54 protein-coding genes (2 of these 54 only partly in view) are annotated in these 55,415 nt (G+C 72.4%); 22 read left to right on the top strand and 32 right to left on the bottom strand.

From position 1 onward, the window contains the following. Window positions 1–239: the beginning of a LysR family transcriptional regulator gene (locus SMIR_RS17925; RefSeq protein ID WP_168493729.1), read on the bottom strand. The gene continues 703 nt to the left of window position 1, outside the view; the window shows 239 of its 942 coding nt (coding positions 1–239); it begins with the start codon at window positions 237–239; the stop codon falls past the left edge of the window. Between the two features lie 199 nt (window positions 240–438). Between SMIR_RS17925 and snpA the strand changes: the two genes are divergently transcribed. Further along, window positions 439–1,119 (top strand): snapalysin, encoded by a 681-nt coding sequence (gene snpA / locus SMIR_RS17920; protein ID WP_168493731.1) that lies wholly within the window; start codon window positions 439–441, stop codon window positions 1,117–1,119. A 127-nt stretch (window positions 1,120–1,246) separates the two neighbouring features. Here the strand turns inward: snpA and SMIR_RS17915 are convergent, their stop codons facing one another. The 3 genes from SMIR_RS17915 to SMIR_RS17905 form a co-directional block, all read right to left on the bottom strand. Then, window positions 1,247–3,190, bottom strand: a complete 1,944-nt coding sequence (locus SMIR_RS17915) for an FUSC family protein (protein WP_168493733.1) — start codon at window positions 3,188–3,190, stop codon at window positions 1,247–1,249. A 38-nt stretch (window positions 3,191–3,228) separates the two neighbouring features. After that, window positions 3,229–4,236: an endonuclease/exonuclease/phosphatase family protein gene (locus SMIR_RS17910; protein WP_168493735.1), complete on the bottom strand. Its 1,008-nt coding sequence runs from the start codon at window positions 4,234–4,236 to the stop codon at window positions 3,229–3,231. Between the two features lie 71 nt (window positions 4,237–4,307). Further along, window positions 4,308–5,093 carry an alpha/beta fold hydrolase gene (locus tag SMIR_RS17905; protein ID WP_211118761.1) on the bottom strand — a complete coding sequence of 262 codons (786 nt, stop codon included), beginning with the start codon at window positions 5,091–5,093 and terminating at the stop codon, window positions 4,308–4,310. Window positions 5,094–5,253: 160 nt separating this feature from the next. On the opposite strand from SMIR_RS17905, the gene SMIR_RS17900 reads away from it, so the two are divergent. Continuing rightward, entirely contained in the window at window positions 5,254–6,594 is a 1,341-nt protein-coding gene (locus SMIR_RS17900) for an aminotransferase-like domain-containing protein (protein ID WP_168501170.1), read from the top strand. Here the strand turns inward: SMIR_RS17900 and SMIR_RS17895 are convergent. Both SMIR_RS17895 and SMIR_RS17890 read right to left on the bottom strand, forming a co-directional pair. Next, window positions 6,509–7,408, bottom strand: coding sequence for a hypothetical protein (locus SMIR_RS17895; protein WP_168493739.1), 900 nt, complete (start codon window positions 7,406–7,408; stop codon window positions 6,509–6,511). The two genes, SMIR_RS17900 and SMIR_RS17895, sit on opposite strands and share 86 nt — an antisense overlap. A gap of 241 nt (window positions 7,409–7,649) precedes the next feature. Then, window positions 7,650–8,108: a hypothetical protein gene (locus SMIR_RS17890; protein WP_248003014.1), complete on the bottom strand. Its 459-nt coding sequence runs from the start codon at window positions 8,106–8,108 to the stop codon at window positions 7,650–7,652. Between the two features lie 154 nt (window positions 8,109–8,262). On the opposite strand from SMIR_RS17890, the gene SMIR_RS17885 reads away from it, so the two are divergent. From SMIR_RS17885 to SMIR_RS17875, 3 genes are all read left to right on the top strand, one after another. Further along, entirely contained in the window at window positions 8,263–8,898 is a 636-nt protein-coding gene (locus SMIR_RS17885) for an NAD(P)-dependent oxidoreductase (protein WP_168493741.1), read from the top strand. A 113-nt stretch (window positions 8,899–9,011) separates the two neighbouring features. Further along, entirely contained in the window at window positions 9,012–10,166 is a 1,155-nt protein-coding gene (locus SMIR_RS17880) for a PP2C family protein-serine/threonine phosphatase (protein WP_168501172.1), read from the top strand. Between the two features lie 87 nt (window positions 10,167–10,253). Continuing rightward, window positions 10,254–11,321, top strand: coding sequence for a hypothetical protein (locus SMIR_RS17875; protein ID WP_168493743.1), 1,068 nt, complete (start codon window positions 10,254–10,256; stop codon window positions 11,319–11,321). A gap of 9 nt (window positions 11,322–11,330) precedes the next feature. On the opposite strand, the gene SMIR_RS43545 is transcribed toward SMIR_RS17875, so the two are convergent. The 4 genes from SMIR_RS43545 to SMIR_RS17860 all read right to left on the bottom strand — a co-directional run bounded on the left by SMIR_RS43545 (window position 11,331) and on the right by SMIR_RS17860 (window position 15,545). Further along, window positions 11,331–11,996 carry a sensor histidine kinase gene (locus SMIR_RS43545; protein WP_248003015.1) on the bottom strand — a complete coding sequence of 222 codons (666 nt, stop codon included), beginning with the start codon at window positions 11,994–11,996 and terminating at the stop codon, window positions 11,331–11,333. Beyond that, entirely contained in the window at window positions 11,948–12,628 is a 681-nt protein-coding gene (locus SMIR_RS43540; protein ID WP_249938437.1) for a hypothetical protein, read from the bottom strand. Before SMIR_RS43540 ends, SMIR_RS43545 begins: the two co-directional genes overlap by 49 nt. Next, window positions 12,616–13,317 (bottom strand): response regulator transcription factor, encoded by a 702-nt coding sequence (locus SMIR_RS17865; RefSeq protein ID WP_168493745.1) that lies wholly within the window; start codon window positions 13,315–13,317, stop codon window positions 12,616–12,618. The genes SMIR_RS43540 and SMIR_RS17865 overlap by 13 nt, the downstream gene beginning before the upstream one ends. Window positions 13,318–13,562: 245 nt before the next feature. After that, window positions 13,563–15,545 (bottom strand): YncE family protein, encoded by a 1,983-nt coding sequence (locus tag SMIR_RS17860; protein ID WP_422664445.1) that lies wholly within the window; start codon window positions 15,543–15,545, stop codon window positions 13,563–13,565. Between the two features lie 263 nt (window positions 15,546–15,808). On the opposite strand from SMIR_RS17860, the gene SMIR_RS17855 reads away from it, so the two are divergent. From SMIR_RS17855 to SMIR_RS17845, 3 genes are read left to right on the top strand one after another with little or no spacing between them, the layout of a single operon-like run. Beyond that, window positions 15,809–16,174, top strand: coding sequence for a hypothetical protein (locus tag SMIR_RS17855; protein ID WP_211179035.1), 366 nt, complete (start codon window positions 15,809–15,811; stop codon window positions 16,172–16,174). Between the two features lie 4 nt (window positions 16,175–16,178). Beyond that, window positions 16,179–18,839, top strand: a complete 2,661-nt coding sequence (locus SMIR_RS17850; RefSeq protein ID WP_168493749.1) for a caspase family protein — start codon at window positions 16,179–16,181, stop codon at window positions 18,837–18,839. After that, window positions 18,839–20,284: an extracellular solute-binding protein gene (locus SMIR_RS17845; RefSeq protein WP_168493751.1), complete on the top strand. Its 1,446-nt coding sequence runs from the start codon at window positions 18,839–18,841 to the stop codon at window positions 20,282–20,284. Before SMIR_RS17850 ends, SMIR_RS17845 begins: the two co-directional genes overlap by 1 nt. Here the strand turns inward: SMIR_RS17845 and SMIR_RS17840 are convergent. Beyond that, window positions 20,262–21,515 carry an amidohydrolase gene (locus SMIR_RS17840; RefSeq protein ID WP_168493753.1) on the bottom strand — a complete coding sequence of 418 codons (1,254 nt, stop codon included), beginning with the start codon at window positions 21,513–21,515 and terminating at the stop codon, window positions 20,262–20,264. The genes SMIR_RS17845 and SMIR_RS17840 overlap by 23 nt on opposite strands. A gap of 55 nt (window positions 21,516–21,570) precedes the next feature. Further along, a complete protein-coding gene (locus SMIR_RS17835; protein ID WP_168493755.1) occupies window positions 21,571–21,732 on the bottom strand; it encodes a hypothetical protein in 162 nt (53 codons plus the stop codon). 152 nt (window positions 21,733–21,884) lie between these two features. On the opposite strand from SMIR_RS17835, the gene SMIR_RS17830 reads away from it, so the two are divergent. Then, the gene (locus tag SMIR_RS17830; protein WP_168493757.1) at window positions 21,885–23,228 is read left to right on the top strand and encodes a helix-turn-helix domain-containing protein; all 1,344 of its coding nucleotides are present in this window, start codon (window positions 21,885–21,887) and stop codon (window positions 23,226–23,228) included. A gap of 222 nt (window positions 23,229–23,450) precedes the next feature. Here SMIR_RS17830 and SMIR_RS17825 read toward each other — a convergent pair whose 3' ends face one another. The 7 genes from SMIR_RS17825 to SMIR_RS17795 form a co-directional block, all read right to left on the bottom strand. Continuing rightward, window positions 23,451–23,975: a GNAT family N-acetyltransferase gene (locus tag SMIR_RS17825; RefSeq protein ID WP_168501173.1), complete on the bottom strand. Its 525-nt coding sequence runs from the start codon at window positions 23,973–23,975 to the stop codon at window positions 23,451–23,453. 127 nt (window positions 23,976–24,102) lie between these two features. Further along, on the bottom strand, window positions 24,103–25,941 hold the full coding sequence (locus SMIR_RS17820) for an alkyl/aryl-sulfatase (protein ID WP_168493759.1): 1,839 nt from the start codon (window positions 25,939–25,941) through the stop codon (window positions 24,103–24,105). A gap of 91 nt (window positions 25,942–26,032) precedes the next feature. Further along, window positions 26,033–26,254: a hypothetical protein gene (locus SMIR_RS17815; RefSeq protein WP_168493761.1), complete on the bottom strand. Its 222-nt coding sequence runs from the start codon at window positions 26,252–26,254 to the stop codon at window positions 26,033–26,035. Next, window positions 26,251–28,107, bottom strand: a complete 1,857-nt coding sequence (locus SMIR_RS17810) for a transglycosylase domain-containing protein (protein ID WP_248003018.1) — start codon at window positions 28,105–28,107, stop codon at window positions 26,251–26,253. The genes SMIR_RS17815 and SMIR_RS17810 overlap by 4 nt, the downstream gene beginning before the upstream one ends. After that, the gene (locus tag SMIR_RS17805; RefSeq protein WP_168493763.1) at window positions 28,104–28,805 is read right to left on the bottom strand and encodes a hypothetical protein; all 702 of its coding nucleotides are present in this window, start codon (window positions 28,803–28,805) and stop codon (window positions 28,104–28,106) included. Before SMIR_RS17805 ends, SMIR_RS17810 begins: the two co-directional genes overlap by 4 nt. After that, complete coding sequence (locus SMIR_RS17800) at window positions 28,802–29,440, bottom strand: SigE family RNA polymerase sigma factor (protein WP_168493765.1); 639 nt, start codon at window positions 29,438–29,440, stop codon at window positions 28,802–28,804. Before SMIR_RS17800 ends, SMIR_RS17805 begins: the two co-directional genes overlap by 4 nt. Window positions 29,441–29,529: 89 nt before the next feature. Beyond that, window positions 29,530–30,468, bottom strand: a complete 939-nt coding sequence (locus SMIR_RS17795) for a L,D-transpeptidase (protein ID WP_168493767.1) — start codon at window positions 30,466–30,468, stop codon at window positions 29,530–29,532. 134 nt (window positions 30,469–30,602) lie between these two features. On the opposite strand from SMIR_RS17795, the gene SMIR_RS17790 reads away from it, so the two are divergent. Genes SMIR_RS17790 through SMIR_RS17780 form a run of 3 tightly spaced genes read left to right on the top strand, consistent with a single transcriptional unit; the run spans window position 30,603 to window position 32,318 of the window. Continuing rightward, window positions 30,603–31,214: a SigE family RNA polymerase sigma factor gene (locus tag SMIR_RS17790; RefSeq protein WP_422664444.1), complete on the top strand. Its 612-nt coding sequence runs from the start codon at window positions 30,603–30,605 to the stop codon at window positions 31,212–31,214. Next, window positions 31,204–31,983, top strand: a complete 780-nt coding sequence (locus SMIR_RS17785; RefSeq protein WP_211118762.1) for a L,D-transpeptidase — start codon at window positions 31,204–31,206, stop codon at window positions 31,981–31,983. Before SMIR_RS17790 ends, SMIR_RS17785 begins: the two co-directional genes overlap by 11 nt. 41 nt (window positions 31,984–32,024) lie before the next feature. Then, complete coding sequence (locus SMIR_RS17780; RefSeq protein WP_168493769.1) at window positions 32,025–32,318, top strand: ribosomal protein L7/L12; 294 nt, start codon at window positions 32,025–32,027, stop codon at window positions 32,316–32,318. On the opposite strand, the gene SMIR_RS17775 is transcribed toward SMIR_RS17780, so the two are convergent. Continuing rightward, on the bottom strand, window positions 32,306–33,295 hold the full coding sequence (locus SMIR_RS17775) for a hypothetical protein (protein ID WP_248003019.1): 990 nt from the start codon (window positions 33,293–33,295) through the stop codon (window positions 32,306–32,308). The genes SMIR_RS17780 and SMIR_RS17775 overlap by 13 nt on opposite strands. A gap of 433 nt (window positions 33,296–33,728) precedes the next feature. On the opposite strand from SMIR_RS17775, the gene SMIR_RS17770 reads away from it, so the two are divergent. Together SMIR_RS17770 and SMIR_RS17765 are read left to right on the top strand one after the other, a co-directional pair. Continuing rightward, complete coding sequence (locus SMIR_RS17770; protein WP_010986199.1) at window positions 33,729–33,932, top strand: cold-shock protein; 204 nt, start codon at window positions 33,729–33,731, stop codon at window positions 33,930–33,932. A 245-nt stretch (window positions 33,933–34,177) separates the two neighbouring features. Further along, window positions 34,178–34,456, top strand: coding sequence for an SCO5918 family protein (locus SMIR_RS17765; RefSeq protein ID WP_168493771.1), 279 nt, complete (start codon window positions 34,178–34,180; stop codon window positions 34,454–34,456). A 46-nt stretch (window positions 34,457–34,502) separates the two neighbouring features. Here the strand turns inward: SMIR_RS17765 and SMIR_RS17760 are convergent, their stop codons facing one another. The 3 genes from SMIR_RS17760 to SMIR_RS17750 form a co-directional block, all read right to left on the bottom strand. Next, window positions 34,503–35,396 (bottom strand): hypothetical protein, encoded by an 894-nt coding sequence (locus SMIR_RS17760; protein WP_168493773.1) that lies wholly within the window; start codon window positions 35,394–35,396, stop codon window positions 34,503–34,505. 89 nt (window positions 35,397–35,485) lie between these two features. Continuing rightward, a complete protein-coding gene (locus SMIR_RS17755; protein WP_248003020.1) occupies window positions 35,486–35,908 on the bottom strand; it encodes an ATP-binding protein in 423 nt (140 codons plus the stop codon). A 200-nt stretch (window positions 35,909–36,108) separates the two neighbouring features. Beyond that, window positions 36,109–36,570: a cupin domain-containing protein gene (locus SMIR_RS17750; protein ID WP_282190316.1), complete on the bottom strand. Its 462-nt coding sequence runs from the start codon at window positions 36,568–36,570 to the stop codon at window positions 36,109–36,111. 69 nt (window positions 36,571–36,639) lie between these two features. On the opposite strand from SMIR_RS17750, the gene SMIR_RS17745 reads away from it, so the two are divergent. Beyond that, window positions 36,640–37,650, top strand: coding sequence for an FkbM family methyltransferase (locus SMIR_RS17745; RefSeq protein ID WP_075031697.1), 1,011 nt, complete (start codon window positions 36,640–36,642; stop codon window positions 37,648–37,650). A gap of 59 nt (window positions 37,651–37,709) precedes the next feature. Here SMIR_RS17745 and SMIR_RS17740 read toward each other — a convergent pair whose 3' ends face one another. Genes SMIR_RS17740 through modA form a run of 3 tightly spaced genes read right to left on the bottom strand, consistent with a single transcriptional unit; the run spans window position 37,710 to window position 40,491 of the window. Then, window positions 37,710–38,795: an ABC transporter ATP-binding protein gene (locus tag SMIR_RS17740; RefSeq protein ID WP_168493775.1), complete on the bottom strand. Its 1,086-nt coding sequence runs from the start codon at window positions 38,793–38,795 to the stop codon at window positions 37,710–37,712. After that, complete coding sequence (gene modB, locus SMIR_RS17735) at window positions 38,792–39,658, bottom strand: molybdate ABC transporter permease subunit (protein WP_212727174.1); 867 nt, start codon at window positions 39,656–39,658, stop codon at window positions 38,792–38,794. The genes SMIR_RS17740 and modB overlap by 4 nt, the downstream gene beginning before the upstream one ends. Further along, window positions 39,655–40,491: a molybdate ABC transporter substrate-binding protein gene (gene modA / locus SMIR_RS17730; protein ID WP_168493779.1), complete on the bottom strand. Its 837-nt coding sequence runs from the start codon at window positions 40,489–40,491 to the stop codon at window positions 39,655–39,657. The genes modB and modA overlap by 4 nt, the downstream gene beginning before the upstream one ends. Before the next feature lie 175 nt (window positions 40,492–40,666). On the opposite strand from modA, the gene SMIR_RS17725 reads away from it, so the two are divergent. From SMIR_RS17725 to SMIR_RS17715, 3 genes are all read left to right on the top strand, one after another. Continuing rightward, entirely contained in the window at window positions 40,667–41,143 is a 477-nt protein-coding gene (locus SMIR_RS17725; RefSeq protein ID WP_248003021.1) for a molybdopterin-dependent oxidoreductase, read from the top strand. 63 nt (window positions 41,144–41,206) lie between these two features. Then, window positions 41,207–42,139, top strand: a complete 933-nt coding sequence (locus SMIR_RS17720) for a LysR family transcriptional regulator (RefSeq protein ID WP_168493784.1) — start codon at window positions 41,207–41,209, stop codon at window positions 42,137–42,139. Window positions 42,140–42,272: 133 nt separating this feature from the next. Next, the gene (locus SMIR_RS17715; RefSeq protein WP_168493786.1) at window positions 42,273–43,442 is read left to right on the top strand and encodes an NAD-dependent formate dehydrogenase; all 1,170 of its coding nucleotides are present in this window, start codon (window positions 42,273–42,275) and stop codon (window positions 43,440–43,442) included. A gap of 59 nt (window positions 43,443–43,501) precedes the next feature. On the opposite strand, the gene SMIR_RS17710 is transcribed toward SMIR_RS17715, so the two are convergent. The 5 genes from SMIR_RS17710 to SMIR_RS17690 form a co-directional block, all read right to left on the bottom strand. Then, a complete protein-coding gene (locus SMIR_RS17710) occupies window positions 43,502–43,897 on the bottom strand; it encodes a TOBE domain-containing protein (RefSeq protein WP_168493788.1) in 396 nt (131 codons plus the stop codon). A 55-nt stretch (window positions 43,898–43,952) separates the two neighbouring features. Next, the gene (locus SMIR_RS17705) at window positions 43,953–44,372 is read right to left on the bottom strand and encodes an XRE family transcriptional regulator (RefSeq protein WP_168493790.1); all 420 of its coding nucleotides are present in this window, start codon (window positions 44,370–44,372) and stop codon (window positions 43,953–43,955) included. A gap of 356 nt (window positions 44,373–44,728) precedes the next feature. Then, window positions 44,729–45,448: an RES domain-containing protein gene (locus SMIR_RS17700; protein WP_168493792.1), complete on the bottom strand. Its 720-nt coding sequence runs from the start codon at window positions 45,446–45,448 to the stop codon at window positions 44,729–44,731. A gap of 349 nt (window positions 45,449–45,797) precedes the next feature. Next, entirely contained in the window at window positions 45,798–48,200 is a 2,403-nt protein-coding gene (locus SMIR_RS17695; protein ID WP_168493793.1) for a WD40 repeat domain-containing protein, read from the bottom strand. Continuing rightward, window positions 48,197–50,272 carry an AAA family ATPase gene (locus SMIR_RS17690; RefSeq protein WP_248003022.1) on the bottom strand — a complete coding sequence of 692 codons (2,076 nt, stop codon included), beginning with the start codon at window positions 50,270–50,272 and terminating at the stop codon, window positions 48,197–48,199. The genes SMIR_RS17695 and SMIR_RS17690 overlap by 4 nt, the downstream gene beginning before the upstream one ends. Before the next feature lie 115 nt (window positions 50,273–50,387). Here SMIR_RS17690 and SMIR_RS17685 point away from each other — a divergent pair, with 115 nt between their 5' ends. Together SMIR_RS17685 and SMIR_RS17680 are read left to right on the top strand one after the other, a co-directional pair. Then, window positions 50,388–51,887 (top strand): lipase/acyltransferase domain-containing protein, encoded by a 1,500-nt coding sequence (locus SMIR_RS17685; RefSeq protein WP_168493797.1) that lies wholly within the window; start codon window positions 50,388–50,390, stop codon window positions 51,885–51,887. A 107-nt stretch (window positions 51,888–51,994) separates the two neighbouring features. Then, the gene (locus tag SMIR_RS17680; RefSeq protein WP_168493799.1) at window positions 51,995–53,530 is read left to right on the top strand and encodes a serine/threonine-protein kinase; all 1,536 of its coding nucleotides are present in this window, start codon (window positions 51,995–51,997) and stop codon (window positions 53,528–53,530) included. 68 nt (window positions 53,531–53,598) lie between these two features. Here SMIR_RS17680 and SMIR_RS17675 read toward each other — a convergent pair whose 3' ends face one another. After that, window positions 53,599–54,135, bottom strand: a complete 537-nt coding sequence (locus SMIR_RS17675; RefSeq protein WP_248003023.1) for a universal stress protein — start codon at window positions 54,133–54,135, stop codon at window positions 53,599–53,601. Window positions 54,136–54,958: 823 nt separating this feature from the next. Here SMIR_RS17675 and SMIR_RS17670 point away from each other — a divergent pair. Together SMIR_RS17670 and SMIR_RS17665 are read left to right on the top strand one after the other, a co-directional pair. Continuing rightward, window positions 54,959–55,270, top strand: a complete 312-nt coding sequence (locus SMIR_RS17670) for an SAV_915 family protein (protein WP_248003024.1) — start codon at window positions 54,959–54,961, stop codon at window positions 55,268–55,270. Further along, window positions 55,270–55,415 carry the 5' portion of a DUF6317 family protein gene (locus SMIR_RS17665; protein WP_101399342.1) on the top strand. Its footprint extends 157 nt past the window's final position, so the window shows 146 of its 303 coding nt (coding positions 1–146); it begins with the start codon at window positions 55,270–55,272; its stop codon lies beyond the right edge, outside the window. Before SMIR_RS17670 ends, SMIR_RS17665 begins: the two co-directional genes overlap by 1 nt.

The following is a 55,415-nucleotide window of genomic DNA, read 5'->3' as shown; positions in this document are numbered from 1 at the left end:
AGGGACCGCATTTCGGCCACCAGCGGGCGGGCCCGGCCGAGCACGACCCGGCCGAGCGAGGTGGGTCGGCAGCCGGTACGTTCGCGGGTGAACAGCTCCCCGCCCAGCTCCTGTTCGATCCGCCGCAGCTGGGTGCTCAACGAGGGCTGGGCAACGCCGAGCAGGCGCGCGGCGCGGTGCAGGCTGCCGGTGTCGGCGATGGCGCACAGCGCGCGGAGATGCCGGACCTCAAGCTCCATGCCGTCGGAGCCTAAGTCGCGGGCGTGGGTTGCACCAGACGCACAAACCCCTTGCAAGGCAGGCGAGTTGGGCGCTCCGGGACGGTCGGGGCAGCTCGCCCCGATAGGGCTGCCCTATCGCCGATTGCCATCATCACAGCGGACGCACAGGCATCGACACTCACCGATGACGACTTCACCCCCCACACAAGGAGTCATCATGCGACTCTCCCTGCCCATGCTCTCGGTCGCGGTCGGGTTGGGCCTCACGGCCGCCACGTTCGGCGCGGTCCCGGCCACGGCGGCGCCCGCCCCCGCCCCCGCCTCCGCGTCGGCCCCGTACGCCGGTTACTCCGGATCGGCCGCGGAGGCCAAGGCGAACCAGGCGTTCTTCCAGGCGGTCATCAGGTCCGTCGCCGAGAAGCGCGCCGCGAACCCGAGCAGCGCCGCCGCCGTCACGGTCGTCTACAACGCCTCCAGCGCGCCGTCCTTCAGCGCGGAGATAGCCCGCAGCACCCAGATATGGAACAGCGCGGTCTCGAACGTCAAGCTCCAGTCGGGTTCGGCGTCGAGCGCCGACTTCACCTACCGCGAGGGCAACGACTCGCGTGGCTCCTACGCCTCCACGGACGGTCACGGCAGCGGGTACGTCTTTCTCGACTACGCGCAGAGCGAGCAGTACGACCCGATCCGCATCACCGCGCACGAGACCGGCCATGTGCTCGGTCTGCCCGACCACTACTCCGGACCGTGCAGCGAGCTGATGTCGGGCGGTGGCCCCGGCCCGTCCTGCACCAACGCGATCCCCAACACGACCGAGCGCTCGCGCGTCAACCAGCTCTGGGCCAACGGTCTCGCGCAGGCACTGGACAAGGCGCTGAGCAAGACCGACGCCCGCTAGGCCGACAGGGTCCCGGGCGCCGAGCGGCCGCCGAACCCGTAGTACACCGCATACCGCCGTTCCCCACCCCCCACAGGTGCGGGCCGTCCCCTGCACGGGCGGCCCGCACCCCCTGTTTCCGGACCGGTCAGCGCGGCGACGCGATGGCGCGAGCCGCCGCGACCTCCTGGCGCAGCGGCTCCAGCACACTGCCGGCCGGCCCCGTGAGATCCGTGCGGACCGCGATGAGGGTGTCGGTCTCGCGCAGCCCGTCCGACAGCTCCCGCAGTTGCAGCGCGACGTGGGAGATCTCGGCCGGTGAGGGGCGCTGGGCTCCGTGCCGGAGCCGTACCCCGGCGGCCGTGGTCGCGTCCACGATCCGCTCGGTCGCGACGACGAGCGGCAGCCAGGCGGCGGCGCGCCGGCCGTTCGGCGGCGGTTCGCTCAGGGCGCGCTGGAACTCCGTACGGATGGCGGACAGGTCGCGGTAGAGGCGGCGCCGCATCCGGGCGCGGGCGGCGGGGTCGACGTCCGTCCCGAAGGCGTACTCCACATAGCGGGCGGTGTCCGCGACCGCGTCCGCGAGGCGGTCGCCGACCCGGGTGTGCCAGCTCTCCGGCCACAGCAGATAGCCGGCGACGAGGGCGATCGCGCAGCCGATGAGGGAGTCGACGAGGCGTGGCACGAGCAGGGCGGTGCCCAGGTGGTTGAGCACGTCGGAGAGGAGGAGGATCACCGGGGTGACGGCGGCGGTCTGGTAGCCGTAGCCGCGTGGGCCGAGGACCGGGATGAGCGGGCCGAGGACGAACATGACCGGCACGTCCCACCAGCCGAGCGGCACCAGGGCGAGGACGACGGCCGCGACGACGAGCCCGGCGACCGTGCCGAGTGCGCGCAGCAGCGCCCGGGAGAAGACCGAGCCGAAGTCGGGCTTCATGACGAAGGTGATGGTGAGGGCGACCCAGTACGAGCGTGGCACCGGGACGAGGGAGACCAGGGCCTGGGCGAGGCCGATGCACAGGGCGAGGCGCAGGCCGTAGCGCCAGGAGGCGGCGGACAGCAGGACGTTGCGGGCGGCGCGGGTGGCGCGGACGCGCAGGGCGGCGGGCCTGCCGAGGCGGTCGTCGACGTTGTGGAGGGACGCCTTGTCGGCGTTCCGGTCGCTGACGACGTCGGCGGCGTGCCGCAGGGCGTGGTCGACGGCGCGCGCGGTCTCGTTGGTGGGGACCGGCAGGCCGAGCCCTATGGGGCCGGTGTAACCGGTCTCGACGGCGTCGGCGAGGTGGCGCAGGGCGTCCGGGACCTCGGGTGCCAGCGGCTCGTTGAACTGGTGGACGGCCGGAGCGGCTTCGATGACGGGCGTGATGGCGTTGAGCTGGGCGAGCAGCCGGACGACTTCGGGGCTGCGGCCGTGGTGGAAGGCGCGCCGGGCGAGGGCGAGGTCGTAGGACTGGTTGAGGGACTGGGTGACGGCGAAGCGGACGTCGACGTACCGCTCGGTGCCGGTCGCGGCGAGCAGGTCGGCGACGGTCCGGTAGGTGTGGGCGACGGCGACCCGTTCGGGGACGCCCGAGCGCAGCGGCCAGGCGAGCAGGGCGAGGGCCAGCACGAGGAGGCCGCCGCCGGACATCAGCACGGGCGCGAGCCACCAGGATCCCGGCAGTGGAAGCCCGGCGCCGATGGAGCAGTTGAGGAGGAGCAGCAGGCTGGACACGGAGGCCACGGCGCCGATCGTCGAGATCATCCCGGAGACGAGCGCGACGCCGGTGACCGCGCCGACGGCGACCCAGCCGTGGCCGAAGACGAGCGAGCCGATGGTGACGCCGATCGCGCCGAAGAGCTGGGGGACCGCGATGTTGAGGATGCGCATGCGGTAGGCGTCGGCGGTGTCGCCGATGACGCCGGACAGGGCGCCCATGGAGGCGAGGGCGCCGTACGCGGGTTCGCCCGCCGCGAGGCCGATCGCCAGCGGCAGGGCCAGCGCGATCGCGGCGCGCGAGGCGGCGGCCCAGGGGATGGGGGCCTGCTGCGGCCGGAGGTTCCTGACCAGCCAGTCGGGAGGGGTGAGAACACTGGGCAACTGGCGGGGCATGGCCTCATTATGACCGCATCGCGCCACCGCTCCCGGGCTCATTTGTGCTGGTGAAGGGTGATATCGACGAGGAGCGCGCGATGGTCGCTGCCGGCGGTGCCGAGGAAGGTGACCGCGTTCGCGGAGAAGTCCCGGGAGACGAGGACGTGGTCGATCTGGGCGCCGAGGGTGGGGGCGGTGCGGGCGGGCCAGCTGGGGGTGCGCGGGGAGCCGGCCAGGCGGGCGCTGTCGCGCAGTCCGGTGTCGAGGATGCGGCGGAACGCGGCGTGGTCCTGGGAGGCGTTGAAGTCCCCCGCGAGGATGGTGGAGCTGTCCTTGTCCCCGGCGGCGTAGTCGCGCAGTTCGCCGAGCTCGTGCCGCCACAGTCCGACCTGCCCCGGCAGCGGCGGCATGGGATGCGCGAGCTGGAGCCGTACGGCGTGCCCCTGTACGTCGGCCACTGCCCCCGGCATCCCCATCGTCCCGCGTACGCCGTCCGCCACCGCGAGCGGGAACCGGCTGATGATCACGGATCCGTCGGACCCGGCGCCCTCGACGGACACGCGGTACGGATAGCCGCCCCCTGGGCGCTGGAAGGCCTTCTTGAGCGTGGCGGAGCACGTGTACTCGCACTCCTCCACGAACACGATGTCGGGCCGGTGCCGTTCGACGGCGGTGACGAGCGCGCGGGCACCTCGTCCGAACTGCACGTTCGACGTCATCACCCGCAGCTCGGCGACCGGACTCCCGGTCGGCTCACTGGTCCTGCCGTAGGGCTCGATGTACCAGGCGAGCGCGCCCAGCACCAGCACACCCCACACCATTGCGACCCGCCGACGGGCGAACAGGGCGAGCAGGAGTCCGAGGCCGGTGGGCGCGAGGAGCCACGGCAGAAAGGCGAGCAGTTGGGGCACGGGGGTGATGCCGTCGCTGTCCGCGACCCGGCACCCGACCACCACGCTCACCCCGGCCAGCAGCAGCCCGCCCGCCCAGGCCCCGGCCCGTCGGCCCCCGGACCGCGTCGGCCGATCCTCGGACCCCGCCGGGGCGGTCACCGCAGTCTCCAAGTCCGGGCCCGCCTTCCGCTCGTTCGCGTGGGGTGCCCGAATCCTCCCTCACCGACGGGCGGGGCGTCTGCTCAGGCGTCGAGTCCGTCCAGGAAGTCCGCCAGCGCCCCGTTGAACTCCTCCGGTCGCTCCAGGTTCGGCAGATGGGCCGCCGAGGCGATCACGCTGAGCGTCGAGTGCGGCAGCGCCGCGTGCATCGCCTCCGCGTCCGGCACCGGGGTGTACTCGTCGTCGGCGCCCACGACGACGAGGGCCGGGACGGTGACGCGGGTCAGCAGGTCGCGGTAGTCGGGGCGCTCGGCCCGTCCCCGCAGGGCCGCCGCCGCGCCCTCGGGCGGCGTGGCGGTCATCATGCGGCGCACGTGGGCCGCGACCTGCGCGTCCGCGTACGGCGCGACCATCTTGTACAGCACCTCGTCGGCGTAGCCGGCCATGCCCTCGCGCAGCAGCCGGTCCGCCATCGCGGCGCGCGCCTTCCTGCCCTCCGGGGTCTCGGCCGACGGGAACGTGTCGGCCAGCACCAGCCCCCGGATCCGCTCCGGGAAGAGCCGGTAGCACTCCATCGCGATCTGGCCGCCCATGGAGAGTCCGGCGAGGATGAACCGGTCCACCCCGAGGTCGTCCAGCAGCGCCGCGATGTCCTCGGCGAAGGTGGCGAGGAGGGTGACGCCGGGGACCACCGGAGACGCGCCGTAGCCGCGCAGGTCCGGGGCGATCACGCGCCGTCGCGACGAGAACGCGGCGATCTGGGGGGCCCACATCGTGTGGTCGAAAGGGTGGCCGTGGATCAGGACGAGAGGGAGCGCCGCGACATCGGCGGTGCCCCCTTTGTCCTCGTACGCGAGGAAGGGTGTCATGGCCACGACCCTAGGTCCGGCCAACTGCTCGGTGCAATAAGATCTTTGCCCTCGGTGCAATCCGAGCAGTGCAATCCGAGCAGTGCAATCCGAGCAGTGCAATCCCAGGCAGTGCGATCCGATGCTGCGATCCAGAACGCGAACAGGGGGACTTCACGTGGTGGACGACTACCGGCGCATCGCCGACCGGCTCGCCGACGACATCGCCGCCGGGCGGCTCAAGCCCGGCGAACGACTGCCCCCGCAGCGGGCGTTCGCCCGACGGCGCGGGATCGCCGGCTCGACGGCCGGACGCGTCTACGCCGAACTGGTGCGGCGCGGACTGGTGGTCGGCGAGGTCGGGCGCGGCACCTTCGTCCGGGCCGCCCAGGTCCCCTCGGGACGCGCCCTCACCGAGCCCTCCCCCGAATCCCCGGCCCCGCTCGTCAATCTGGAGCTCAACTACCCCTCCATACCGGGCCAGTCGGAGCTGCTCACCCCCGCCCTCGCCCCGCTGCTGCGCCCCGACGTCCTCACCGAGTCCCTGCGCACCGCTCCCGCCGCCGGTACGCCCGCCGCCCGCGAGGCCGCCGCCGCCCTCCTCGCCACCCCGGGCTGGCGCCCGGCCCCGTCCCGGCTGGCCTTCGCGGGCAATGCCCGCCAGGCCATCGCCGCCGCGTTCGCCTCCCTCGTCCGGCCGGGCGGCCGCGTCGGCGTCGAGGCGCTGACGTACCCGCTGGTCAAGGAGATCGCCACGCGGCTCGGCATCGCTCTCGTACCGCTGGCCATGGACGACGAAGGGCTGCGGCCCGAGGCGGTCACCGAGGCCCACCGCTCGGCGCCGCTGTCCGCCGTGTACGTCCAGCCCACCCTGCACAATCCGACCGGCGCGACGATGGGGGACGCGCGTCGCCGGCAACTGGCCGACACCGCACGCGACCTGGACCTCCCGCTCGTCGAGGACCGCATCTGGTCCTTCCTCCACACCGGCCACGACCCCCTCGCCGCCCACGCCCCCGAGCGCACCTACCTCGTCGACAGCCTCTCCAAGCGGGTCGCGCCCGGCCTCACCGTCGGCTTTCTCGTCGTGCCCGAGGACCGGGTCGAGGACGTGGCGGCGGCGCTGCGCTCCGGTGCCTGGAGCGCGGGACGGTTCGCGCTGGAGGCCGCGGTGCGCTGGCTGGGCGACGGCACGGTCTCCCGGCTGGTCACCGCCAAGCGGGCGGACGCGGCGCTGCGCCAGGGGCTGGTCGCCGAGCACCTCGCCGGGTTCCGTGTGCGGGCCGATCCGCGGGCGTACCAGGTCTGGTGGGAGCTGCCCGCGCCGTGGCGGGCGGACACGTTCACGGCGGCGGCAGCGGCGCGCGGGATCGCGGTGACCCCGGGCTCGGCCTTCGCCGCCGCCCCGGCCGCCTCGACGGCCGGGGCGGACGCCGTCAGGCTCGGACTCGGTTCGGTGGCTCCGTCGGATCTGCCCCGGGCGCTCGGGACACTCGCCGACGTCGCGCGTACGCCGCCGTGAGCAGGGCGGTCAGCGCCACCGTGACACCGAGGACGAGCAGCGCCCAGGAGACCAGGCGCAAGGTGTCGGTGAGGGCGTCGTAGACCGCGCCCACCGCCGTGGGGGACACGTCGGGCGGCAGGTCGGCGAGGGTGAGCCGGCGGCCGACGGCCACCGCGACGCCGAGCAGCGCGGCGCCCAGCGCCGTGCCGAGCCCGGTGGCCAGCACCGCCTGTCTGCGGCACACCGCGACGAGGATGCCCGTCACGGCGAGAACGGCCGCTGTGACGGGCAGCCAGAATCCGGCGACTTCAAGCACGTGGAACCCCTTCCGGAGCTCGGCCAGATCCTCCGAGGGCAACACCGTGATCTCGGTGTGCTCGAGGGGGATGCGGTTCGCCAACGGCACGTGAGCATCGGCGAGTTGACTTCTGACCTGTTCGGCGACCGGGGCGAGGTCGATCGTCACGGCCTCCTCCCGGTCACTGCGCAGCGCCCGCATCACCGCCTCGTGCGCGGCCCGGTTCGCCGCCTGCCACGCCGTGTGGAACGCCGGTGTCAGCGTGAACGAGCGCACCGCGTCCCGTACGAAGTGGTTCACCGGCCCCTGGAGCGGTGCCCGCACATGGACTTCGCGCAGGATCCCGGTCGTGACGGCCGCGGCGATCGCCTCCCGTACGTCCGTGTCGGCGGCGAGCGGCTCCATCGCGGCCGCGTAGCGCTCGTCGTCGCCGATCCCGTACGCCGCCCAGGTCGACAGCGCACCGAGCGGCGCGAACAGGCAGGCGAGGGCGATCAGGACGGCCGACAGGGTGCTGCGCACACGAGGGGACACCTCACCAGGCAAGGTCCCGTGGGCGGCGGGCGCGAGCGGTGTGACTCCATATGGGTGCAAACGACAAGCCGCTCCGGTGGAGAGCTCACCCGAACGGGTGTTACCTGGTTGTAGCGGCTCTTCCCAGGACTCCTGGGACTTGGTCCCAGGGGGTAGGTGAGTGAGGGAGGTGCACGAGGCCCCGGCAGCCTGCCGGGGCCTCGTGCACCATGTCGTGCCGTTGTGTCAGCGTGCCGCCGTGTCAGTTCACGGGATGGCCCGCCGCGTCCTCGTGCGTGTAGTAGTGGTAGAAGCTCCCCGCGAGCACGAACACCGAGACCCCCAGCGCCATGAACGTGGAGCGCAGCACGGAAGCGCCGGTCAGGCTGTAGAGGAACCCGAACGCGATGCCCGCGAACGCGGTCCACACCAGCGCGTGCAGTTCACGCCTCAGGACCGGCGCCAGCATGCGCACGCCGATGTAGGCGGCCGCGAACACGATCGCGCAGACGAACCCGAACAGGACGTTCCAGCCCGTGATCGGTCCGGCGTCGCGCACATTGGCCGCCGCCCAGTACCCGTAGATCAGCCCGCCGACGACGGGCACCGCCCACTTCGCGACGGCGTGGGTGCGCTCGTCGAAGACATCGGGTGCGCGGTGCGTCCGCGCCGCCCATGTCGAACCCGCGATTCCCGCCGTTCCCGCCGTACGCCTTGTCACCGCTCCGTGTCGTGCCCCTGACGCCTTCGAGACTGGTGCCGCGTGAGTCATGGGAGCACTCCTCTCTCCTCGCCCCGCCTTCCAGGTCACACCCCGGCCGGGTGGCTGGCAAGTCGGGATGCGGAGGTTTTGGCCTCGTGTTTCGCTGAATTCCATGAAGGTCGTACTTTTCGGCGCCACCGGAATGATCGGCAGCCGTATCGCAACGGAGGCATCGGCGCGCGGGCACCAGGTCCTGGCGGTGAGCCGCTCCGGGCGGTCGCCGGTCCCCGGGGTCACGGCGACCGCCGCGGACGCCTCGGACACGGCGAAGGTGACCGAGCTGGTGGCGGGCGCGGACGTGGTGGTCTCGGCCTGCGTACCGCCGAGAGACGGGACGGATCCCCGGGGGCCGTTTCTGGCGCTGAACACGGCGCTGGTGGAGGCCGCCCGGGCGGCCGGGGTGCGGCGGCTTGTGGTCGTGGGCGGGGCGGGCAGTCTGGAGGTCGCGCCCGGACAGGCGGTCGCGGACCAGCCCGGCTTCCCGGAGGCCGTTCTGCCGGAGGCGCTCGCCCACCGCGACGCCCTCGACTTCTACCGCACGGTCGACGACCTGGACTGGACGTACATCTCGCCCGCCGCCGACATCGCCCCGGGCGCCCGTACCGGCGTCTTCCGCCTCGGCGGCGACCGGCTGCTCACCGACGACCACGGCAACAGCCGGATCAGCGCCGAGGACTACGCCATCGCCGTCGTCGACGAGCTGGAGACGCCCGCCCACCCGCGCGCCCGGATGTCGGTGGCGTACTGACGAGGAACGGATGGTACGGCGACGTGGGCGCCCTGCGACGCATCCGAGACCTGTCGCCGCTGCTCGGCCCGGTGCCCCCGGAGCAGCGCGACGACTCCGTCCAGCGGCAGAAGATGTTGCGGCTGAGCGGCCACAGTGTCGCCTGGGTACCGCCGCTGCTCCTGCTCATCGCCATCGGACTGGCCGACTGGAACACCTCCGGCGAGTTCCGGATCATCTCCTGGATCGTCCTCGTCCCCGGCATCGCGGCGGCGATCTGCGGGGTGTGGACCACGGCGGTCTTCGCCTGCCTGGCGGTCGTCACCTACGTCGAGGTCGACGCGTCCTGGCAGCACCAGTACCAGACCGGCCTTCCCGACTTCATCCTCGTCAGCGTGGGCGGCGTCCTCGCGGTCATCGCCTGTGCGGTCCGGGTCCGCGGCGAGCGGCGCATGCTGCACATGATGGACGTCGCCGAGACCACCCGGCGCACGGTGCTGCGCCCGATGCCGCCGGGCTGGGGCGGCCTCGACCACGCGGCCGTGTACCTGCCCGCCGACAGCGAGGCCCGGGTCGGCGGGGACTTCTACGACATCCAGCCGGGGCCCCGCGGCACCCGGCTGCTCCTCGGCGACGTGCAGGGCAAGGGGCTGGGCGCGGTGGAGTCGGCGGCCGCGCTGCTCGGCACGTTCCGCGAGGCGGCGTACCACGAACCCCTCCTGCAGACGGTCGCCGACCGTCTGGAGGTGCGGATGCTCCGGCACGTCGGCTACCGCACGGCGGTCGGCCGCGACGACCACGACCGCTTCGCCACCGCCGTCCTGGTGAGCTTCCCCGACGACACCCGGAACACCGTCGAGTTCGTCAACTTCGGCCACGAGCCGCCCCTCGTGGTCGCGCCCGACGGCGTACGCATCCTGCCGCCGGGCCACGGACTCCCGCTGGGTCTCGGCGAGCTGACCTCCGACCAGCCGCTCGTCCTGACCGCCGTACTGGTCCCCGGCGAGACCCTGCTCCTGGTCACGGACGGGGTGACCGAGGCCCGCGACGCCGACGGTGTGTTCTTCCCGCTCCTCGACCGGGTGACCCGCGCCCTGACCGAGGACCCGCGCACCGTCGAGCCGCAGCACCTCGTCGAACTCGTCCGCGACGGCACACTGCGCCACTGCGGCGGGCATCTGGCCGACGACACCACGATCTTCGCGGTACGACGACGGGGGCACCGCAGGCCGGTGGTGTCGCCGAACGTGGTCCCGGAGGGCACGGGCGGGGGCACAACCCAGCCATAGGCGGTCGTTTGCCCGGCTGACGTCCCCCCTTCGCAGGCGCAGCGGTTACGGTGCTGACGTACGTGATCGATGGGGAGGGAGGGAACCATGCCCGGAACCGTGCTGCTCCTCGCGGCCTCACCGGTGGGCAAGGGGTGTCTGGTGGACGCGGCGTCCGTACTCCCCGTGCTCGCGGCGGTGTCCCCCGCGGTGCTGTCCGGCACGGACACCGCGAACGTGGTGGAACTGGCCGACCCGTTGGAGCCGCAGGCCGTGCTGACCCGGCTGCGCGCGGCCGCCACGGCTCCCGGCCCGCTGACGATGTTCGTGACGGGCCAGCTCCAGCTGGACCGCCGCCAGCGCCTGCCGCACCTCGCACTGGCCCGCACCACTCCGTCGACGGTCCGCTACACGGCCTTCCCCTGGCACTGGATCGCCGAGGAGCTCCGGCTGCGCGCGCCGGGCACCACCGAGCTCCTGGTCGACCTGCACGCCGACGCGGAGACCTGGGAGCACCTCGCGACGAGCCCCCTCACCGCGGGCAGGGGGGTCGGCCTGTACGGGCGCGTCGCCCCGCCGCCGCCCCGGCGCACGGTGGCGTCACCGGCGTACATGAAGGCACTCGCCACGATCCTGCGCAGCGGCCGGCGGCCGGAACTCCCGCTGCTGCACCAGCAGTCGCTGGCCCGGGTCGAGGCCGGGAGCGGGCCGTCGGGGATCGTGCTGGCGGCTCCCGCGCGGATACCCGTGGTCCCCGACCCGCACGCCGCGATCACCGCCGCCGCGCAGGCGGGCCGGCACGGCGACGCCGCGGCACTGGCCGCGCGCTGGGAGCAGGAGGCGGCCCGCACCTGGGGCGTCGCCTCCGAGCAGGCCCTGCACTGGGCGGAGGTCCGCGCGGACCTGGCGATGCTCGCGGGCGACCCGGTCGGCAGCTGCCGCACCTGGCTGGCGATCGCCGGGCACCGGCTGGACACGGGCCAGCCCGCCGACGCCCCGGCCGTCGAGTCGGCCGTGGACCGGGCCCACCACCAGTGGGGGCAGATCGACGACTCCGCACGTGCCGTCGAACTCGGCTCCGCACTCGCCGAGTTGAGGCTGCGCGTGCCCGGACGCCGGCAGGGCGCCCTGGACCACGTACAGCGGCATCTCAGCAGACTCCAGGCGCAGGTGTGATCCTCGGGTTCAGGGCCCGGCGGGCAGTCTGACCCTGAACCAGGCGCCGCGGTCGGAGGGTTCGAGCGTCACCGTGCCGCCGTGCGCCGCCGCGATCGCCGCGACGATGCTGAGCCCGAGCCCGCTGCCCGTACTCCCGCCACCGCCCGCGCCCTCGCCCCGTACGAAGCGGTCGAAGATCCTGGCCCGCAACGCGTCCGGCACCCCCGGCCCGTCGTCCGTCACCTCGATGACCCGGTGGTCGTCCTCCGTGCCGAGCCCCAGCGTGGTCGTGGTGCCGGGCGGGGTGTGGGTGCGCGCGTTGGCCAGCAGGTTGGCGACCACCTGGTGGAGCCGGAGCGGATCCCCGGCGACGGTGTGCTCGCCGGGCGCCACCAGCAGCCGTACGGGATGTTCGGGATGGCAGTCGCGGGCGGCGGTGACGGCGTCACGGCACAGCTCCGCCAGGTCCACGCACCGCACCCGCAGGGACTGGCCGAGGTCCAGTTCGGACAGCAGCACCAGTTCGTCGATGAGCGAGGTCATCCGCTCCACCTCGGTCGACATACGTCCGAACGCCTCCTCTCGCATCCGCTCGGAGGACGGATGGCCGATGCGGGCGAGCTGGGCGTACCCCGAGATGGTGGTCAGCGGATTGCGCAGTTCGTGTCCGGCGGCGGCGAGGAACTCCCGCAACCGCCGTTCCGAGTCGAGCCGTTGCCGGGCCGCGCGGCCGCGCGGCCGCCCAGCCACCGGGCACCGAACGCGACCGCGGCGAGCAGCACCAGCGAGGCGGCGGCCTCGGCCCGCAGCAGCCGGGAGACGGCCTGGTGGGCGTCGGCCATCGAGCGGGCGATGACGACATAGGCGCGGTCACGGTCCGGGGCCGGGCCCCGGGGGCGCACCACGAGCGCCCGGTAGGTGCCCCCGATGCCCACCGGGCGCCCCCGCGCTGCGAGGGCGGCCAGCCGGGCCGGGGTGAGGGCGGGGAAGGACGGCAGGCCCGGCGCGCCCGCGTACCGCTCGGTCACCCGGCCGGTCCTGTCCAGGACGAGGATCAGGCACGACCGGTCCAGGGCGGAGCGGCCGTTCGGGCCCGTCACGCCGGCCGCCTCGCTCAGCTGGACGCCGCGGTACTTCTCGATCTCCTCGTCGGTGCGCAGCACGAGGTGGTGGCCGAGTGCCTGCGCGGACAGCGCGGCGACCGTGCCCAGGGTCACCAGCGTGGCGGCGAGCCACAGGGCGACGGCCCGCGAACCGGCGGCGACCGGTGGTCGCGGGGGCGCGCGGTGCGGGTCGCGCGGAGTCCCGGTCCTCAGTCCGAGCACAGCAGATAACCCGCCCCGCGCACCGTCCGGATGAGCGGCACTCCGGCGTCGCCGAGCTTGCGGCGCAGGTAGTAGACGTAGGTGTCGACGATGCCGGAGCCGTCGGCGCGGTGGTTCCAGACCCGCTCCTGGATCTGGGCGCGGGACAGTACCCGGCCCGGGTTCTCCATCAGATACCGCAGCAGGGCGAACTCGGTGGTGGTGAGGCCGACGGGTTCGCCCGCGGCCCACACCTCGTGGGTGTGGACGTCCAGGCGTACGGCACCGGCCTGCAGGGTGTGCCGCTCGGCGGGGTGCTCGGCGGTGCGCCGCAGCAGGGCGCGTACGCGGGCCGCGATCTCCTTGAGTTCGAAGGGCTTGGTGACGAAGTCGTCGCCGCCCAGGTCCAGTCCGCGCACCCGGTCGTCGACGTCACTGCGCGCGGTGAGGAACAGCACCGGCATGGTGTGCCCCCGCGTCCGCATGGTCCGGCAGATGTCGAAGCCGTCGAGGTCGGGCAGGTTGATGTCGAGCAGCACGAGGTCGGGGCGGCCGCGAGCGACGGCCTGGAGCGCCTCGCGTCCGGTGGCCGCGCCGGTCACCTCGAATCCCAGGAACTCCATGGCCATGGTGAGCATGGCGCGCAGATGCTCCTCGTCGTCGACGACGAGGAGCCGGGCGGGGGAGTCGAAGGGGACAGGGGTGGTCATGTCCTGTTCCTTTACTGGCACATTTTGTTGAAGACGTCGATTGAAATGTCAATTTCAAACAGAGCGGCTCGTATGGTGACACGTACCGGCAGGTAGTGAGGCCAGGTCGGGAACAACTGTCCGAGACATGCGGAAGCCCGCCTTCCCGGGGGAAGGCGGGCTTCCGGGTCACGGCGCCGGTTGAACCGGCTGATTCATCAGCCGATGTATCAGCCGATGTATCAGCCGATGAATCGGCCGATGTATCAGCCGGTGAAGATGAAGTACTTCCAGTCGCCGTGCGTCGTCGAGTTCACGTTGTCGCCCGACGTGCCGTTGTAGTACGAGGAGCGCACGCGCATCCGGTAGCCCGTCTCGTGGGTGCCGCCGAGCTGCACCCTGGACACGCCCGTGGAGCTCAGCTTGAAGTACTGGGTGCCCGCGTCGTACCAGGTGCCCTGGTAGTAGAGCTCCATCTCCAGCCGCTGCTGACGGTGCGGGTACGCCGTCATCGTCGTGGTGAACAGCGGGTCCTTGGACTTGTGGAAGTAGTAGTACGTGTGGCCGTACACCGACTTCTTCTTGTACTGGCCGCTGATGGCCGTGGACACCTTCACCTTGGCGCCGACGGTGCTGCTCACGGACTTCGACTTGTAGCGCGAGTCGCCCGCGAACTTCGCGGTGACCTTCGCGTCGCGCGTGAGGTCGAGCGTCACGGTGAGGTTGCCCGAGGAGTTCACCTTGCCGGACTTCACCAGCTTGTTGGGCTTGTCGGAGCCGAACGGGTCGGCCCAGATCTCGACCGTGCGGTTCTTGTACGTCGAACCCAGGTGCGCCGTGAACTTCACGTCGGTGCCGTACGCGTACACCTTGCGATTGTTGTTCAGGGTCAGCGTCGGGGTGGCGCGCGAGACCTCCACCGTGTCCGAGGCGGACGCCGGGGTGTGCGTGGCGTCACCCGCGTACTTCACCGTGTACTTCACCTTGCCGCCGGCCGGCGGGGTGTCCTTGAAGGAGAACTTGCCGCCGGTGCCCAGGGTCTTGGTGCCCAGCGACTTGCCGTTCGGCGACTCCATGTCGGTGCGGGTGACGGTGAGCGGAGTCCCGGCGGGCAGCGCCAGGGTCGCGGTGAGCGTGCCCGAGACGGTGAGGGACTTGGCGCGGGTCGCGCTCGCCGGGGCGCTGACCGTCAGCGCCGGCTTCGACTGGGTGGGGGCGTTCATGACGCGGAGCGAGAACACGCCCTCGGAGTTGTACGTCACCGCGAACAGCCGGCTGCTGGTGCCGGGCTCCCAGGCCAGCGCGCCGGTGGCCAGCAGATCCGAGCCGCTGCTGTGGCCGGTGTTCGGGAAATCGTACTGCCGTACGGGGCTGGTGGCGCCCGGCGTGAAGACGTGGACGTCCGGATCGTAGGAGGAGTCGGAGCCCGCGGCCACGGTGCCGTCGTCGGCCACCGCGTCGGCGTTGGCGTAGTGGGTGGTGGGCAGAGAGCCTGCCGCCGAGAGGTCCGAGGCCGCCCAGACCAGGTTGCGGTCGCCGCTGTTGGCCGTGATGACCTTGCTGCCGTCCGGGGTGAACGCGAGGTCCTCGGTCTGACCCTGGTTGTGGTCGATGAACGCCGTGCGGGCCGCCGTACCGCCCGCCACGTCGTACACCGCGAGCAGCGACGAGGAGGTGACCGGGTCCCCGGCGGCCAGCGCGTTCGGCGCGCCCGGTGTCGCGGCGAGCCGCGGGGCGTCCCGCCAGTGGGAGGCGTCGTCCTGGCCCAGGGCGACCACGGGGTCGGTGCCGGTCAGGTCGAGGGAGCCGATGTTGCCCGCGTAGGAGGTGCCGTAGCCGAACCAGATCTTGTTGCCCGCGGCGGCGAGGTACTCCGGCTCGGTGCCGGCACCCGTCGGGTACCGCACGGACTCCGTCAGCGTCGCCGTGTCGATGGCGACGATCGCGTCGTCGTCGCGCGCGGCGGCGTAGAGCGTGCCCGAGTCGGCCGACAGCTGCAGACCGGTGACGCCCGCCAGGGACGTCACCTGCTTGACGACCCGCCCGCTGTAGTCCGTCACCACGACCTTGCCGTTGCGCGGGTCGCTGACGAAGACGTGCTGGTGGACGCCGTCCACCACCAGGTCGCCGGTCGCCATGACCGGCAGGATGCTGCTGGAATCGGCACTCGCCGTCGTGGCCGTGCCGATGGCCAGGGCGGCGGAGCTGAAGGCGACCGCGAACGCCGTGGCGATGGGAAGAGTGCGCATACGCACGCTGATTCGAACCCCCCGGTACGAAGAGTGGGCGCCACGGACACGGGTCGAGTGATGTCCCGGCCTTGTACGACCCGCGAGCCGTGTATGACCTGCGAGTCATGTACGACCTGTGAGCCATGTGTGGCGAGTGGGCAAAGGTTAAGTCATGCCACTGACAACAGGAGGCGCAGGGGTCACGGAAACGCGTGGGCGTGCCGTTCCGCCCCTGTCGAGAGCCTCCCCCGGCGTCAACTCCGGTGCCATGATGGTGAGTCATGACTGCTGAGGGGGAGGGTGTGGCAGCCCGGGCCATCCGCGTGCGTCTGGACGGGACGGCGAGCGACAGCGATGTCGGCGCCCTGAAGAAGTGGCTGGAGCGGGAGAGGCCGCTGGAGCAGCTGGTCAAGCGGGGCGATCTCAGGATCGAGGAGCGCGCCGGGACCGATGAGCAGGGCACGCCCATGGGTGTCGGCATGGACATCGTGCTGGTGCTGATCGGGGCGGGCGCGGAGACGCTCTTCAAAGAGCTGCTCGCACAGGTCAAGAGCGCGGTGCGGGCCTGGAGCGACAACCGCGGCTCCGTGGAGAACGGCGATCCGCCGGAGGCCCGTGTCGATCCCCTGGGCCCCGACGAGAGGTAGCCGGGTGGACCGCTTCGACCCGCGGGGAAAGGTGAACCGGGCGCTGCTGGTCGGTGTGTCCGAGTACGAGTTCACGCGGCCGAAGCACCGCGACGGCGTCCCGGGCCAACTGCCCGCCGTCGCCCACAACCTCGCCGTGCTCGTACGGGCCCTGGAGCGGGGCGGAGTCCTGCGGCCGCTGGAGATCACCGTCGCGCGCTCGCCGCGGCTGGCCGACTTCCGCCACTCCCTGCGCGCGGCCGCCGACTCCGCCGAGGGGCTGCTCCTGCTCTACTTCGCCGGACACGGAGCCGTGCCCAGCGCGGGCGACGAACTGTGGCTGCAGATGCGCGACGCGGAGGTCGTCCGGGGCGAGACGGCGGGGTTCGAGGGCGCGGCCCGGTTCACCAACGTGCTGCGCATCCTCGCCAACAGCCACGCGGAGCGGATCGTGGTCGTCCTCGACTGCTGCAACGCGGGCAACGCCGCCCGGGTGTGGGAGGCCGTGGAGCGCCCGGACGTCCGACGGCGCGTCTCGGTGCTGATGAGCGTGCAGGCCAACAACCGCATCGACGCGGGCGACGCCGACACCCCCACACCGTTCACCGCCCGGCTGGTGGAACTGCTGACGTCGGGCATCGAGGGGCAGGGCGACGAGGTTCACTTCCTGGCCCTCGCGGAGGCGCTCAGGGTCCACATGTCCACCCACCACCGGACCGAACGCGGAGAACCCTGGGAACCGCAGAGCCGCACGGAGAACCCTCCGGTGGACGTGGTGCTGGGGATCCGGGCGGGGGCCGGGAGACCCGTCGGTTCCAGGGCGGGGGCCGTCGGAGCGAAGGCGGTGAGCCGCCCCACGTCCGGTCGCCGTCGGCAACGCGCTTTCGTGGCCCGGGTGCGTGCGGCGGCGGCCCGGTTATGGTCCGGGGCCGTGGGCGCGGGCGCGCTCCGGCCCTCGGCTCCCGCCTCGAACCGGCCCCCGGGCGGGCCCCCGGCCCGCCGTGTCGCGGTCGTCCTCCTCGTCCTCGCCGCCGCCCTCGGTCTCGTCGGCTACTTCGTCGTCGACAACGCGGCCTCCGACCGGTCCGCCTGCGGCCCGCCCGTGGAGCTGCGGCTGCTCACGGACCCCGATCTCGAATCCACCGTGCGCAAGGCGGCCGACGCCTATCTCACGTCGGCGGCGAACACCTCGGGCGGCGGCTGCCGACGCAGTGGGATCACGGTGTACGGCGCGGGCTCGGCGGCCGTGGTGGCGGGCCTGCGCGACCAGTCGGACCCCTGGCAACGGCCGGTGAGCGACGACACCGATCCGCAGCGTGACATCGGGCCCCAGCCGGACATCTGGATCCCGGGCACGCTCGCGACCGCGGCCAGGGCGCGCCCCTCCGGGGTGGCGCGGACCTACGTGACGCTGGAGCCGGACGCGACGCCGTTCGCGTACTCCCCGATGGTGCTGTCGCTGCCGCAGGGCATCGCCGAGGACTCGGTGCGCGACCGGACCGGCGATTCGCTCGCGGGCCTGCGGGCGAAGCTGGTGCGCCGCGACAAGACCGCCTCCATGCGGCGCACGGACCCGGAGTACACCGACTCCGCGCTGCTGGCCACGGTCGGCCTCTACGGCCCGGCCAAGGCCGACGTGGGCCGGGCGGAGGAGAGCGTGGCCCAGACCGGACCGCCCGCGCCCACCGCCGGTGACCTGCTGTGCGCCCTGCCCGACAACGTGGACACCGACCGGAGCACCGCCGCCCTCGTGCCGGAGTTCCTGATGGTGAGCGGGGTCGGCTGCGACCGGACGACGCGCACCCCGCGGATGGCCGAGTACCCCGACGACGTCCCGGGCCTCACCCCCACCTTCGTCCGCGTCCGCTGGACGGGCGGCGACAGCGACGAGGCGGCCCGGGACGACGCGGTACGCCGCTTCCACGACTGGCTCACGGGCACCGGTCTCGCGGTCTTCGGGCAGGACGGCTTCCGCGCCCCTTCCGGCGCCCGCGCCTTCCTCGCGGCCCACGACTCGGCCAACGGTCTGATCTCCGACCCCGGCCGGCCCGCCGGGGCCGCGGGCGCCGAGGCGATGGACACGGCCCTGAACCAGTACCGCAACGCCAAGGGCCCCGGCCGGGTGCTCTTCCTGCTGGACAGCTCCGGCTCGATGGCCGGCCTATGGCAGGGGCCGGGCGGTGCCCCCGGCATCCTCAAGCAGTCCCTCGGCGGACTCGGCGCCCAGGACGAGTACGGCGTCTGGTCCGTGGCCTCCCCGGGCCGGAGCCCGTACGCCGAACTGCTGTCCTTCGGACCCCACAAGCGCCGCGACGCCGAGCGGGCCCTCGACCGGGCCGCGGTCAAGGACGCGGAGGCCGACCCGTACGGCGCGCTGAAGGCGGCGCTGGACACCATGGCCCAGAAGGGCAAGGACGACGACCGCCCCGAGCTGATCGTCTTCCTCACGGACGACGAGGACGACAACCACCTCACGGCGAAAGGCCACTTGGACGAACTGCTCACCTCGGCCCGGACCAAGGGCGTCCCGGTGGTCATGGCGGCCCTCGAAAGTGGCGGCTGCGCCAAGGGCAGGCCCGACCAGCGGATCTCCGACGCGAGCGGCGGGCGCTGCCTGGACACCAAGGTCGACCTCGTGGCGGGCCTGCGGGACGAGGTCGCGCGCACCGGAACGGGGGACGAGTGATGCGGCGACGGCGCCGGACACACGGGCGGGGCCACGGATGGGTTCACGGACGGCTCCACGGGCGGGTCTACGGATACGGGCTGGCCCTCGCTCTCCTGCTGACCGCCTGCACCGGCGGCGGCCCGTCCGGACCCGGCGCCACGGTCTCCCCCGGCGCCTCCGGGGACATCGTCGTGGCCAGCGGGCGGGACGTGACCGGCAAGGGTGGCATCCGCCAGCAGCTCATCGACGCGTGGAACGCCCGGCAGGACAGGGAACACAGCGACGTCCACGCCCGCCTGGTCGAACTCCCGGGCTCCGCCGACCAGCAGCGCAGCCAGCTGCTCGGCGCGCTCCAGTCCGGCAGCGCCCAGTACGACGTCGTCAACCTGGACGTCACCTGGGTGCCGGAGTTCGCCGCCGCGCACCTCATCCGCCCGCTGCCGGACGCCCTGGTCGACGCGGACGTCATCAAGTCGGTGGCGAGCATGGCCCGCTGGGGCGACAAGCTCTACGCCGTCCCCTTCAACAGCGACGTCGGGCTGCTCTACTACCGCCGGGACTACCTCAAGCAGGCACACGTCCAGGACACCGACCTGAGCAAGGGAATCGCCTGGCGGCAACTGCGGGACCTCACCGACGCCGTCGAGGCGCCGGGCCGGTCGCGGCCGAAGGGCTACGAGAAGGGCTGGACCACCCAGCTCGGCCCGTACGAGGGCCGCACGGTCAACGGGATCGAGGCGTTCCTGTCCGCCATGGACGGCGCCGGCCTCACCGACGAGGACGGCCGTTACACCGCCACCGTCCAGCAGCTGACGGACGGTCTCGCGGAGCTGCGCGCCCGCACCCAGGGCGCGTACACACTCGGGGACGCGGTCCGCTCGGACGAGGGCGAGTCGCTCACCGACTTCGCGGACGGGCGCACGGCGTTCCTGCGGCACTGGCCCTACGCCTACCGCACCCTGCACCAGTCCCTGAGCGAGGCGCAGCTCGGCGTCGCTCCGCTGCCCGGCCGGGCGGTGCTCGGCGGCCAGAACCTGGCGCTGGCCGGATCGTCCCAACAGGCGGACAAGGCACGGGAGTTGATACGGTTCCTCACCAACAAGGAGAGCGAACGCTGTCTGCTCGACGCGGGGTTCGCGGCCACCCGCGAGTCGGCGTACACGGCCGACGACGTGACCTGCGGCGTGGCGAGGACACCCGGAGCCGCCTCGCCCTCGGCCTCGCCCTCCGGCGAGAGCGCCGACCGCATGCCGCGCGACGACCACGGGCGCCCCGCGTACGCCCGTACGATCCTGCTCCCCGCGCTCCGGCGCGCCGTCCAGCGCCCCCGCACCCCCCTGTACGGCGCGTTCACCCAGACGTTCGCCACCGAGCTGGGCAGGCTGTTCAGCGACGACCCGCCGGGCGACGCGGAGTTGGCCGCCGAACTGGACAAGGAGCTCAGGAAGGCACTTCCGGGCTGACGAGATACGCGAGCGCGCCCGACACCAGCGTCCGCACGCCCGGCGCGACCGTCGCCAGGTCGGGCGCGAAGTGCGGGCTGTGATTGCTGGGCACGGCCGCGAACTTCTCCATGAGGTCGTCGCCCGGGGCCGCGTCCCACACCTCGGCCGAGGTGCTGGTCACGAACCAGTAGGAGTACGGGATCTTCCCGTCCGCGAGCCGGGGGAAGTCCTCGCTGCCCATCGCCGGGCCCGGGTCGAGGATCGTCCCGGCGCCGAAGACCTCGCCGTGCACGGCCGCGACCCGGCGGTCGGTCTCCGGGTCGTTGACCGTGACCGGGAAGCTGTTGCCGACGACGACGTCGGGCTCGCGCGGGCAGCCGGCGGCCAGGCACTCGCCCGCCGCGATCCGCCGGATCGCCGCGATCATCCGCTCACGGACCTCGTCCGACTGCGTACGGATGTTGAGGGCGATCCGGGCCTCGGCGGGGATGATGTTGTGCCGGATGCCCGCTTCGATCCGCCCCACGCTCAGCACGGCCGATTCGCGCGCCGCGATCTCCCGGCTGACGACGGTCTGGAGCCGGGTCACGAGGTACGCGGCGGTGACGACCGGATCGACGGTCGACTCCGGACGCGAACCGTGCCCGCCCCGCCCGTGCACGACGATGTCCACGTCGGTGGAGGCGGACATGATCAGTCCGGGCGAGTGGGCGTACAGCCCGGTGGGTCCGGGGGCCGCGTGCTGGGCGAGCAGGACGTCCGGCCGTGGGAACCTCTCGTACAGCCCGTCCGCGACCATCCCCGAAGCGCCCTCGCCGGTCTCCTCGGCGGGCTGCCCGAGCACGAGGAGCGTGCCGGACCAGGTGTCGCGTCCGGCGGCGAGCGCCCGGGCCGCGCCCGCCAGCCAGGTGACGTGCAGATCGTGCCCGCAGGCGTGCATCACGCCGGGCTCCTGGGAGGCGTACGGCAGTCCGGTCTCCTCCTGCACCGGCAGGGCGTCCATGTCGGCGCGCAGCAGCACGGTCGGCCCGGGCCCGTTGTGCAGGACACCGACGACTCCGGTGCCGCCGACGCCGGTGACCGTCTCGAACCCGGACGTGCGCAGCCGGTCGGCGAGCGCGGCGGCCGTCCGGTGTTCCCGCATCGACAGCTCCGGGTGCCGGTGCAGGTCCCGGTAGAAGTCCTCCAGGCCGGGAACCGGGAGCTCGGCGGTGAGGTCCAGTGCGATGCGTGCGGCAGGCGAGATCACGGGGCCAGCGTAAGGGCCGCCGACGGGACGGGGGAGTTCCCGTCGGCGGCCAGTCTTATCGCAGGGCCACCGCGTGGCCGGTGTGGTTCTGGAAGTGCGGGGTGGTGGCTTCGGCCGCCCGGGCGGGGCCGGCGTTCGCTGCCAGGACCAGGGCGGCGACGGCGACGACGGCGGCACCGAAACCTCTGAAGTAGCGCGCGGAAATACGTCGGAGCATGGCGACCTCGCAACAACAGCGGCGTATTAAGCAGGCTTAAGCCGCCGCTTAACGTAGGGGTTCGAAGCATCAAAGGGCAAGGGGCACAAAGGGAGTTGGACAATAGTCAAAAGTTGGCCGAGTGTAAGTCGGGTTAATGGCATGCTTAATCCATGGCGGAGCGTGACGGCCCGGAGGTCATCGGGCGCAGGGTTCAGCAGTTGCGTACGGAACGCGGGCTGACGCAGAAGCAGTTGGCGGAACCGGCGTACACGCCCGCGTACATCTCCACCCTGGAGGCCGGGCGGGTGCGGGCCTCCGAGCCCGCGCTGCGGCACATCGCCGAGCGGCTCGGGGTGGCGTACGAGGAGATCGCGACCGGGCGCCCCGCCCACCTCGCCACCGATCTGCGGCTGCGGCTCACCGACGCCCAGCGCACGCTCGCCACCGGCGAGGCGGAGGTCGCGGCGGAGCAGTACGCCGCGCTCCTCGCGGAGGCGGACGCGCACGGGCTCGTCGCCGAGCAGGCCGCGGCGCTGCTCGGGCTCGGCGAATGCGCCCTGGAGACCGGGGACCTGCAGACCGCGCGGGAACGTTTCGAGGCCTCGGAACAGCGCCTCGGCGACGCGCCCCTCCCGAACCGGGTGCCCGCCCTGCGTGGCCGGGCCGTGTCCCACTACCTCGCCGGTGAACTCCGCTACGCCTGCTATCTGTTCGAGTCCACCCTCGACGAGCTCAACCGCACCGGGATGCACGACCCGGACGCGCTGCTGCTCCTCTACACGGGCGTCATCGCCCCGTACATGGACATGGGCGCCCATGCGCGGGCCGCCCAGGCTGCGGAGTTCGCGCTCGCCCTGGCGCCCCAGGTGGCTGATCCGGCCCTCGTCGCCCGGATGCACCGCTCCGTCGCCCGCACGATGATCGCCGAGGGCCGGGTCGCCGAGGCCGACGCCTCCCTCGCCAAGGCCTCCGAGCTCTACCGGCAGCTCCAGATCCGTACCGAGCTCGCCAACTGCCACTGGATGCGCGGCTACTTGTACGCCCAGAACGGGGAGCTGGAGCGGGCGGAGGGCGAGTTGCGGGAGGCGCAGGCGATGCTCTCCGCGAAGCGCGCCGCCCTGTACACGAGCCAGGTCAACGTGGAGCTCGCGGACGTACTGCACCGGCGCGGGAAGTCGGCCGAGGCCGCCATCCTCCTCCACGAGGTGCTCGGTGACCTCAGTCCCGAGCGCGGTGCCGTGCACTCGGCCGGCGCGCACCGACTGCTCGGCATCATCGCCGAGGACGCCCGGGACACGGAGTCCGCCGAGGAGCACTACGTCCGGGCGCTGAGTCTTCTTGAGCGGGCGGGGGCGGCGGGGGATCTCGCCGACCTGTGCCGGCTCCTCGGGGACCTGTTGCGCCGTACGGGACGGGTCGAGGCGGCGCTCGACGCCTATCGCACGGGTCTTGGCCACCGGACGGCCCCCGGCACCACCACCCTGGGCCCGGCCCCGGCCCAGCCCCCGCTGTAACGGACCCGCTCGCGCAGTTCCCCGCGCCCCTAAAAGCCTCGGCCCGTCCGGCGTTTGAGGACGAGGCCGAAGGCCGCACCCCACCCGCCCCGGCCCGCGCCATTCAGCTCGTCCGGCGTTTGAGGACGAGGCCGTTCAGGCCGATCGGGGGGCTGGGGGCGGAGCCCCCGGGTTGAGGATGGGACGGGTAGGGGCGGCGGAGGCGAGGAAGCCGGAGAACCCCTACGCGCGGCGGGAGTGCGCGGACCCCCCGACAGGTGCCTCGGAGGCGGATATCTCGGAGGCGGGGATCTCGAAGATGGTTTCGAGGCCGTCCTCCTCGTCCCACTGCTCGCCGACCTCCGTGAAGCCGAACCCGGCGATCGTGGCCAGGGACGCGGCGTTGTCCGGGCTGATCGTCACACGTACGGTCCGGACCCGGGCATCGGCGGCGGCCCGGCGCATCAACGCGGCCAGGATCGCCCGTGCGTAGCCCCGGCGGCGGTGGCCGGGGTCCACGGAGTAGCCGATCTCCACCATGCCCGCCTCGTCCGGCGGCCCGTGGAACCCGGCATAGCCGACGACCGTACCCTCCGGTTCGGCGACCACGACCTTGGCCAGCCATCCCGCGCACTCGGGGCGCGAGGCCAGCTGGTTCAGCCGGTAGCGCCAGAGCCAGCGCGCGCTGTCGCTGAGGAAGTACTCGGTGAGTTCGGCCCCCACCTCGGCACCGGCCCGGTCGAGGTCGGAGTCCAGCAGGGCTGTCATGGCCGTGCTCGACAGCTCGACGAACCGCACCGACTTGTCTCTTGCAGCGTTGTCTGTCACAGCGCGGATCCTCATCGGAGGGAGCCGGACCTGTCGAACGGTTTTCCCGTACGCCCCTCCGGGGCCTTTACGGCGTCACGATCGGGAACGCCTTGTCCGGCTCGGAGACGTACGAGAGCAGCCGGGCCAGCACGGTGGTGTCGCCGTCCGACTCGATGCCCGCGAGGCCCCGGCCCGTCACGACCCCGAGCAGTTCCGGGCGGGTGAGGGTCAGGGTCAGGTCCGCGTGGGGCTTCGGGGTGTGGTGGACCGGCATGGCGCGGTGCGTGAGGGCGCCGTTGTGGAGGTTGACTCGGTGGCGGCGCTGCTCGTCGATGACGACGAGGTCGAGGGTGAGGTGTTCGTTCCAGGCGCGGGGGCCCTCGATCCGCACGGCGAGCGAGTCGAGGAGCATGCTCACGGTGAGCGCGGACGTCAGTTCGGGGCTCGTGGTGTCGACGGGGATGTCGGCGGTGCCCGCGCGCAGTTCGAGGGCGGCCGTGAGGTAGGCGTTGCGCCAGGTCCCGTTCTCCGCGCCGTACCCGAGCCGTTCGTAGACGCCCGCGAGGGTGTCCTTCGCGGCGTTGTTCGACGGGTCGGCGAACACCAGGTGGTTGAGGAGGGTGGCGGCGAACCGCAGGTCGCCGGCGTCGACGTACGCCCGCGCCTTGACCAGGGTCTCCGTCTGACCGCCCGCCAACTCCACGTACCGCCGCCCGAGTTCGGTCGGCGGATGCTCCCAGAGGTGGGCGGGGTTGCCGTCGTACCAGCCCATGTACCGCTGGTAGACGGCCTTGACGTTGTGGCTGACCGAGCCGTAGTAGCCGCGGGCGTGCCAGGCCCTCTCCAGGGCGGGCGGCAGCAGCAGTTCCTCGGCGATCTCGGTACCGGTCAGGCCCCGGTTGAGCATGCGGAGGGTCTGGTCGTGCAGGTAGGCGTAGAGGTCCCGCTGTTCGCCGAGGAACCTGACGACGTTCGCCCGGCCCCAGATCGGCCAGTGGTGGGAGGCGAACGCCACGTCGTAGGTGTCACCGAACACGTCGATCGTCTCGTCGAGATAGCGAGCCCACACATGCGCGTCGCGGACCGGGGCCCCGCGCAGGGTGAGCACGTTGTGCAGGGTGTGGCTGGCGTTCTCGGCCACGCACAGGGCGCGCTGCTCGGGGAGGAGGAAGTTCATCTCGGCGGGCGCCTCGGTCCCGGGCGTGAGCTGGAAGACGAACCGCACGCCGTCGACGGTCTCCTCCTGCCCCGTCCGGGTGATGTCCACGTTCGGGGCGATGAGCGTGACGGTGCCGGTGGAGGTGATGGTGCCGAGCCCGGTACCGATCTGGCCGCGCGGCGCCCTCGGCAGCCGGGAGCCGTACATGAACGCCGACCGGCGCAGCATCGCGTTGCCCGCGAAGACGCTCTCGCTGACCGCGTGCTTCAGGAATCCCTCGGGCGCGAGAACGGGCAGCCCGCTCTCGCTGCCGTGCGCCACCACCCCGCGGGCGCCGCCGAAGTGGTCGACGTGGGAATGGGTGTAGACGAGCCCGGTCACCGGCCGTGCACCCCGGTGCTCGTGGTAGAGCCCGAGGGCGGCCGCGGCGCACTCCGCCGAGATCAGCGGGTCGATCACGATCACACCGTGCTTGCCCTCGACGAGGGTCATGTTCGAGAGATCGAGGCCGCGCACCTGGTACACGCCCTCGGTGACCTCGTACAGGCCGTGGCGCGCGCACAGCTGTGACTGCCGCCACAGGCTGGGGTGCGCGGTGTCGGGGCAGTCCTCGTCCAGGAACGCGTACGCGTTCCCGTCGTAGACGATCTGTGCCTCGCTGTCGGTGATCACGGGCGGGTCCAACGCCGCGATGAACCCCCGATCGGCGTTCTCGAAGTCCGTGAGATCGTCGAAGGGAAGGTCATCACGCGCCGGGACGGTCATACGTCCAGCCTCTGCCGACGAGCGGTGAGCGGCTAGTGGAGTGGGCCGTTCGTGACGTGCGCGGTCGCGAGGTGTGGGCTCGTGACGTGCGTCAGAGCCGGTCCATCCGGCTGTAGGGGCTGAGGATGCGGGCCTGGCGGGAACCGAAGTCGACGAGCATGGCGATGCCCTCTTCGACGCCGATGATCGTGCCCAGGCCGAACTGGTCGTGAGTGACCCGGTCTCCGAGGCTGAATTCCTTGGCCACGGGGACGACCGGGGCGGCGAAGGGGCTGGTGGGCAGGTGGCGCCGGGGCGCGGAGGGTTTCGTCATCGTGTAGCCAGTATGGGCTTTGTTTGGCCGGTTGGAAGCCCCGGATTTGGTTCCGCAGCCGGATCGTGGCCTTCGGCGGTGCCGACGATCTTGGACCAGACGCCCTCGGAGACGGACAGCGAACGGTTCCCCGCCGTGTACGGGAGGGGTGCGGGCAGGGCCGCCTTCTTGCCCTTGGCCGGGTGTTCCGCGAAGAGAGCGACGGTGAGGGTGAGATGTTCGTCGTAGGTCGTCTGCCAGAGCGTGCGCAGGCCCGCGGCGCCGGTGTGGGTGGCCGGGAGAGCGCCCGACCGGCTGTACAGGAACTTGGTGATCATCCCCGCGTCGGCGCGTGTCATGGCCGTACGGGTGCGGGGGTGGGCCTCGTAGAGGGTGCGGCCCGCGCGGGTGATCTTCGCGACGGTGTACGGCGTGGCGTAGACACCGTGTGCCGCCGCCGTGGCGTACGCGGAGGCGAGCCGGAGCGGGGTCGGGGCCGCGGTACGGGTGAGGTCCGTGAGGGGGTCGAGCAGCTTCATGCCGGAGAACGGCTGGAGCGCGGTGCCCGCCTCCACCGCTCCGTCCCGCGCGTCGTTGAAGGGCTGACCGGCGTAGTCCGCGCCGCCGTACAGCACGCGGACCGCGCCGTCGCCGGGGACCAGCGCGACCACGGCCGTGTGGACCCGGACGTCCCCGGTCGGTTTCGCCTCGGCCCCCTTCCCTCCACCTGCCTTCTCCTCGGCAGTCTTCTCCCCGGTCTTCTTGTCGGTGCCGTCGGCCGCCAGCTCCGCCGTCGCGTCCTGCGCCGTCAGGTCGAAGGTCGTACGGACCGTGTAGCCGCCGCGGGCGAGCTGGTCCTCGGTGATGCCGAGCCGGTCGGCGGCCTCCGAGGCGGCCGCGTCGATGAGGTACTGGCGCTGACCGTCCGTGTCGCCCGGCGGATAGAAACGGAAGGCCGGGAAACGGGCCGCGGCCCGCTGCGCGGACGTGATCGCGCCGCTGTGCGCCATCGCGTCCAGCACCCACTCCCAGCGGTCCACCAGCTTGGCCGTCACCTTCGGGTCGGAGCCGGCCTTCTCGTAGTACGAGGGAATGTTGATGACGGACGCGAGCGCCGCGCCCTGGCTCACCGTGAGGTCCTTGGCGTCGACGCCGAAGTAGTTCCGGGCGGCGGACTGGATGCCGGCCGCGCCCCGGCCGAAGTACACCGTGTTGAGGTAGCCCTGCAGGATCTCGTCCTTCGAACGGGTGCGGTCCAGCTTGATCGAGATCAAGGCTTCGCGCGCCTTGCGGGACAGCGACTGCTGCGGGCTGAGCAGGGCGTTCTTCACGTACTGCTGGGTGATCGTGGAGCCGCCCTGCCGGCCGCCGCCGCTCACCGTCGACCAGGCCGCCCGGGCGATCGCCTTCGGGGAGATCCCGGTGTCCGTGCGGAAGGACCGGTTCTCCGCCGCGATCACCGCCTCCTGCACATACCGGGGGACCTGCGAGAGCGGGATCTCCTGCCGGTCCACGGGGCCGCGCCGGCCCAGGTAGTCGCCGTGGTCGTCGACGAAGACCGTGCTCTGCATGGCCGTCTCCGGGTGCGGCTCGGGGATCTTCGTCAGGTGGTACGCCACCACGGCCGCGCCGACGAGGTTCGCGAGGAGCGCGAGCAGCACGACGATCGCGCGGCGCAGCCGACGCCCACGGGTGCGACGGATACGGATCCGCCGCTCGACGAGCCTGCGGCGCAGGCCCGCCATGAGCCGGCCGCGCCCACCGGCGCTGTGTCGCCCGCGGCCGGGGCTGCCGCCGCTGCCGTGGTCATCGGGGGTCACAGCGACGTCGGTGCCGCCGTCCGTGTCCACGTCGTCCACGTCCGCGCCGTTCACCGGCCGGCCCCCGTGCTCGCTGTCACCCCGCCCGCCGAGTCGTACACCGTGACTCTCCTGGTCACATCGACGGGCCTGCCGGGGGCGACCGGCTTCGGTGCGCTCACCATCGCGTACCAGACTCCCCAGTGCGGGCCGCCCGCGAGGGTGAGGGCCGTGCCGGCGACCTGGCCCGCGGTGGTCTCGATCTCGACCCGCGCCGCCTCGCGCTTGCCGCGGTAGACGCCGGAGAGGAAGTACCCCCAGTCTCCCGCGCCCTCCTGCCGGACGGTGACGCCGGGCTCGTCGGCGCCGTCCTTCACGCTGCTGAACAGTGGCCCGGAGTCGGCGGGCGAGGACCAGTGCGCGCCGTCCTCGGTGAGCCAGATCTTGATGCCGTGCGCGACCTCGACCCGTTCACCGGCGGTCACGACCCGCACCGTGGCCATGGGCAGATCGGCGGGGGACGTCACCTGCCCGTCGCCCGATTCCGGGGACACGGCCCCGCGCAGGGCGACCACGGCCAGCGGGACCACCAGCAGCGCGCACGCGGACCCCGCCACCGCGGCCGTACGCCGCCGCCTGCGCCGCCGGCCCGCGCGCTCGATGGCGGCCAGCGGCACGGCCGAGGGGGTGACGTCGTAGGCGGCTTCGGCGAACACCTCGCGCAGCGCCTCGGACTCGGCCGACGGGCGCGGGAACTTGCGGTGACGTTTCATGAGCGGGCTCCGGAGACGGGGTGTCGGCGGGCGGGGGACGGGGCGACGGAGGGGGTGGCGAGGCGGGCGGCGAGGGAGGGATGGGCGCGCAGGGCCGCCAGACCGCGCCGGGCGTGCGCCTTGACCGTGCCGGCCGAGCAGCCGAGCAGCTGCGCGATCTCGGCCTCGCCCAGTCCCTCCCAGTGGCGCAGCACCACCACGGCCCGCCGCCGCGCGGGCAGCGCGGCCAGCGCCCGGCCGAGCGCGTCCCGCCGGGCGACGGCCTCCGTGGGAACCGGTACGGCCCGGCGCGCCCGCTCGGGCAGGAACGGCGTCAGCAGACGGGCTGCGCGTCCTCTCCGCGTGCGGCCGAGGTGGGTTCTGACCAGGGAGCGCCGTACGTAGAAGTCGACGTCGTCGCGCGGGACGCGCCGCCAGCGGGCACGGACCCGGGCCAGCGTGGTCCGGACGAGATGCTCGGCCTCGTGAAGGTCGCCGGTGAGCAGATGCGCGGTGCGGACCAGACGGGGCCAGGCCGCGGTGGCGTACGGGGCGAACCCGCCGTTCCCGGCAGGCGCGCCGGGGGTTTCGGAGGCGGCGTGCGAGGCGGCATGGGAAGCGGCGTCGGAGGAGGTGTGGGAGGAGGTGTGAGGCACGGCCTGCGGTCTCTCGGAGTCGGGTACGTGGGGGGTGGGGGCGGACGGGGGAGCCGGGACCTGAACACCCGGCTCCCCCGCCCGCACGCTCACTTCAGCGCGCTGCCGGCCTGCCACTGGGCCCAGTCCGCGTTCCAGTCGCCGTAGCCGTTGCCCACGGCCACCGTGTCCTTGGAGCCGACGACGGTGACGACGTCGCCGGGGATGACCTCGTCGTAGAACTTCTTGGCGGTGCCGTCCGTCGCGAGCCCGACGCAGCCGTGGGTGACGTTCTGGTGCCCGGCGTACGTATTGGCCTTCGGGTTCTGGTGGAGGTAGGTCCCGGAGGTGGTGAGGTGGACGGCGTAGTAGTAATAGTCCGCGTAGGCGTCGCCGTAGCCGACGGTCTGCGAGTTCATGAAGACCTTGGTCGCCTTGTCGGAGACGACCATCGTGCCGTTCCAGGTGTCCATGCCCGCGGCGCCCGCGGTGATGGGCACATTCCGGGTCTGCCCGTCCTTGACGACCCTCATCATGTGCGTGCGCACGTCGACCGTGGCGACGAGCGAACGGCCCACGGTGAAGTGCCGGGTGATGCCCGAGCCCGCCCGGACGGTGACCTCTGTGCCCGGGCTCCAGTACGCGCGGGGCCGGAAGTCCACCCGCTGCCCTTCCAGCAGATTGCGGTCCTTCACCCAGCTCCAGGAGCCCTCGACATCGGCGTCGACCTTCAACTGCCGCTCCACCTCGGCCCGTTCACCGGTGGGTATCGCGTGGTCGAAGGTGACGGATATCGGCATGCCGATGCCCACGGTCTGACCGTCGGCGATGTTGATGTGCGCGCCGGTCAGCTTCGCGAGGGGTTTGGCCTTGACGGGCTGGGTGGTCGGCTTCTGACCGGCCGCCGTGCCCGGCTTCGCCGCCGTGTCCACCTCGGTGCCCGCGCTCTCCGTCACCGCCCCCTTCGAGCAGCCCGCGAGCGCGAGCGCGCACAGGGCGGCCGCCGTCCAACCGGCCGCGATACGACGGCTCCTGGCTCTCCTGGTCATCCTGATCCCCCTGCGGTGTGTTTCGATGTGCGGCGTACGGGACCTGTACGCACGGCACGGACCGCCGGGTTGCACGGGGTGGCGGAAATTCCGAAGTCTCCGGCGGGGGCACGACCGAGGAAGAGACGGGGGGCATGACCGAGGAAGAGTTCGACGCGTTCTACGCCGCCGCGTTCCCCCGGCTGACCGGTCAGTTGTACGCATTCACCGGGGACCACGGCGAGGCGCAGGACGTCGTCCAGGAGGCGTTCGTCCGCGCCTGGGACCGGCGGCGGGATTTCCTCGCCGAAGGGGCGCCGGAGGCGTGGATACGGACCGTGGCGATGCGGCTCGCGGTGAGCCGCTGGCGCCGCGCGCGCCGCTGGCTGGAACTCGTCCGCCGCACCCCGCCGCCCGAGCACACGCCGGGCCCCGACCCCGAGCGCACCGCGCTGGTCGCCGCGTTGCGCACGCTGCCCGAGGCACAGCGGATGGCGCTGGTCCTGCACCATCTGTGCGACCTCAGTGTCGAGCAGGTAGCCTCCGAAACCGGTGCCCCCGTGGGCACGGTCAAGGCCCGGCTGTCCCGCGGCCGGGCGGCGCTGGCGCAGACGCTGGCGACGGCGGACGAGTGGGAGACCGCCGATAGGGGCAAGAAGAGCGCGGACAGGGGGAAGCCGGCCGCGGGTTCCGCGGACTCGCCGCGCTCCGCGCGCTCGCTGGATCCGACGGACGAGGGGAAGAGGGAGGACGACCGTGTCCGATGAACTCGCCTCCGGCCTGCGCGAGTTGGCCCAGGACGCCGAGACTCTCCCGTCGGTGTCCGGTGCCGAGATCCGGCTGCGGGCCGTACGCCGCAGGCGCCGGCGTTTTCGATGGACCGCCGTGACCGTCGCCGGTGCCTGCGCCGCCGCGAGCGTGGCCCTGGTCGTGGCCCTGAACCTGACCGGCGGCGACCGCGAGGACCGCCCCTCCCCGGCCGCGAGCCCCACCGCCCCGCCCAGCACCCCCTCCCCGGCCGCGCCCGACGCCACCGTCGACCTCTCGCGGCGCATGCTGACGGTCGCGGGCCGCGACCTGCCGATCTCCTCCGGTTCCGTCCGCTACCCAACGGCCACGGGACGGATGACGGTCGTCACGAAGGACAGCGTCAGGGCTCTGTCCTTGTTCGCGGGCAAGTACATGGAGAAAGTGGCCTGGGTGATCGGACTGCGTGCCGCCGACGGGACGACGAACTTCGTCGGAACCCTCACGGGCGACGAGAAGGCCCCCGGGAACTACGACGTCACGACCGGCTGGATCGGCCTGCGCCGCGCGGACGCGGTGTGGCTGTACAAGAAGTTGGCGCCGGGCGCGGTGGTCGAGATCAGGGGCGTGACCACCCCCACCCCGGCGACGGACCTGTCGCCGTCGGCGACCGAGGGCACGGTCCTGCCGGGCGGCACCGGCGGCGCCGCGACCTATCCCGGTCGGACCCCCGCCACGCCTGTGCCGTCAGTGCCCACAGCGCCTCCGGTGACGGCGGGTCTTCCCTAGGATGTGACTCCATCGGAATACTCGGTTTCTTCGTCCTCGCCATGATCGTCTTCGCGTGCTACGCGGGTCTGGAAGGCAGACTGAGCCGCAACGACCGCGGAGTCGCCCGCGTCGAGAAGAAGCTCGACCGGATCCTCGACCACCTGGGCCTGACGGAGGTCGACCCGGAGCTCGAACAGGTCGCCGCGCTCGCGCGCGAAGGCAAGAAGATCCAGGCGATCAAGGCGTACCGGGAGGTCACGGGCGCGGGCCTCAAGGAGGCGAAGGACGCGGTCGACCGGCTGGTCCGACCGCCGCCGCGAGACCTTCCGGTCCTCGGGGGTCAGCCCTCCTGAGCGGTGTCGTCAGTGTCGGCGGTGTCGGCGGCGGTGTTGTCGTCGGGGTCGGCGGGGCTTTCGGTGAGGGGTTCGGTGGGCGCGTCGGTGAGGGGGCCGGCCGGTGCGGTGGTGGGGCCGGCCGGCACGGTGGTGGGGTCGGCCGACGCGGTGGTGGGCTCGGCCGGCGCGGTGGTGGGCTCGGCCGGCGCGGTGGTGAGGGGGCGGCCCGCCAGGACGTCCTGGAGCCGCTGCGTACCGACCTGGACGGCCTGCTGGGTGGAGTCCTGCGCTGCCCCGCCGAGCCCGCCGTTGGTGAGGGAGACCGCCCGGTCCCCGACCCGCACGGCGGCGAAGTCCAGTGTCAGCATCGGCGCCGCGCCGGAACCGTCACCACTGTCGCCGGACGACGCACCGCTCATCGTCAGCCGCAGCCCCTCCCGCGCATCGCCCACCCCGGGCAACACCGCCGGCACGACCGTCACGTTGAGCCGCCCACCCCGCACGTCCGTGGACGTGAACTGCGCGCACTTCGCGGGCAGCGTCCGCAGCCAGGCCAGCTTGGCGTCCACCTCCGAAGGGGCGGCGTACGCGGCGACCTGATAGCGCAGCTGCGCCGCGTTGCCGCTCTCGTCGAGGCCCACGACGGCCCGGGCTCCCGTCGGCTCGCCCAGCAGATCCTCGGCGTACAGACCGTCGAGCAGTCGCTGACAGTCCGGCGTGTCCGTCCTGGTCTTGAGGAGCCCGTCCCGCCAGGTCGCCCCGCCCTGCGTCGCGGACCAGCGACCGCCCAGTTCGCCCTGGGTGATCAGCGCGGCCGAGGCCTGGGCGTCGGTGAGGGAGGGGGTGGCGGAGCCGGCGGGCGGCACGACGGGCGGCGCGTCCGCGGGCCTCATGACGCCGTGCAACGAGCACGCGGACGCCGACAACAGGAGGCCCGCGGTCAGGGCGAGGACGAGGAGACGGTACGGACCGGTAGGACCGTTCGGAACCTGCATGGCGGAGGCCTCCTGGGGGCGGACGCGCGAGTGTCCCTCCCACGCCACCACCGGGTCCGGCGGCCCACCAGCCGTGCCGGGCCGTCCGGGTGAGCGGCCCGGCCGAGCACCCCGCCACTGCCCGCAGGACCGCCCCGGTGAGGTCCTGCGGGCACATATCTGTCATGGCCGTGGTAGAAAATGAGCCGCCGTCCGGGCGGTTTTTTTATTCCCCGGGGTGGGGTGAGATAGTGCGCCGCCCTCCGGGAGCTGCACGTGCTAGTGTCGATATCAGTTGCAGTTGTGGTTCCCAAAGTCTTGGAGCGTACTTTCCGGTCCGTACCGGTCGGTCGCTTCTGAATTATCCGGGAGTTTTTCCGGATGGGGCAATCATTGCGGCGACGCGGACCCGCACAGTGTGGGTCCTCGAGCTTTGCCCCGAAGGAGATTTGACATGGCTACTGGCACCGTGAAGTGGTTCAACGCGGAAAAGGGCTTCGGCTTCATCGAGCAGGACGGCGGCGGCGCCGACGTCTTCGCCCACTACTCGAACATCGCCACCCAGGGCTTCCGTGAGCTCCAGGAAGGCCAGAAGGTGACCTTCGACGTCACGCAGGGCCAGAAGGGCCCGCAGGCGGAGAACATCGTCCCCGCCTAGTCCGGGACCTGCTGACGCCTGACTTCTGAGTCGGCCGACGCTTACAGGTGGCCGGGACCTGCACCATGAGGTGCGGGCCCCGGCCACCTGCTTTTTTCTTCCGTCCGGGTCGGTCCCGGTTCAGCACCGGCCGTTCCCGGTCGTTCCGGATTGAATTTCCGGCGAATTTTCTGGCCGCTGTGCCCACTTTCCGGTCTGCCGTGCCCACCTTCCGGCGCCGTGAAACTTCATCCCGCGGAGACACCATGCGTTGTGTGATCGCCCGTTTCCCCTTCGACCTCATCAAGAGTGAGGTCGAGCACTCGATGGCGGGCCGCGAGCCCGAACCCGTCACCAGCGCGTCCGTGGTCATCGGCCCGCACACCTACCCCGTCAAGCAGGTGGGGGAGGTCATCACCAAGCAGGACCGCCGCGACTTCACCGAGGTCGAGGTCGCCCGCGCCCTCACCCGTCTGGGCTTCGTCTGCCGCCCGACCGTCACCCCGGCCCGCTCCGCCGTTCCCAGCTGGGCCGAGACCGCGTAACACCCCGTCCGGCCCAGCATCCCCGCTCTTTCTCCGCAGCTTCTCCTCAGCCCTTCATCCACGGGGCGCGGGGGACGCCCATCCGCACCCTCGTGGCCACGAAGTCCACCGTCGCGTAGTGGCCCGGCGACATCCGGGCCGTGACGCGGCGGAGATTGCCGTCGGTGTCGATCCAGTAGGTGAGGCTGGAGTCGTCGGCGGGGCTCGCGGAGGGGCTCGGGCCAGGGCGCGGGCCGGAGAAGACACCGTAACCGTGGCCGTCCAGGCGTTCGTCGCGCAGCCACAACGGACCTGAACGGGCGAGGAGTTCCGCGTTGTCGGGCCGGTCCGCGGCCACGGACAGCACCAGGCGCAGGGCTCGGTCCAGGGGCGCCGTGGAGTAGGGGCGGCGGGTCCACTCCTCGCGCTTGAGGGTGCCGGCCCTGCGGACGGCCTGCGCGGCGGTCGTCACGATGTCCGGGGCGGGGGGCCTGGCCGTCGTCCGGCCGGGCTCGGCGCCGGACGTGACAGCCGGCGGACGGGCCACGGCGAGGCCCTCCAGGTCCCAGGCGAGCAGGCCCTGCAGGGTCCGGGTGTCGTCGACGATCTCGTACGCGCCCACGGCCCGGCGCACATGGTGGTCGACCACCGCACGCACCGTGATCGTCCCGTCCCCCGTCTGCACCGCGGGCAGCCGGATCGTCACCTCCGAAGGACTCGCCTCGTAGGCGCGGAACCGGGCCAGTGCCATGCGCTGGGCCTCGTCCGCCGAGACCGGGTGCGGGGACGCGTCTCCGTTGCCGGAGAGCAGGAGCAGGAGGGCGGTCAGGGCGCCCGCCAGCGCCGTCGTGGCCGCTACCGCCGCCACCCAGATCTTCTTGCGCGGTGTGCGCGGCTCGCGCGGCGGCTGCGACACGTGGGGCTCGCGGGGCCCGGGGGGCTCGTCAGGAGAGAAGCGCATGCTTGTCTCTACCTGTGGGCGGGCGCTCCACCGGTCGACTCCGCTGGACGGTCCGCCCCGGGTCACTCTCCCGGGTGAGGCGGGCGGGGCTACACCGCCAGGATCGCCCGGACGGTCTTGCCGCCGACGCCCGTGTTGACGACTTCCAGGCGGTGGGCGAGCTGCTGGACCATCGCGAGGCCGCGGCCGCTTTCGGCGTCGGTGTCCACCAGGCCGACCCGGGGGTGACCGGGGCTGTCGTCATGGACCTCGACGGTCACCTCGCCGCCGTGGCCCAGCTGGAGCCGCAGCCGGCAGCCGGTACGGCCGTGCCGGACGGCGTTGGCGACGAGCTCCGAAGCGATGAGCGTGGCGTCGTCGACCTGGTCGGCGGTCGGCGCCGCCGTCCGCGGACGTGGACGGGTCAGGAACGCCGAGGTCAACCTGCGGGCCCTGCCTGCCGAAACGGCCGCGCGCGGCAGTGTGTACTCCACGCGGGCGGTCAGTCGGACGGCGCGCTGCTGCGCACGCATGACAACCTCACTTCCCCTCCCAGGACAACCGGTACCCGGCGACCGGACCCCCGCCGGCCGGAACCCGCGCGAAACGGTGCGCGGCCGGTCCTGCCCCCGGGTGATGCCCGCCCCCGGCGATCGGCAACCAGGGGCGGAGGTCACAAAGCCGCCAAGGATGTACAGAGTTGCTGGTGGTTCGCGGCAGGGTTGCCGTCGGTTCACGGCCCGTTGCCGAGGAGGCGGAAGTCCGCGTAGTCGAAGCCGGGGGCCACCACGCAGCTGACCAGGACTTCTTGGTCGCCGGCCGGGCGGGCGGACTGCCAGACGTGGCCGGGGACCAGGGCCTGTGGGCGTTCGCCGCTTTCCAGGGCGGGGCCCAGACGCAGGACCGTCGGCTCCCCGTCCGGGGCTTCGCCGTCGCCGCCGAGGAGGAGGTCGAGGGGGCCGCCGCGGTGCCACAGCCACAGTTCGTCGGAGCGGACCGTGTGCCAGGCGCTGGTCTCCCCGGGGGACAGGAGGAAGTAGATGGCGGTGGCGGCGGCCCGGGGACCCGGGTAGCCGTCGGGGTGGAAGTCCCGCGCCGCCCTCCATGTCTCCACGAACCAGCCGCCCTCGGGATGCCTCCGCATGCCCAGTGCGGCGGCCGTCGCCGGCTTCTCCGGATCGGTGCTCGTGTTCACTCGCCGTCCTTCCGCTCGAAAGTTCTCCGACCACTCCCGTGTCTCACAGGAGTCTGAAAGGGTGTGGGGATGCCGACCCTTTACAGAAGAATGCTCGGTCTGCTGCCCCGGATCGGGGTGCGGGTTCTTGATCTCGGTTCGGGTGCGGCGGTGGTCTACCGGCGCGGCAAACGCACTCGCGTCCCCTTGGGGCGCGCCGCCGATCTGATCGCCCGCGGCAGCGGACAGTACGTGGTCACACCGGTGGGCGCGGAGGCGAAGGCGGACATGTGGGTGGTCGCCCGTGAGCCTTCGTCGCCGGGTGATGTGTGGGGCAGTGTCTCCTTCGGTGAGTCCGGTGGGCGGCTGCTGGTCGACGAGACGGCCTCGGCGGCCGACGAACGCCGTTTCCAGCTTGCCGCCGCCGAGTATCTGTGTACCCAGCACGTTACTGCCCTGCTGGAGAAGTACCAGGTCAACTGCGTCTTCGACGTGGGCGCCAACTCCGGCCAGTACGGGCGGCGGCTGCGCAAGCTCGGCTACACCGGCCGGATCGTCTCCTTCGAACCCACCAAGGACGCCTTCGAGAAGCTGGAGCGCGCCGCCAAGAAGGACGACGACTGGTGGGTGTACAACGTCGGGCTCGGCCGTGAGGACTCCGCCCAGTCCATCCACGTGGGCTGGAACACCATGAACTCCCTTCTCCCGCCCAGCGACTACGGCAAGGACCGCTACCTCCGGTTCGCGAAGACCAACACCGAGGAGATCGAGATCCGGCGCCTCGACGGGATGCTGGAGAAGGCGCTCGACGGCATCGCCGACCCCCGGCCGTATCTGAAGATGGACACCCAGGGCTACGACCTGGAGGTGTTCGCGGGGGCCGGGGAGCGGATCGCGGACTTCGTGGGCATGCAGTCGGAGGTCGCGGCCCTGCGGCTCTACGAGGGCAGCCCCCGGATGAGCGAGTCGATCGCCACGTACGAGGGCAGCGGGTTCGAGATCTCGGGGATGTACCCGGTGACGCGTGAGGAGAGCACCGGCCGGGTCGTCGAGTTCGACTGCGTGATGGTCCGCGCGGACGCGGTACCCAAGGCGGAGTGACCCGAAGGATTGCCCAGAAGGAGTGACCAGAAGGAATGAGGCCTCCTGGTCACTCCTCGTCAGGCGGGATACGCGTGAGTCTGGGTGGCCTTCACCGTCGCCCAGACCGGCGCCCCGGTGTGCAGGTCGAGCTCGGCCGCGGCGACCGTCGTCAGGTCCGCGGCGAGCGCGAGCTCTCCGGTGAGGTCCGCGCGGATCTGGTCGCCGTGCGTCTCCAGGCCCGCGACCTCGCACCGCCACATGTTGCGCGCGCTGGAGCCGGTCGGACGGTCGCGGTACAGGGTGACGGCGCTGGGCGGGAACGCCACGAAGACGGGACCGGCCAGACTCTCGGTCGTGGTGATCGCCGGACCCGTGTCCAGCCGTACGGTGTGGCCCTCGGCCGCGCCCCGGTAGAGGTTGAGGCCGACGAGCTGGGCGATGTAGTCCGTGCGCGGATGGCGGGCGATGTCCGACGGCGTCCCCTCCTGGACCACCCGGCCGTGCTCGACGACCACCAGCCGGTCGGCGAGCACCATCGCGTCCAGCGGGTCGTGCGTCACGAGTACGGCGACGGCCTCGAAGTCGCTGAGGTGGCGCCGGAGTTGGGAGCGCACGTCGAGGCGGGTGCGGGCGTCGAGCGCGGCGAGCGGCTCGTCCAGCAGGAGCAGCCGGGGGTGGGTGGCCAGCGCGCGGGCGAGCGCGACGCGCTGTGCCTGTCCGCCGGACAGCCGGCGTGGCTTGGCGGCCGCGTGCTCGGCCAGCCCCATCCTGTCCAGCCACTCGGCGGCCCGCTCCCGCGCCGCCGCTTTCGGTACACCCTGGCAGCGCGGCCCGAACGCCACGTTGTCCAGGGCGGACAGGTGCGGGAAGAGCAGATAGTCCTGGAAGACGACGCCGACCGGGCGGGCCTCGGGCGGCGTGCGCCCCAGGTCCGCGCCGTCCAGCCGGATCCGGCCGCCGTCGGACAACGGTGTGAGCCCCGCCAGCGCCCGCAGCGCGGTGCTCTTGCCCGCCCCGTTCGGCCCGAGCAGCGCGACGACGTCACCGGGCGCGGCGGCCAGGGCGACGTCGAGACGGAAGGCGTCGCGGTGGACGACCAGATGGGCGTCGAGGCCCTTGTCGGAGGCGGGGGGCCTGCCCGAGGGGAGCGTCGGGTCCGTCATGACGGCGCCGCCGTCCAGCGGTCCCTGAGGCCCGCCAGGACCGCGATCGACACCGCCAGCAGCACCAGGCTCAGGGCGATCGCGGCGGCCGGGTCGTTCTGGAGGGCCAGGTAGACGGCGAGCGGCATGGTCTGGGTGCGGCCGGGGAAGTTGCCGGCGAAGGTGATCGTCGCTCCGAACTCGCCCAGGGCGCGCGCCCACGCCAGTACGGCTCCGGCGGCGATCCCGGGCGCGATCAACGGCAGGGTGACCCGGCGGAACGCGGTGAACCGGGAGGCGCCGAGCGTCGCGGCTGCCTCCTCGTAGCGCGGATCGGCTGCCCGTAGCGTGCCCTCCACGCTGATGACCAGGAACGGCATCGCCACGAACGCCTCCGCGACCACGACGCCCGCCGTGGTGAACGGCAGCGTGATCCCGAACCACGAGTCCAGCCACTGCCCGACGACGCCGTTGCGCCCGAGCGCCAGCAGCAGCGCCACGCCGCCCACCACCGGAGGCAGCACGAGGGGCAGCGTCACCAGGGCCCGCACGAAGCCCCGGCCGGGGAAGTCCGTACGGGCGAGGAGCCAGGCCAGTGGCACGCCCAGCACCAGGCTCACCCCGGTCGCCGCCGTGGCGCAGACCAGGGACAGCTGGAGCGCCTGCCAGACCGCCGTACTGGTCAGCTGGTTCGGGAGGTCCCGCCAGGGGGCCCGTATGAGCAGGGCGATCAGGGGGAGCAGGAGGAAGGCCAGGCCGACCAGGGCGGGGAGGAGGAGGGGGAGCGGGACCCCGGCCGCCCGTCCGCCCGTCCGGACGCGCCGGCGCCGCGGCCCACCGGTGAGGGTGTCGGCCGCGGCGTCGGAGGCGTCCAGCTTGGTCACGGCTGCAGGAATCCCGCGGCGGTGAGGACCTTCTGGCCCTCGGCGGACTGCACGAGCGCGATGAACGCCTTCGCCGCCTCCGGGGTGGGCGCGTCCTTGAGCAGGGCGATCGGGTAGTCGTTGATGGCCTTGGCCGACTCGGGGAACTCCACGCCCTCCACCTTGTCACCCGCCGCCTTCACATCGGTCTTGTAGACGACGGCGGCGTCGGCCTCCTTCAGCTCCACCTTCGTCAGGGCGCTCTTGACGTCCTGTTCGTAGGAGGCCGGGGTGAGCTTCAGCTTGCTCGCGTCCAGTGCCTTCTGCGCGGCGGCGCCGCACGGCACCGTCTTGTCGCAGAGCACGACCTTGAGGCCGGATTTGGTGAGGTCCTTCAGGGAGGCGACCTTGTCGGGGTTGCCGGGCAGGGTCGCGATCTCCAGCTGGTTGCGCACGAAGGTCGCGGGCGTGGTCGCGGCGTCCTTCTTGTCCGTCACGATCGCCATCGTCTTGGGGCTGGCCGCGGCGAACACGTCAGCCGGGGCGCCCCCGGTGATGCTGGCGGCGAGCGTGTCGCTGCCGCCGAAGTTGAAGGTGACCTTCGTGCCCGGGTTGGCCTTCTCGAACTCCTTGCCCAGGGTCGTGAAGCTCTCCTTGAGCGAGGCGGCGGCGAACACGGTCACCGTGCCGGAGAGCTTCGGCGAGGAGGAGGCCGAGGTGTCCGACTTCGGGGAGGAGTTGGAGGAGGAGTCGGAGTCGGAGGACGAGCAGGCGCTCAGGGCCAGCAGCGCGGCGGCACCGACGCCGGCCACGCGCAGAGTGCGGGTGCGGGTCCGGCGCGTGGATCGGGTCATCACGGGTCTACTCCCTCGGAAGCCTCAGGCATGCTTACGCCGATCATACTTCCGCAGATGCAAGCCGGAAGTCTCCTGTCACATCGCATGAGCTGCACGATCGTTGCCTGTGTGTATGCATGTGCGTTTGTACGGGACCGCCTCCTGGGTACGGACATTCGGGAGGTGGTGCCCAGTGGGCCAGTCCCTGACGCAGTCGCCCGCTCACCCGCTCGCGTCGGTCGCCCTGACCGGAGACCTCGCCCGCCCGGTCCGGCTGACCGTGCCCGACCTGTTGGCCTGGCCCCAGCATCGGGCCCGGGTCAGCTTCGAGTGCGCCACCAGCGGCGTACAGCACCACCGCTTCGAGGGGCCCCTGCTGCACGACGTCCTGCACGACGCCGGACCGGGATTCGACCCCGCCCGCCGCAAGGACCGGCTGCGCTTCCTCATCGCGGTGGCCGGGGCGGACGGTCATCACGCGCTCCTCACCTGGGCCGAGATCGACCCGGACTTCGCACACGCCCCGGTCCTCCTCGCGGTCGCCATCGACGACACCCCGCTGGACCGGGCGGGCCCCCAGCTCGTACTGCCCCAGGACCGCTGCGGCGCTCGGCACATCAGCGGCATCAACGCGATCCGCGTGGACGGGCGCTACCCGTCATGGACTTAGCTGCCGAGGGCATGGACGTGACGCGGGGGCGTCTGCGAGCCTGACCCGCCGGGGAGGTCGTGGATGCTGCTGCGTCAGCTGGAGTACCTGGTCGCGCTGGCCAGGGAGCGGCACTTCGCCCGTGCGGCGGCCGCCTGCTTCGTCTCGCAGCCCTCGCTGTCCGCCGCGATCCGCCGTCTCGAACACGAGCTGGACGTGCCGATCGTGCGCCGGGGCAGACGGTACGAGGGGCTGACCCCGGAGGGGGAGGTGGTACTCGCCTGGGCGCACCGGATCCTCGCCGAGCGCGACGCCCTGCACCAGGAGTTGTCGGCGCTGCGCGGCGGACTCACCGGCACCCTGCGCCTGGGTATCGTCCCCACCGCGCTGCCCGCCGCCTCCCTCCTCACCACCCCGTTCTGCCAACGCCACCCGGGGGCCCGCGTCCGCCTGGAGTCCCTGTCGTCGGCCGAGATCACCCACGGGCTCGCCGAGTTCGAGCTCGACGCGGCGATGACGTATCTCGACGACGCAGAGCTCCGGCACGTACGCCGCTTCCCGCTGTACGAGGAGCGGTATGTGCTCCTCACCCCGGTCGCCGGTCCGCTCGCCTCGGTGACCAGGGCCCGCTGGGCGCACGCGGCCGCCCTGCCCCTGTGCCTGCTGAGTCCCCGCATGCGCAACCGGCGGATCATCGACGAGTGCTTCGCGGCGGACGGTGCGAAGGCGACCCCGGCGATCGAGTCGGACAGTGTCGCAGGGCTGTACGCGCATCTGCCCAGTGGCCGCTGGTCCAGTGTGATCTCCCATGCCTGGCTGCACATGTTCGGGGTGCCGGAGGGGATGCGGGTGGTGCCGCTGGAGGGACCGGCGCACGGGCCGCGGGTGGGGCTTGTCGTGGCGCGGGACGATCCTCCGTCCGTCCTGGCGGAGGCGCTGTTGAAGGTGGCGCGCGAGGCGGGGGTGAGGGACGCGCTGGACGCTCTGCTCCACACCTATCTGGGCGGGCGCGGTTGAGGGCGTGTTGATAGCCGCCGTCTATCCGGGCATAGCGACGTTCGCTTTGACCAGCGCGATCGGCTCCGAGGATCGTGACAGCACCGTCCGTTCAACGGAGCCCGCGATCAACGGAGTTGAGGAGAGCCGCGTCATGGCCAAGGTGCTCTGCGTGCTGTACGACGACCCGACCGACGGATACCCCACCACGTACGCCCGGGACGATCTCCCCGTCATCGACCACTATCCCGGCGGCCAGACCACGCCCACCCCGAAGGCGACCGACTTCACCCCCGGCCACCTCCTCGGCAGCGTGAGCGGTGAACTCGGTCTGCGCCGCTTCCTGGAGGAGCGCGGGCACACCCTGGTGGTCACCTCCGACAAGGAGGTGCGCGGCGGTGAAGGCTCGGTCTTCGACCGGGAGCTGCCGGACGCGGACGTCGTCATCTCGCAGCCGTTCTGGCCCGCCTATCTGACTCCCGAGCGGATCGCCGCCGCGAAGAACCTGAAGCTGGCGATCACGGCGGGCATCGGCTCCGACCACGTCGACCTCGACGCGGCCATCGCGCACGGTGTCACGGTCGCCGAGGTGACGTACTGCAACAGCATCAGCGTCGCCGAACACGTGGTGATGATGACGCTCTCCCTCGTCCGCAACTATCTCCCCTCCCACCAGGTCGTCCTGGACGGCGGCTGGAACATCGCGGACTGCGTGGCCCGTTCGTACGACCTGGAGGGCATGCACGTCGGTACGGTCGCCGCCGGGCGCATCGGGCTCGCGGTGCTGCGCCGCCTCGCGCCCTTCGACGTGAAGCTGCACTACACGGACCGGCACCGGCTGCCGGCGGAGGTGGAGCGGGAGCTCGGGCTGACCTTCCACGCCACGGCCGCCGAGATGGCGTCGCACTGCGACGTCGTCACCATCAACGCGCCGCTGCACCCGGAGACGGAGGGCCTGTTCGGCGACGAGCTGCTCGCCACGATGAAGCGCGGCGCCTATCTCATCAACACGGCGCGGGCCCGGATCGTGGACCGGGGCGCCGTCGAACGGGCCCTGCGCAGCGGGCAGTTGGCGGGGTACGCGGGTGACGTCTGGTATCCGCAGCCCGCGCCGGCCGACCACCCCTGGCGCACCATGCCGCACCACGGCATGACCCCGCACATCTCGGGTTCGTCGCTGTCCGCGCAGGCCCGTTACGCGGCGGGCACCCGGGAGATCCTGGAGTCGTGGCTCGACGGGACCCCGATCCGCGACGAGTACCTGATCGTCGACGGGGGTGCGCTGGCGGGGACGGGGGCGCACTCGTACTCCGTCACCCGATGAGCGGGTAGACCGACGGCCGTCGAGGCCGCCGCCCGAGGGCCTGATTCGAAAGACAGGCCCTAGGCCCGGTCGATGTGCACGTTCGTCGACTTCACGCGGGCGGTGGCCTCCATGCCGACCTCGAGGCCGAGTTCCTCGACGGCCTCCCGGGTCAGCAGGGAGACCAGCCGGTGCGGTCCGGCCTGGATCTCCACCTGAGCGGCCACGTCGCCGAGCTTCACGGCGGTGACGATGCCCGGGAACGCGTTGCGCACAGAGGTGTAGGAGGCGTCCTCCTCACCGCTGCCGCCCTTGGCGAGCTCGACGGAGAACGCGGCCAGATCCCGCCCGTCGATCAGCCGCCGCCCGCCCTCGTCCCGGTGCGTCGCCACCCGCCCGGCGTCCGCCCACCGTCGTGCGGTGTCCGGGCTCACGCCGAGCAGCCGTGCCGCCTGACCGATGGTGTAGGACTGCATGCGCGCCAAGATAGGCGCGAGATCCTTGCATATGCAAGCAAGCCCGTGGGGTGCGTCAGAGATCGCCCTTGACGTACGAGCGGGCCGCCGCCATGACGTCCTTGTGCCGGTCCTCGGCGATGGCCTGCAGCGGTGAGTCGTCCTCCAGCTGCGGATTCATGCCGATCATCCAGGCGCGTGCCGTGTGGCAGTTCTCCTGGAGCTCGATGATCTGGAAGACCTGGTAGGCCGCCCGCAGGCGCAGCTCGGAGTCGATTCTCGGGCTGTTCTGGGCGCTGGACCACTTGCCGACCTGCTTCGGGTCCTCGATACCGGCGATGAACGCGGTGAGTTTCTGCCCGAAGTTGTCCTGGAGGAAGCGCGCTATGTCGGCGATCGACTTCTGGACCGTGTTGGCGTGCGCGGTGGTCTCGGTGACCGTGTCGGTGACGCTCGCGGTGACCGTCTTGGCCGCGGACTCTCGCAGTGGCTGCATGATTCCTCGCTTCGTGGCGGTCATGAAACGGGTAAGACGCGGGATGGCGCGAGGGGTGACAGACGGGGTGTCAACATGGCGTCTCCTCAGTTGTGTTGAGGGAAGTCTACCCGTCAGAGGGTCTCTCACTCCACCGCTTTCCCCCCTTCAATCCCCTGTGAAATCCCACCTCGAAAATGGCGTGAGGGGTTTGACCAGGGGTTTTCTCCGGAGCCGTCGACGGGTGCGGGACGGAGCACCGCTCGATCGGGCGACGCGGGTGCGGCCGAACGCCCCGGGGGCGGGCGCCGTTCGGCGGACCCGAAGGCTCGTTCAGGAGATCCGCGAGCCCCGTTCAGAAGATCCGATAGTCCCGTTTAGAAGACACGCAGGCCGTACTCCGCCGCGACCGCGCGCAGTTCGGGGGACTCCGGCTGGATGGGGCGCCGCTCGGCCTCGACGAGATCGACGTCGTGGAAGATGGCCCAGCAGGTGCGCCCGCCGTATCCGGAGCGGTAGGCGATGCCCTGGGCCAGCCGGTGGCCGGCGTCGTTGCGCTGGGCGACCGTCCAGGCCGCGATCTGCCGGGCGAGCCTGCGGTCGCGTCCGTGGATGTGCGGGTCGGTGAGCGGGGGTTCGATGTCCCACGCGGCCAGCTCGCCCCGGAGTTCGCGGGCGAGGACGGCCCGGGTGGACTCGGCGTCGACGTCGAGGAACTGGGCGTCCTTGGCGGGTTCGAGCCGGACCAGGATGTGGTCCTCGCGCCAGCCCGAGGCCAGGTGGCCGAGCCTCATGTGGCTGGGCCGCTCGTCCCACTCGTCGCCGATGAGCCCGCGCAGCTTGGGATGGACGCGGAAGGGCGCGAGCGCCTCGGCGTAACAGCCGGCCGGATCGCTGGCGCAGTACAGCGTTCCGTAGGTGGCGAGGCTGAAGCGGCCTGCGCTGGAGCTCTGGCTGGAGCCTTGGCTGGTCTCGGGGTCGAGCCGGTTGTACTCCTTGGGGTGATCCCTCTTGCCCAGCCGCCACACTCCGCGTTCCGGAGCGGGGACGAGGGACGGTAAGTGGGCTGTGGTCACCGCCGAAGGGCTGTTGTTCATCCTGGTCCTCGCTGCTGAGCCGATGGTCTGCGGCCGCTGCCGCACTGCCGGGGCGCCGCCCGGCGGGCCGAGGGGCCCGGGGCTCGGGTGGCCCGCGTGCCGTGCGGAAGGTGCCGCGCGGTCCGCACGAGGCGCGTGATCCCTGTGTCCCGCAGGTTTCCGTGCCCGTACGTTCCCGTAGCCGTACGTTCCCCTCGCCCGCATGTTCCGCCGGAACATGCGGGCGATCATTCTCCCGTGGCGCGCGCCCCAGGATGCCCGCTTCCACGCCGTGGCGGGGGCGCGAGAGGGGGGCGCTGGAGCATACGGGAGGCGCACGCGCACATTCGGCGGCCCGGCGGGCGCCGGATCAGCGCCCCTCCACTCGAATGTCGAACACACATACGCCTGCGACTCCCGCCGCGAGGAGGACGGGGTGCTCGGGGCGCGGGCCGCCCGGCTGCCGGGCGTCGAGGATGCCGAGCGGGCTGCCCGTCACGATCCGCAGCAGGTGCGAGCCGGTGCCGATGTCCCACAGGTGGATGGTTCCGCCGGGGCCCGTCGCCGCGAGGCAGGGGCGGCCGGTCGCGGTCCGGAAGGACGCCAGCGCGGCCACCGGCCCGTCGCCGATGTCCAGCCGCCGCCCGACCGGCCGCCCGGTGCCGGGATCCCAGAGCCGGACCGTGCCGTCCTCCCCGCCGGACGCGACGAGGACGGCACGGTCCGGGTCGTCGACGGGCACGGCGACGACGGCGTTGACGACCCGCTGCTCGCAGTGGAGCGGCGCCCCCGCGGGCCGCAGCGTGGCCGGATCCCAGAGCCGTACGGTCCCGTCGGTGCCCGCGGAGACGATCCGCGGACCCTGTGCCGTGTCGAGCACGGCGACGTCCCGGACGCTGAGCAGATGGTCCTCCCGGCAGGCCAGCACACATGCCCGGTCGAGGTCCCAGAGCCGTACGGTGCCGTCGGCGCCCCCGGTGACCAGCAGGGTCCGTCCGTCGTGCGGGAAGGCGGCCATCGACCGTACCGGCAGGCTGTGGCCGAGGAGCCCGGCCAGCCGTGCGGGAGCGGCGTGGGCCCCCCGGTCAAGGGACCAGAGCTGGACCCCGGCGTCGCTGTGCGCGGTCACCAGCAGGGGCTCGCCCCGGACGAGCGCCGAGGCGAAGGCGGTCACCGTGGCGTGTCCCGCCGGGAGTGCGGCCGAGCGGCCGGTCCCGGTGTCCCACAGCGCCGTACCGGACTCGTCGGCCACGGCGATCAGCGGCGCACCGGCGGTGGACCCCGCACCCGACAGCGCCGCCGCCGTGACGGGCCGTCGGACCGCGCGCCCGGCACCCACGCCCGGCCCGCCCGGCTTCCAGCGCCGCAGGGTGTGGTCCGCGCCGGCCGAGACGAGGAGCTCCTGCGGGGAGCCCGGCAGCGTGGTCAGAGCCACCGGAGGAGCGGTGTGTCCCTCCAGGGCGCCGCCGATCGCCGCGCCCGTCCGCGCGTCCCAGACCCGCAGGGTGTGGTCGCTGCCCCCGGAGGCCACCGCCGCCCGGCCCGCCACGGTCAGGGCGGTCAGGGCGATGGCGGGCCCCGCGGGCGGAGCCGGCGCGACGGCCGTCTCCCGGCCCGTCGAGGCGTCCCGGAAACCGATGTACCCCGAGTCGTCGCAGAGCGCGTACCGTCCCGGCGCCGCGAGGTCCACCAGGGCCCGCACCGCCCCCTGATGCTCGTGCTCGTGCGTGTACCCATCGGCCCGCCGGGGATCCCAGACACGCACCCGCCGGCCCTGGGCCACGGCCAGCACCATCCCCTCCGCCCCGCCCAGACCGACCCCGCTCAGCAGGGCCGGAGCGGGATCGAGGGCGGGCAGCGGGGTGTCGACGGGCCGGAAGGTGACGGGATCCAGCGCGCCGAGAGCGCCGTCGCTGTGGGCGACGAGGACGACCTCCGGGCTGTCCTTCGCCGCGAAGAGCGTGAGGGCGCTGACCCAGGTGCCGGGGCGGTGGACGGGTTCGGCGAGCAGCTGGCCCCGGGTGAGGTGCCAGACGCGCACCGAACCGTCGGTGCCCGCGGAGAGCAGCAGGTCGCCCGGGAGCGGCAGCAGATGCTGGACCGCGCCGCCGTACGTGTGCAGCGGCGCCATCGCCGGTACGCCGTGCGGCTCCCACATGCGGATCGTGCCGTGGCTGTCGCCGCTGACCAGCAGCGAGCGGCCGTCGGCGGTCGTGGTGCGGGTCAGCGATTCGAGGCGGGTCTCGGAGACGGCCAGTACGTTGTCCTGCGCCGTCCAGTCGCTCCACAGCGGGGTGATGCGCGAACCGGACACCCGCGCGGCGGACGTGTCGAGCGGGGTGCGGGGGCGGGTCGCCGCGTGCTGGGCCAGGTGCAGGCTCGTCAGCCGGGACTCCGGACCGGCGCCGCCGATGAACGGCTCGATGCGGGCCCACGCCTCCAGCCACTCCTGCCGCCGCGCGCTCACGGGGCCGCTCTGCCGCAGCAGTGTGCGCACGTTCGCGCTGGACTCCCAGGGCAGTACGGCCGGCGGCACATGGGCGTCGTCGAGGACCTCGCCCCGGGCCGCGTGCTGCGCCAGGTGACGGCTGAGATACGGGTGGGGCGGGATCGTCGGGTCCGCGGCGACGAGCCGGGACAGCGCCTCGGCGATGAGCCGGTGCGCGTCCTTGGTGTCGGCCCACGCCTTCGAGTCGTCGGCCCACGTCTTCGAGTCGCCCGTGTCGGAGCGGCCCGGACGGGGCGCGCGGTACGGGCTGTCCGCGTCGCTCATACGGCGCCGCCCCCGACGCCGGCCAGCAGGTCCTGGCGGGGATCCCGCAGGAGCTCGGACAGGGCTTCGTGGGCCGGCCGGTACACCAGCCGGTCGTCCTCGTCGTCGTGGGCCAGATATCCGGCGAGCCTGCTCTTCAGCAGGTTCTCGATCATCCGGTCCGGGTCCTCGAGGGGCCGGCCGAGCAGCGCCCCGGCGACGGCAGGCCACACGTCCGACCAGGGGATGCCCGCGCCCAGCGCGAACGCGGCGGCCCGCAGCAGCGCGAGGGCGACCTCCGGGGGCAGTCCCTCGTCCTCGACGAGCGCCAGATCGCGCCGGAGCAGGCCGACGGTGCCCGCCTGCAGCAGTTCGAGCCAGTCGGGGTTGTCCGCCAGCGCGCCGGGGTCGGACGCGTGGTGCAGCTGCTCGCCGGCCAGCCGGGCGTCCAGGAACGAGGGCCAGACCCGCTTGGCGACGGTCTCGGCCGCCTGCCGGGTGCTGTCGCCGCCGGACGTCTCGTCGCCGACCAGCGCCTGGACGTAGTCGGCGATGTCGCTCTCGCTGTCCGTCTCGTCGGTGCGCAGCACGGACGCCGTGGGGAAGACCTCCCGGAGCGCGCCGAGCAGCCCCGTCTCCCGCCCCGCGGGCCCGGCAGGGGCGGCGCGGTCCGTACGGGGACGGCTGCTGCGTACGCCGATCAGCAGCCGCAGGGACCGCTGCCGCTCCGGACGGCGCTGGCCGGGCAGGGCGGGGGCGGCGCCGCAGTGGGCGGTGAGCGGGGCGAGTACGTCCCTGACCACGCGGAAGGGTTCGACGGACTCGTCCAGGCCGTCGAGGACGAGCGTGACCGGGTCGCCCGGCTCGTCCAGGTGGGCCATCAGCTGGGCGCGGCGCAGTTCCACCGGGTCGTCGCTCGGCCCGGCCGGGCGCGGTCGCAGTTCCAGGGCGCGCAGCAGGTCGCCGAGCACGTCGGAGGCGGTGCGGTGGCGGGCCAGTACGGCGGCGGTGACGGAGTTCTCGGGCGGGACGGTCTCGGGTGCGGCCGAGCGCAGCGCGCGGCCGTAGCGCGGGTCGTCGCGGAACAGCGGGTCGCTGAACGTCACGGCTCGCGCCAGCACGGCCGACTTGCCGCTGCCGGCGGTCCCGGTCAGCAGCAGGACGCCGCGGGGACGGCCGAGGAACGCGGTGATGGCGCGGCCCAGTCCCTCGCGACCGCTGAAGTACCAGCCGGGGTCGGTTTCCTGGGGGCGGCCGCTGGCGCGGTCGAGCCAGTGGTCGACCTCGTCGGCCGGGGTGGCGACCTGGCGGCGCGCGGGCCCCACCAGTTCCCGTACGGGCCGGTAGCCGGGGTTCGGCAGACAGGGCGTCAGGGTGGTCTGGCCGCCACCGTCCAGGACCCGCTTGAGCCGGTGCTTGCGCCGCTCGGTGTCGGTGCCGAGTTCGCTCTCGAACTCCGTCATCAGATGGGCGACGCTCAGCCAGGGCGTGGTGATCTGGGCGGTGGTGCGCAGCCGCTCCAGCACACGGCGCATCACCGAGGGGAACTGCCGTACCTGGACCAGCTGGTCGTGGGCGCAGGTGGCGACGACGTCCAGGCTGCCGCCGGTGCGCCGGCTCGGCAGGATCTCCTGGTGCAGTTTCTCCAGCTCCTCGGCGATCCCGGCCGCGTAGCAGGTGTTGATGACGACCAGGACGTGTTCGGCGCGGGAGTCGAGGGCGGCGGCGACGATCTCGCTGGTGCGGATGGCCGTGGCCAGCTGGCGCCGGGGTTCGGTCCTCGGCAGCTGGAGGAAGTGGGTGCGGGAGGCGCCCAGTTGGCCGTGGCCCGTGATGAAGACGACCAGGGCGCGGCCGCGCATCTCGCGCACCTTGCTCTCGTGCAGGAAGCGCTCCACGTCGTAGCGCTCGCGCAGCTCCGGCGCGGGGACGTGCGTGAACGGCTCCGGTGCTCCCGGGGCGCACCACCAGTCGGCCACGACGGACAGCTGTTCGTCGATGCCGGCGGTGAACTCGGTGTCCCCGTCGTCGTAGTCACGGACGGCGAGGGTCAGCAGGGTGCGCCGCGCGGAGTCCTCGTCCACGGCGGTCACGGCATTCACCGACGCACGGCCCGCCGTGGCCCGCCCCGTATCGTCGGCGTCCCCCGGCTCCCCGATCCTGACAAGCCCGCCCGCCCGCCCTCGCATGGTCTCTATTCTTCCCGCCATGACCGAGTCGTCGCAGCCCAATACCGCAGGCCGCCGCCTGGACGAGCGGCCCTACAGCCTCCCCGGCCTCTCTCCGAACACGACGCAGGACGCCGTCGTCGTCGTTCCCGGCATCATGGGGAGCGAGTTGTACGACGCCGAGTCGGGCGACGTCGTCTGGGGCCTCGCGAACGCCGGATGGCTGCTGAAGGCCTGGACGGCGCCCCGGGGCTTACGCGCCCTGCGCCTCACGCCCGACGAACGCGAGGGCCGCCTCGGCCGCATCCGGGCCCGGCGCCTGCTGAGCACCCCCGCCTGGAGCCCGTTCCTGCGCGGCATCGAGCCCTACGGCGACCTGGTCGCGACGGTCACCCGGAGCGTGGCCGACCCTCAGGCCGTGCTGCCCTTCGCCTATGACTGGCGGCTGTCGGTCGCCACGAACGCCCGGTTCCTCGCCGAGGCGGCGCGCGCCCATCTGGAGCGGTGGCGGCGGCACCCCGCACACGCGCTCGCCCGCAAGCACCGGGTCGACGAACGGGAGGGGCGGCTCGTCTTCGTCGCCCACTCCATGGGCGGACTGCTCACCCTCGCCGCTCTCACCGACGGCCCCGACGCCGACCTCGCGGCGGACACCCGTGGGGTGCTCACCCTCGGTACGCCCTTCCAGGGGGCGGTGGCCGCCGCCGCGATCCTCAACACCGGGCAGGGCGCGCCGGTTCCGCTGCCGCACGGCAGGCTCAGGAGACTCGCGTACACCATGCCGGGCCTGCACGACCTGCTCCCGACGTTTCCCTGTCTCGACGAGGGCCTGAACATCCGCCGGCTCAGCCCCACGGACATCGCCGACCTGGGCGGCGACAAGGATCTGGCCGTCGACTCCCAGACCCTGCACGACACCCTGCGCGGGCGGGCGCTGCCCGGGCACCGGGCGCTGGTGGGCATCAGCCAGCCCACACTCCAGTCCCTGACCCTCCGTCAGGGCGTGGTGACCGCCTCCGAGCACTGCTACCGCGAGCACAGCGACGGCGAGTTGATGCGCGACGAGACCGGCGCACCGCGTCGCTTCGACGTGGGCGGCGACGGCACCGTACACAAGGAGTCCGCGACCTCCCCCTTGAACCGCGCCATCGTGCCCCTTGCGCTGCAGCACGGTGCGCTGGCCCAGGGGGAGGCCGCGTTGGAGGCGGTGACCTCGTTCCTGGAGGAGGACGAGCACCTCGGCCCTCCGCAGGCCGGGGCACGGGTCGGCATCGAGGTCCCGGACCTCGTCGCCCCGGGCACGCCCTGGACGGTCCGGGTGCGCGGCGCCGACAGTCCCGCGGGGCTGGACTGCGTGGTCGAGGAGGTGGACGGGGCCTTCGCCGGACCCGCCCGGCTGCACGGCGACGACGACCACCTCGCGGCCCGCGTCACCGTGCCCGCGCCCGGCCTCTACCGGGTCACCCTGGACACGGGCGACCCCACCCAGCTGACCCAACTCGTCCTCGCGGCCCCGGACGAGCGGGGGGACGACGGCTGAGATTCGCCCGCAACCTGCGCCGACTATGGTGTCGACACGAATCGAACGCGAAATGGTTCGAACCGGTCCGGAGCGAGCGGTCCGGAAAGAACGGCAAGGGGCACGCGGTGGCGGACGAGGGGCGGCTGGTCGCCGGGCGCTACCGGCTGATCGAACAGATCGGCCGTGGCGGCATGGGCACGGTGTGGCGTGCCGAGGACGAGGTCCTCAACCGCGAGGTCGCGGTCAAGCGGCTGCATGTCCAGCGGCACCTGACCGACGACGAGCTCGCCACCCTCCACGAACGCACCCGCCGCGAGGCGCGCAGCGCCGCCCGTATCGCCCATCCCCACGTGGTCGTCGTGCACGACGTGGTGGACGACGAGGGGCTGCCCTGCATCGTCATGGAGTACGTGCCCTCCACCACCCTCGCCGCACTGCTCACGGACGGCGGCGCGGTGCCGCCCGCCCACGCCGCCCGGATCGGCCTCGGCATGGTCGCCGCGCTGCGGGCCGCGCACGCCGCCGGGGTGCTGCACCGTGACGTCAAGCCGGGCAACGTCCTGCTCGGCTCCGACGGCCGCGTCGTCCTCACCGACTTCGGCATCGCCATGGCGACCGGCACCTCGACGCTGACCAAGACCGGCGAGATCATCGGCTCGATCGACTACATCGCGCCCGAACGGATGCGGGGCAAGAAGCCCGGACCCGCCGCGGACCTGTGGGCGCTCGGGGCGACCCTCTACCAGTCCGTCGAGGGGCGGCCCCCGTTCCGCAAGGCCACGGCCGTGGAGACGGCGTACGCCATCGCCGTCGACCCGGTCGACCCCATGAAGCAGGCAGGCCCGCTGGAACCCCTCATCGAGGCGCTGCTCGCGAAGGAGCCGGAGGAGCGGCCGTCGGCGGAGGAGGTGGAGCGGGTCCTGAGGGAAGTCGTGTCGGGGGTACCGACGCAGCTGACGCCCACGCGCCCGGTTCCGGCAACGGCGCCGATGTCAACACGGACACCGACACAGTCTCCGCCGACCGCCACGACGGTCGCACCGGCGCGGGAAGACGCACCGCCCCGGGCTCGCGAGCGCCGTGCGGCCGTCTGGAGCGCGCTGGCCGTGGTGCTGGCGGCCGCGACGGTGGCGGCCGGGTGGTCCCTGACCCGGGACGGCAAGAGCGGCAACCACCACAAAGCCGCCGCGTCCGCCGCCACTTCTGCGCCACCGGCCGTTCCCGCGGGCTACCACCTGGTCACGGAAAAGAAACTGGGCGTGTCCTTCCCGGTCCCGGACGGCTGGAAGCGCGGCAAGGCGACCTCCGAACAGGTCACCTACGCCGACGAGACGGGTCTCGTGGGCCTCACGATCGGCATGGTCGAGCCGGCGGGTGCGAACCCCGAGTCGCACTTCACGAACATCGAGGCGAACACCAAGCTCAACTACCCCTCCTCGTACCGGAAACTGCGTATGCAGCGCACCACGTTCCAGGAGAAGCCCGCGGCCGTGTGGGAGTTCACCTTCAAGGGCAGGGTCCGGGCGTTCCGCGCGATCGACCTGGGCTTCGGGCAGGAGGGCGGCCGGGAGTACGACATCTACCTCTCGGCCCCGGACCTCAAGTGGGACACCTTCCGCCCGGTCTTCGACACGGTCTCGGCGGGCTTCCGCGTCGGCTGAGTCGGGACGGCGGGGCTGGGACGGCGGGGCTGGGACGGCAGATCGGGACAGCGGTTCAGGACAGTGGCTCAGGACCTGCCGTCGGTCAGTTCGCTGGCGTCGAGCGGCAGGCGCATGCTGACCCGGCGGCGTACGGAGGCGAGTTCGCGGTGCAGGGGTGAGCGCGGTACGGCCAGCACCGGGCAGGCGGCGTGCGCGAGGCAGTAGCGCGCGACGGACGGGAACAGTGCCCGGCGCATCCGGCCGCGCCGCCCGCCGCCGATCACCAGGAGGTCGCCGATCCGGTCGGCGGTCCGCACCAGGGCGCGCCCCGGCCGGTCCCACACGACCAGCCCCCGGCACGGCACCCCGGGCCCGTCGGTGCCGAAGGCCGTGCCGAGCGCGGTGAGCAGCCGGTCGTCCGCCATCTGCCGGAACTCGGTCATCGGCGGCGCGAGCATCGAACTCGGGTGGGCGAGCGCGCCGTGCGGCGGTTCCCAGGCACCCACGGCCAGCAGCACGGCGCCGGTGCGGCGCGCCTCGAACGCGCCCCGGTGCAGCGCAGCCAGACTCCCCGGCGAACCGCTCACCCCCACGACGACCCGCCGCCGCTTTCCCTCGCCCATCGCTCGCTCACCCCTCGGCGTACGTCGACACGGGTATCCGCGTTCCATCGAACGCGGGGGGAGGGCGGCGGGCCAGGGTGTTGGCGTTCACCTGACGAGGTCCCGACCGTTCATGACACTTCGGCACACACCTCTGTCCTTGGCCGCTTCGAAGCGACGCCTCTGAAGTGGTGCCTTTGAAGTGATGCCTTTGAAGCAGTTGCTTTAGAGCAACGTCCAAGATCTCGGCCGTTGACGCTCAGGGTCTTCTGCGGATCGCACCATGTCCAGCGACTCGGTCCCGCCGCGCTCGGCGCCCAGCTTCCACTCGGTTGCCAGATCCACACGCTCCTCCCTTCCTGTCACCCCTCCTCGACGGGGAAGCCCCTTCATCTGCTGCACGAGGGAGATGAGAGCTGGGTCACAGCGGCCGTATCGGTTCAGCATGCGGTCGGTATGTGGTCGGTATGCAGTAGGCATGCACTCGGCATGTACACGGCCCGGCAGCCTGACATAGCGGGATTTGCCCTCGGGGTCGGTCGTTAGGGTGAGCGCGCCAAAACGTCCAGCGCAAAGAGCGAAGAGTGAAGAGGTGACGGCGGTGGGGGCGCCGATACGGTCGCACATTTCCGACTTCGCCGAGACCGGGCCACCCGAGCCACCGGCCACGGCCAAGCCGTTATTGAACCCGGAACCTCGTCCGTCGGCCCCGGAACCTCGTCCGTCGAACCCGGAGCCACGTCGTTCGCGCCTGCTCGACTACGCCGAGGCGGAGCCGCCCGTAGGGCCGGACGCGGAAGGACGGCAGGCCCCGAAGCCCGGCGTTCCGGCGTACCACACCCCCGTGTTGGTCCCGGCCCATCCGCGCTATGTCGACGCGCTGGACCCGTCCGGCCGCCCCACCCGCGTGCCCTTCATCGCCTACGAGCTGTTCGAGCACCCCACGGACGGGACCGTGGCCCTCGCCTTCACCACGCCGGCCCGGCTGGTGGCCGCGCTCGGCGAGGCCCAGCCGTGGGTCGCCACGTCGATCGGGCCGCTGGCCGAGGGAGTGCGCGAGCACGGCGTCACCGTCCGCGTCGACCCGCGCGTCGCGCCCGGACACCCCAACTGGCAGTCGGCCGACCTGGCCGCCTACGCACGGGAGGTGCGCTGATGCCGCCCGACTTCAAGGCGGTCCTGAGTGACCTCACCTCGATGTCCAAGACCTTCCACGACGAGGCCACCCACTACCGGAACCTGCACGACCAGGTCGCCCCACCCGTCGTCAGCGGCGGTGACAGCGGCCTCGACCACGCCAT

This window comes from Streptomyces mirabilis, from assembly GCF_018310535.1.
Lineage (GTDB): Bacteria > Actinomycetota > Actinomycetes > Streptomycetales > Streptomycetaceae > Streptomyces.
The sequence above is the reverse complement of the archived record's forward strand: the minus strand, read 5'-3'. Positions and strand labels throughout refer to the sequence as shown.

Bases quoted from the DNA above. Each gene is read 5' to 3' on its own strand.
- SMIR_RS17760 (WP_168493773.1), bottom strand. From the start codon at position 35,396: ATGCGCTTCTCTCCTGACGAGCCCCCCGGGCCCCGCGAGCCCCACGTG.
- snpA (WP_168493731.1), top strand. From the start codon at position 439: ATGCGACTCTCCCTGCCCATGCTCTCGGTCGCGGTCGGGTTGGGCCTC.
- SMIR_RS17860 (WP_422664445.1), bottom strand. From the start codon at position 15,545: ATGCGCACTCTTCCCATCGCCACGGCGTTCGCGGTCGCCTTCAGCTCC.
- SMIR_RS17780 (WP_168493769.1), top strand. From the start codon at position 32,025: ATGATCGTCTTCGCGTGCTACGCGGGTCTGGAAGGCAGACTGAGCCGC.
- SMIR_RS17685 (WP_168493797.1), top strand. From the start codon at position 50,388: ATGACCGAGTCGTCGCAGCCCAATACCGCAGGCCGCCGCCTGGACGAG.
- SMIR_RS17740 (WP_168493775.1), bottom strand. From the start codon at position 38,795: ATGACGGACCCGACGCTCCCCTCGGGCAGGCCCCCCGCCTCCGACAAG.
- SMIR_RS17715 (WP_168493786.1), top strand. From the start codon at position 42,273: ATGGCCAAGGTGCTCTGCGTGCTGTACGACGACCCGACCGACGGATAC.
- SMIR_RS17805 (WP_168493763.1), bottom strand. From the start codon at position 28,805: ATGAAACGTCACCGCAAGTTCCCGCGCCCGTCGGCCGAGTCCGAGGCG.
- SMIR_RS17705 (WP_168493790.1), bottom strand. From the start codon at position 44,372: ATGCAGCCACTGCGAGAGTCCGCGGCCAAGACGGTCACCGCGAGCGTC.
- SMIR_RS17795 (WP_168493767.1), bottom strand. From the start codon at position 30,468: ATGACCAGGAGAGCCAGGAGCCGTCGTATCGCGGCCGGTTGGACGGCG.
- SMIR_RS17835 (WP_168493755.1), bottom strand. From the start codon at position 21,732: ATGCTCCGACGTATTTCCGCGCGCTACTTCAGAGGTTTCGGTGCCGCC.
- SMIR_RS17710 (WP_168493788.1), bottom strand. From the start codon at position 43,897: ATGCAGTCCTACACCATCGGTCAGGCGGCACGGCTGCTCGGCGTGAGC.
- SMIR_RS17675 (WP_248003023.1), bottom strand. From the start codon at position 54,135: ATGGGCGAGGGAAAGCGGCGGCGGGTCGTCGTGGGGGTGAGCGGTTCG.
- SMIR_RS17790 (WP_422664444.1), top strand. From the start codon at position 30,603: ATGACCGAGGAAGAGTTCGACGCGTTCTACGCCGCCGCGTTCCCCCGG.
- SMIR_RS17825 (WP_168501173.1), bottom strand. From the start codon at position 23,975: ATGACAGCCCTGCTGGACTCCGACCTCGACCGGGCCGGTGCCGAGGTG.
- SMIR_RS17915 (WP_168493733.1), bottom strand. From the start codon at position 3,190: ATGCCCCGCCAGTTGCCCAGTGTTCTCACCCCTCCCGACTGGCTGGTC.
- SMIR_RS17880 (WP_168501172.1), top strand. From the start codon at position 9,012: ATGTTGCGGCTGAGCGGCCACAGTGTCGCCTGGGTACCGCCGCTGCTC.
- SMIR_RS17720 (WP_168493784.1), top strand. From the start codon at position 41,207: ATGCTGCTGCGTCAGCTGGAGTACCTGGTCGCGCTGGCCAGGGAGCGG.
- SMIR_RS17775 (WP_248003019.1), bottom strand. From the start codon at position 33,295: ATGCAGGTTCCGAACGGTCCTACCGGTCCGTACCGTCTCCTCGTCCTC.
- SMIR_RS17770 (WP_010986199.1), top strand. From the start codon at position 33,729: ATGGCTACTGGCACCGTGAAGTGGTTCAACGCGGAAAAGGGCTTCGGC.
- modA (WP_168493779.1), bottom strand. From the start codon at position 40,491: ATGACCCGATCCACGCGCCGGACCCGCACCCGCACTCTGCGCGTGGCC.
- SMIR_RS17700 (WP_168493792.1), bottom strand. From the start codon at position 45,448: ATGAACAACAGCCCTTCGGCGGTGACCACAGCCCACTTACCGTCCCTC.
- SMIR_RS17875 (WP_168493743.1), top strand. From the start codon at position 10,254: ATGCCCGGAACCGTGCTGCTCCTCGCGGCCTCACCGGTGGGCAAGGGG.
- SMIR_RS17855 (WP_211179035.1), top strand. From the start codon at position 15,809: ATGACTGCTGAGGGGGAGGGTGTGGCAGCCCGGGCCATCCGCGTGCGT.
- SMIR_RS17865 (WP_168493745.1), bottom strand. From the start codon at position 13,317: ATGACCACCCCTGTCCCCTTCGACTCCCCCGCCCGGCTCCTCGTCGTC.
- SMIR_RS17695 (WP_168493793.1), bottom strand. From the start codon at position 48,200: ATGAGCGACGCGGACAGCCCGTACCGCGCGCCCCGTCCGGGCCGCTCC.
- SMIR_RS17755 (WP_248003020.1), bottom strand. From the start codon at position 35,908: ATGCGTGCGCAGCAGCGCGCCGTCCGACTGACCGCCCGCGTGGAGTAC.
- SMIR_RS17765 (WP_168493771.1), top strand. From the start codon at position 34,178: ATGCGTTGTGTGATCGCCCGTTTCCCCTTCGACCTCATCAAGAGTGAG.
- SMIR_RS17905 (WP_211118761.1), bottom strand. From the start codon at position 5,093: ATGACACCCTTCCTCGCGTACGAGGACAAAGGGGGCACCGCCGATGTC.
- SMIR_RS17815 (WP_168493761.1), bottom strand. From the start codon at position 26,254: ATGACGAAACCCTCCGCGCCCCGGCGCCACCTGCCCACCAGCCCCTTC.
- SMIR_RS17885 (WP_168493741.1), top strand. From the start codon at position 8,263: ATGAAGGTCGTACTTTTCGGCGCCACCGGAATGATCGGCAGCCGTATC.
- SMIR_RS17745 (WP_075031697.1), top strand. From the start codon at position 36,640: ATGCCGACCCTTTACAGAAGAATGCTCGGTCTGCTGCCCCGGATCGGG.
- SMIR_RS17845 (WP_168493751.1), top strand. From the start codon at position 18,839: ATGCGGCGACGGCGCCGGACACACGGGCGGGGCCACGGATGGGTTCAC.
- SMIR_RS17830 (WP_168493757.1), top strand. From the start codon at position 21,885: ATGGCGGAGCGTGACGGCCCGGAGGTCATCGGGCGCAGGGTTCAGCAG.
- SMIR_RS17820 (WP_168493759.1), bottom strand. From the start codon at position 25,941: ATGACCGTCCCGGCGCGTGATGACCTTCCCTTCGACGATCTCACGGAC.